Source organism: Leisingera sp. SA32, assembly GCF_056033425.1.
On record NZ_JBVYHB010000015.1, the window covers coordinates 1 to 55722 of the forward strand.

At 63.7% G+C, this 55722-nt stretch carries 56 protein-coding genes (1 of these 56 only partly in view); 26 read left to right on the top strand and 30 right to left on the bottom strand.

Features of this window, described 5'->3' with window-relative positions; translation table 11 throughout:
* Nucleotides 1-128: 128 nt before the first annotated feature.
* The 4 genes from AC0IPL_RS17685 (at nt 129) to folD (ending at nt 3874) form a co-directional block, all read left to right on the top strand.
* The gene (locus AC0IPL_RS17685) at nt 129-710 is read left to right on the top strand and encodes an MOSC domain-containing protein (protein WP_474276251.1); all 582 of its coding nucleotides are present in this window, start codon (nt 129-131) and stop codon (nt 708-710) included.
* 184 nt (nt 711-894) lie between these two features.
* Entirely contained in the window at nt 895-2571 is a 1677-nt protein-coding gene (locus tag AC0IPL_RS17690) for a formate--tetrahydrofolate ligase (protein ID WP_474276249.1), read from the top strand.
* A gap of 58 nt (nt 2572-2629) precedes the next feature.
* Entirely contained in the window at nt 2630-2935 is a 306-nt protein-coding gene (locus tag AC0IPL_RS17695) for a chorismate mutase (RefSeq protein ID WP_474276246.1), read from the top strand.
* 36 nt (nt 2936-2971) lie between these two features.
* Entirely contained in the window at nt 2972-3874 is a 903-nt protein-coding gene (gene folD, locus AC0IPL_RS17700) for a bifunctional methylenetetrahydrofolate dehydrogenase/methenyltetrahydrofolate cyclohydrolase FolD (RefSeq protein ID WP_474276244.1), read from the top strand.
* A 90-nt stretch (nt 3875-3964) separates the two neighbouring features.
* Here folD and AC0IPL_RS17705 read toward each other — a convergent pair whose 3' ends face one another.
* The 17 genes from AC0IPL_RS17705 to AC0IPL_RS17785 all read right to left on the bottom strand — a co-directional run bounded on the left by AC0IPL_RS17705 (nt 3965) and on the right by AC0IPL_RS17785 (nt 20036).
* The gene (locus AC0IPL_RS17705; protein ID WP_474276242.1) at nt 3965-4372 is read right to left on the bottom strand and encodes a PaaI family thioesterase; all 408 of its coding nucleotides are present in this window, start codon (nt 4370-4372) and stop codon (nt 3965-3967) included.
* 74 nt (nt 4373-4446) lie between these two features.
* Nucleotides 4447-5097 carry a ligase-associated DNA damage response endonuclease PdeM gene (pdeM, locus tag AC0IPL_RS17710; RefSeq protein ID WP_474276239.1) on the bottom strand — a complete coding sequence of 217 codons (651 nt, stop codon included), beginning with the start codon at nt 5095-5097 and terminating at the stop codon, nt 4447-4449.
* A 37-nt stretch (nt 5098-5134) separates the two neighbouring features.
* Nucleotides 5135-7552: a ligase-associated DNA damage response DEXH box helicase gene (locus AC0IPL_RS17715; RefSeq protein WP_474276237.1), complete on the bottom strand. Its 2418-nt coding sequence runs from the start codon at nt 7550-7552 to the stop codon at nt 5135-5137.
* A gap of 75 nt (nt 7553-7627) precedes the next feature.
* Nucleotides 7628-8935, bottom strand: coding sequence for an ATPase (locus AC0IPL_RS17720; RefSeq protein WP_474276235.1), 1308 nt, complete (start codon nt 8933-8935; stop codon nt 7628-7630).
* Between the two features lie 133 nt (nt 8936-9068).
* A complete protein-coding gene (locus AC0IPL_RS17725) occupies nt 9069-9566 on the bottom strand; it encodes a prepilin peptidase (RefSeq protein WP_474276233.1) in 498 nt (165 codons plus the stop codon).
* Nucleotides 9567-9569: 3 nt separating this feature from the next.
* Nucleotides 9570-10418, bottom strand: coding sequence for a tetratricopeptide repeat protein (locus AC0IPL_RS17730; RefSeq protein ID WP_474276231.1), 849 nt, complete (start codon nt 10416-10418; stop codon nt 9570-9572).
* Nucleotides 10419-10447: 29 nt separating this feature from the next.
* Nucleotides 10448-11038 (bottom strand): tetratricopeptide repeat protein, encoded by a 591-nt coding sequence (locus tag AC0IPL_RS17735; RefSeq protein ID WP_474276228.1) that lies wholly within the window; start codon nt 11036-11038, stop codon nt 10448-10450.
* 4 nt (nt 11039-11042) lie between these two features.
* Complete coding sequence (locus AC0IPL_RS17740; RefSeq protein WP_474276225.1) at nt 11043-12023, bottom strand: type II secretion system F family protein; 981 nt, start codon at nt 12021-12023, stop codon at nt 11043-11045.
* Between the two features lie 11 nt (nt 12024-12034).
* Nucleotides 12035-13003, bottom strand: a complete 969-nt coding sequence (locus AC0IPL_RS17745; protein WP_474276223.1) for a type II secretion system F family protein — start codon at nt 13001-13003, stop codon at nt 12035-12037.
* A complete protein-coding gene (locus tag AC0IPL_RS17750; protein WP_474276220.1) occupies nt 13003-14439 on the bottom strand; it encodes a CpaF family protein in 1437 nt (478 codons plus the stop codon). Before AC0IPL_RS17750 ends, AC0IPL_RS17745 begins: the two co-directional genes overlap by 1 nt.
* 24 nt (nt 14440-14463) lie before the next feature.
* Nucleotides 14464-15690 (bottom strand): CpaE/TadZ family protein, encoded by a 1227-nt coding sequence (locus tag AC0IPL_RS17755; protein WP_474276219.1) that lies wholly within the window; start codon nt 15688-15690, stop codon nt 14464-14466.
* Nucleotides 15691-15846: 156 nt separating this feature from the next.
* Nucleotides 15847-16476 (bottom strand): OmpA family protein, encoded by a 630-nt coding sequence (locus tag AC0IPL_RS17760; RefSeq protein ID WP_474276217.1) that lies wholly within the window; start codon nt 16474-16476, stop codon nt 15847-15849.
* 15 nt (nt 16477-16491) lie between these two features.
* Nucleotides 16492-17898, bottom strand: a complete 1407-nt coding sequence (locus AC0IPL_RS17765) for a type II and III secretion system protein family protein (RefSeq protein WP_474276215.1) — start codon at nt 17896-17898, stop codon at nt 16492-16494.
* A 226-nt stretch (nt 17899-18124) separates the two neighbouring features.
* The gene (gene cpaB, locus AC0IPL_RS17770; protein WP_474276213.1) at nt 18125-18982 is read right to left on the bottom strand and encodes a Flp pilus assembly protein CpaB; all 858 of its coding nucleotides are present in this window, start codon (nt 18980-18982) and stop codon (nt 18125-18127) included.
* Between the two features lie 140 nt (nt 18983-19122).
* Nucleotides 19123-19299 (bottom strand): hypothetical protein, encoded by a 177-nt coding sequence (locus AC0IPL_RS17775; protein ID WP_474276210.1) that lies wholly within the window; start codon nt 19297-19299, stop codon nt 19123-19125.
* An 85-nt stretch (nt 19300-19384) separates the two neighbouring features.
* Nucleotides 19385-19564: a hypothetical protein gene (locus AC0IPL_RS17780; RefSeq protein ID WP_474276208.1), complete on the bottom strand. Its 180-nt coding sequence runs from the start codon at nt 19562-19564 to the stop codon at nt 19385-19387.
* A gap of 292 nt (nt 19565-19856) precedes the next feature.
* A complete protein-coding gene (locus AC0IPL_RS17785; protein ID WP_474276208.1) occupies nt 19857-20036 on the bottom strand; it encodes a hypothetical protein in 180 nt (59 codons plus the stop codon).
* A 354-nt stretch (nt 20037-20390) separates the two neighbouring features.
* On the opposite strand from AC0IPL_RS17785, the gene AC0IPL_RS17790 reads away from it, so the two are divergent.
* Nucleotides 20391-21209, top strand: coding sequence for a lytic transglycosylase domain-containing protein (locus AC0IPL_RS17790; RefSeq protein WP_474276207.1), 819 nt, complete (start codon nt 20391-20393; stop codon nt 21207-21209).
* A gap of 7 nt (nt 21210-21216) precedes the next feature.
* Here the strand turns inward: AC0IPL_RS17790 and AC0IPL_RS17795 are convergent, their stop codons facing one another.
* Nucleotides 21217-21786 (bottom strand): TetR/AcrR family transcriptional regulator, encoded by a 570-nt coding sequence (locus AC0IPL_RS17795; protein ID WP_474276205.1) that lies wholly within the window; start codon nt 21784-21786, stop codon nt 21217-21219.
* A 407-nt stretch (nt 21787-22193) separates the two neighbouring features.
* On the opposite strand from AC0IPL_RS17795, the gene AC0IPL_RS17800 reads away from it, so the two are divergent.
* Together AC0IPL_RS17800 and AC0IPL_RS17805 are read left to right on the top strand one after the other, a co-directional pair.
* Nucleotides 22194-22322, top strand: coding sequence for a hypothetical protein (locus AC0IPL_RS17800; protein ID WP_474276203.1), 129 nt, complete (start codon nt 22194-22196; stop codon nt 22320-22322).
* A 143-nt stretch (nt 22323-22465) separates the two neighbouring features.
* Nucleotides 22466-22942, top strand: a complete 477-nt coding sequence (locus tag AC0IPL_RS17805) for a hypothetical protein (RefSeq protein WP_474276200.1) — start codon at nt 22466-22468, stop codon at nt 22940-22942.
* Nucleotides 22943-23000: 58 nt separating this feature from the next.
* Here the strand turns inward: AC0IPL_RS17805 and AC0IPL_RS17810 are convergent, their stop codons facing one another.
* The 5 genes from AC0IPL_RS17810 to tldD form a co-directional block, all read right to left on the bottom strand.
* Nucleotides 23001-23630: a CoA transferase subunit B gene (locus tag AC0IPL_RS17810; protein ID WP_474276198.1), complete on the bottom strand. Its 630-nt coding sequence runs from the start codon at nt 23628-23630 to the stop codon at nt 23001-23003.
* Nucleotides 23630-24352 carry a CoA transferase subunit A gene (locus AC0IPL_RS17815; RefSeq protein WP_474276196.1) on the bottom strand — a complete coding sequence of 241 codons (723 nt, stop codon included), beginning with the start codon at nt 24350-24352 and terminating at the stop codon, nt 23630-23632. Before AC0IPL_RS17815 ends, AC0IPL_RS17810 begins: the two co-directional genes overlap by 1 nt.
* Before the next feature lie 149 nt (nt 24353-24501).
* On the bottom strand, nt 24502-27162 hold the full coding sequence (gene topA, locus AC0IPL_RS17820) for a type I DNA topoisomerase (protein WP_474276194.1): 2661 nt from the start codon (nt 27160-27162) through the stop codon (nt 24502-24504).
* Nucleotides 27163-27414: 252 nt separating this feature from the next.
* Entirely contained in the window at nt 27415-28620 is a 1206-nt protein-coding gene (gene dprA / locus AC0IPL_RS17825) for a DNA-processing protein DprA (protein ID WP_474276192.1), read from the bottom strand.
* A 250-nt stretch (nt 28621-28870) separates the two neighbouring features.
* Nucleotides 28871-30292, bottom strand: a complete 1422-nt coding sequence (gene tldD / locus AC0IPL_RS17830; RefSeq protein WP_474276190.1) for a metalloprotease TldD — start codon at nt 30290-30292, stop codon at nt 28871-28873.
* Nucleotides 30293-30485: 193 nt separating this feature from the next.
* Between tldD and coxB the strand changes: the two genes are divergently transcribed.
* The 9 genes from coxB to AC0IPL_RS17875 all read left to right on the top strand — a co-directional run bounded on the left by coxB (nt 30486) and on the right by AC0IPL_RS17875 (nt 38027).
* Nucleotides 30486-31331, top strand: a complete 846-nt coding sequence (gene coxB, locus AC0IPL_RS17835) for a cytochrome c oxidase subunit II (RefSeq protein ID WP_474276188.1) — start codon at nt 30486-30488, stop codon at nt 31329-31331.
* Nucleotides 31332-31430: 99 nt separating this feature from the next.
* Nucleotides 31431-32372: a heme o synthase gene (cyoE, locus tag AC0IPL_RS17840; protein ID WP_474276186.1), complete on the top strand. Its 942-nt coding sequence runs from the start codon at nt 31431-31433 to the stop codon at nt 32370-32372.
* Between the two features lies 1 nt (nt 32373).
* On the top strand, nt 32374-32562 hold the full coding sequence (locus AC0IPL_RS17845) for a cytochrome C oxidase assembly protein (protein ID WP_474276184.1): 189 nt from the start codon (nt 32374-32376) through the stop codon (nt 32560-32562).
* Complete coding sequence (locus AC0IPL_RS17850; protein ID WP_474276181.1) at nt 32562-33149, top strand: cytochrome c oxidase assembly protein; 588 nt, start codon at nt 32562-32564, stop codon at nt 33147-33149. The genes AC0IPL_RS17845 and AC0IPL_RS17850 overlap by 1 nt, the downstream gene beginning before the upstream one ends.
* A gap of 24 nt (nt 33150-33173) precedes the next feature.
* On the top strand, nt 33174-33983 hold the full coding sequence (locus tag AC0IPL_RS17855) for a cytochrome c oxidase subunit 3 (RefSeq protein ID WP_474276180.1): 810 nt from the start codon (nt 33174-33176) through the stop codon (nt 33981-33983).
* A 117-nt stretch (nt 33984-34100) separates the two neighbouring features.
* Nucleotides 34101-34784 (top strand): SURF1 family protein, encoded by a 684-nt coding sequence (locus AC0IPL_RS17860; protein WP_474276178.1) that lies wholly within the window; start codon nt 34101-34103, stop codon nt 34782-34784.
* 5 nt (nt 34785-34789) lie between these two features.
* Nucleotides 34790-36178: a threonine synthase gene (gene thrC, locus AC0IPL_RS17865; RefSeq protein WP_474276176.1), complete on the top strand. Its 1389-nt coding sequence runs from the start codon at nt 34790-34792 to the stop codon at nt 36176-36178.
* Entirely contained in the window at nt 36175-37437 is a 1263-nt protein-coding gene (locus AC0IPL_RS17870) for a M16 family metallopeptidase (RefSeq protein ID WP_474276174.1), read from the top strand. Before thrC ends, AC0IPL_RS17870 begins: the two co-directional genes overlap by 4 nt.
* The gene (locus tag AC0IPL_RS17875; RefSeq protein ID WP_474276171.1) at nt 37437-38027 is read left to right on the top strand and encodes a GNAT family N-acetyltransferase; all 591 of its coding nucleotides are present in this window, start codon (nt 37437-37439) and stop codon (nt 38025-38027) included. The genes AC0IPL_RS17870 and AC0IPL_RS17875 overlap by 1 nt, the downstream gene beginning before the upstream one ends.
* Nucleotides 38028-38179: 152 nt before the next feature.
* Here AC0IPL_RS17875 and AC0IPL_RS17880 read toward each other — a convergent pair whose 3' ends face one another.
* On the bottom strand, nt 38180-38623 hold the full coding sequence (locus AC0IPL_RS17880; RefSeq protein ID WP_474276279.1) for a hypothetical protein: 444 nt from the start codon (nt 38621-38623) through the stop codon (nt 38180-38182).
* Between AC0IPL_RS17880 and AC0IPL_RS17885 the strand changes: the two genes are divergently transcribed.
* Both AC0IPL_RS17885 and AC0IPL_RS17890 read left to right on the top strand, forming a co-directional pair.
* Complete coding sequence (locus tag AC0IPL_RS17885) at nt 38582-39370, top strand: MBL fold metallo-hydrolase (protein WP_474276169.1); 789 nt, start codon at nt 38582-38584, stop codon at nt 39368-39370. The genes AC0IPL_RS17880 and AC0IPL_RS17885 overlap by 42 nt on opposite strands.
* A gap of 92 nt (nt 39371-39462) precedes the next feature.
* On the top strand, nt 39463-40881 hold the full coding sequence (locus AC0IPL_RS17890; protein WP_474276167.1) for an FAD-binding oxidoreductase: 1419 nt from the start codon (nt 39463-39465) through the stop codon (nt 40879-40881).
* 273 nt (nt 40882-41154) lie between these two features.
* Here AC0IPL_RS17890 and AC0IPL_RS17895 read toward each other — a convergent pair whose 3' ends face one another.
* The 3 genes from AC0IPL_RS17895 to AC0IPL_RS17905 form a co-directional block, all read right to left on the bottom strand.
* Complete coding sequence (locus AC0IPL_RS17895; protein WP_474276165.1) at nt 41155-41694, bottom strand: adenine phosphoribosyltransferase; 540 nt, start codon at nt 41692-41694, stop codon at nt 41155-41157.
* Between the two features lie 135 nt (nt 41695-41829).
* Nucleotides 41830-42855 (bottom strand): DUF418 domain-containing protein, encoded by a 1026-nt coding sequence (locus tag AC0IPL_RS17900; protein WP_474276163.1) that lies wholly within the window; start codon nt 42853-42855, stop codon nt 41830-41832.
* 174 nt (nt 42856-43029) lie between these two features.
* On the bottom strand, nt 43030-43893 hold the full coding sequence (locus AC0IPL_RS17905; protein ID WP_474276255.1) for an S-methyl-5'-thioadenosine phosphorylase: 864 nt from the start codon (nt 43891-43893) through the stop codon (nt 43030-43032).
* A gap of 424 nt (nt 43894-44317) precedes the next feature.
* Here AC0IPL_RS17905 and AC0IPL_RS17910 point away from each other — a divergent pair, with 424 nt between their 5' ends.
* Nucleotides 44318-45961, top strand: coding sequence for a SulP family inorganic anion transporter (locus tag AC0IPL_RS17910; RefSeq protein ID WP_474276161.1), 1644 nt, complete (start codon nt 44318-44320; stop codon nt 45959-45961).
* Nucleotides 45962-46069: 108 nt separating this feature from the next.
* On the opposite strand, the gene AC0IPL_RS17915 is transcribed toward AC0IPL_RS17910, so the two are convergent.
* Nucleotides 46070-46711 carry a CatB-related O-acetyltransferase gene (locus tag AC0IPL_RS17915; RefSeq protein WP_474276159.1) on the bottom strand — a complete coding sequence of 214 codons (642 nt, stop codon included), beginning with the start codon at nt 46709-46711 and terminating at the stop codon, nt 46070-46072.
* Between the two features lie 8 nt (nt 46712-46719).
* The gene (locus AC0IPL_RS17920) at nt 46720-47325 is read right to left on the bottom strand and encodes a flavin reductase family protein (RefSeq protein ID WP_474276157.1); all 606 of its coding nucleotides are present in this window, start codon (nt 47323-47325) and stop codon (nt 46720-46722) included.
* Between the two features lie 107 nt (nt 47326-47432).
* Here AC0IPL_RS17920 and AC0IPL_RS17925 point away from each other — a divergent pair, with 107 nt between their 5' ends.
* The 4 genes from AC0IPL_RS17925 (at nt 47433) to AC0IPL_RS17940 (ending at nt 50025) form a co-directional block, all read left to right on the top strand.
* Complete coding sequence (locus AC0IPL_RS17925; RefSeq protein WP_474276154.1) at nt 47433-47921, top strand: GNAT family N-acetyltransferase; 489 nt, start codon at nt 47433-47435, stop codon at nt 47919-47921.
* A 48-nt stretch (nt 47922-47969) separates the two neighbouring features.
* Nucleotides 47970-48740, top strand: coding sequence for an EcsC family protein (locus tag AC0IPL_RS17930; protein WP_474276152.1), 771 nt, complete (start codon nt 47970-47972; stop codon nt 48738-48740).
* A gap of 70 nt (nt 48741-48810) precedes the next feature.
* Complete coding sequence (locus AC0IPL_RS17935; RefSeq protein ID WP_474276149.1) at nt 48811-49344, top strand: DUF1178 family protein; 534 nt, start codon at nt 48811-48813, stop codon at nt 49342-49344.
* A 39-nt stretch (nt 49345-49383) separates the two neighbouring features.
* A complete protein-coding gene (locus AC0IPL_RS17940; RefSeq protein ID WP_474276147.1) occupies nt 49384-50025 on the top strand; it encodes an SDR family NAD(P)-dependent oxidoreductase in 642 nt (213 codons plus the stop codon).
* A gap of 320 nt (nt 50026-50345) precedes the next feature.
* Here AC0IPL_RS17940 and AC0IPL_RS17945 read toward each other — a convergent pair whose 3' ends face one another.
* On the bottom strand, nt 50346-52121 hold the full coding sequence (locus AC0IPL_RS17945) for a trypsin-like peptidase domain-containing protein (protein WP_474276145.1): 1776 nt from the start codon (nt 52119-52121) through the stop codon (nt 50346-50348).
* A gap of 257 nt (nt 52122-52378) precedes the next feature.
* On the opposite strand from AC0IPL_RS17945, the gene AC0IPL_RS17950 reads away from it, so the two are divergent.
* The 3 genes from AC0IPL_RS17950 to glyS form a co-directional block, all read left to right on the top strand.
* A complete protein-coding gene (locus tag AC0IPL_RS17950; RefSeq protein WP_474276143.1) occupies nt 52379-53320 on the top strand; it encodes a glycine--tRNA ligase subunit alpha in 942 nt (313 codons plus the stop codon).
* Between the two features lie 13 nt (nt 53321-53333).
* On the top strand, nt 53334-53867 hold the full coding sequence (locus AC0IPL_RS17955; RefSeq protein ID WP_474276141.1) for a DUF6446 family protein: 534 nt from the start codon (nt 53334-53336) through the stop codon (nt 53865-53867).
* 76 nt (nt 53868-53943) lie between these two features.
* Nucleotides 53944-55722: the 5' portion of a glycine--tRNA ligase subunit beta gene (gene glyS / locus AC0IPL_RS17960; RefSeq protein WP_474276139.1), read on the top strand. Its footprint extends 285 nt past the window's final position; the window shows 1779 of its 2064 coding nt (coding positions 1-1779); the start codon lies at nt 53944-53946; its stop codon lies beyond the right edge, outside the window.

Below are 55722 nucleotides of genomic sequence, written 5' to 3' on the forward strand. Positions count from 1 at the left end.
CCCCGCCCGGATCGGATCGCGTAGCGATCCGATCCGCCCTGCGTTGCAGGGCGGCCATTGGCGCTGGTACGTTCCTCAAAAATCTGTAGCTTGACCCGGTAACAGGCGGTTTTGGCAGGGAGAAAAAGATGCCGGTCTTTCGTGACAGCGGATTCAAGGGCGAAATCACCTGGATGGGCATGGTGCCGACGGAACGCGGGCTGCGCTCTGGCGCGCGGGACCAGCTGGAGCTGGGGTTTGACGGGGTACCCGGAGAGCGGCACGGTGGCGTAAACCGTCCGGCCTGCGTGCGGGTGCGTAATCTGCACCCCAAGGACACCGAAATCCGCAATACCCGCCAGCTGTCGATCGTGTCGGAAGAAGAACTGGCGCTGATCGCTGCGGACATGGGGCTGGCCCATCTCGATCCCGAACATCTGGGTGCCACGCTGGTGCTGCGGGGGATCCCGGATCTGACCCATTTGCCACCTGCTTCGCGCTTGCAAGGCCCGGATGGGGTGACGCTGACCACCGATATTGAGAACCGCCCCTGCGTGCTGCCGGGCCGGGAAATCGAGAAAGACCACAAGGGATTTGGTGCCAAGTTCAAACCGGCCGCGGAGCACCGGCGGGGAATCACCGCCTGGGTGGAGCGGCCGGGCAGCCTGAAAATTGGACAGAAGCTGACGCTTTTTGTGCCGGATCAGCGCGCCTGGGCCCCTGAGGGCTGATATTTCGGGCCAGGGGCGCGGATGCGCGCCGGGGCCGGTTTTGCTGGCGGAATGCGCCCGCGCCGCTTCGAGGCTGGATAATGTCGGAAATCATGCGCGCGATTTGCCGCATATTGGCTAAGTCTACGAGGAAACCGGCGTTCGCGTGCCGGCGACTGAATGCAAACTCAGCAGGAACCTTGCCATGAGCTACAAGAGTGACATCGAGATCGCCCGTGAGGCGAACAAGAAACCGATCCAGGAGATCGGTGCCAAGATCGGCATTTCCAACGACGATCTGCTGCCCTATGGCCACGACAAGGCAAAGGTCAGCCAGTCCTTCATCAACTCGGTGCAGGATCGCGAGGACGGCAAGCTGATCCTGGTGACCGCGATCAACCCGACCCCGGCAGGCGAGGGCAAGACCACCACCACCGTGGGTCTGGGCGACGGTCTGAACCGCATCGGCAAGAAGGCGATGATCTGCATTCGCGAGGCCTCCCTCGGGCCGAACTTTGGCATGAAGGGCGGCGCGGCAGGCGGCGGCTATGCCCAGATCGTGCCGATGGAGGAAATGAACCTCCACTTTACCGGTGACTTCCACGCGATCACCTCGGCGCATTCGCTGCTGTCGGCGATGATCGACAATCACATCTACTGGGGCAACGAGGCCGAGATCGACATCCGCCGCGTTGCCTGGCGCCGCGTGGTCGACATGAACGACCGCGCGCTGCGCCAGATCACCGCGTCCCTGGGTGGTGTCTCCAACGGCTTCCCGCGCGAGACTGGCTTTGACATCACCGTGGCCTCTGAGGTCATGGCGATCCTGTGCCTGGCGACTGACCTGAAGGATCTGGAAAAGCGCCTTGGCGACATTATCGTGGCCTACCGCCGCGACAAGACCCCGGTCTATTGCCGCGACATCAAGGCCGAAGGCGCGATGACCGTGCTGCTGAAGGATGCGATGCAGCCGAACCTGGTGCAGACCCTGGAAAACAACCCCGCCTTTGTGCATGGCGGTCCGTTTGCCAATATCGCGCATGGCTGCAACTCGGTGATCGCCACCAAAACCGCGCTGAAAGTCGCCGACTACGTCGTGACCGAGGCGGGCTTTGGTGCCGATCTGGGGGCCGAGAAGTTCATGAACATCAAGTGCCGCAAGGCAGGCATCGCGCCGTCGGCGGTGGTGCTGGTGGCCACCGTGCGCGCGATGAAGATGAACGGCGGCGTGGACAAGGCCGAACTGGGTGCTGAAAATGTCGATGCGGTGAAGAACGGTTGCGCCAACCTTGGCCGCCACATCGAGAACGTCAAATCCTTTGGCGTGCCGGTGGTGGTTGCGATCAACCACTTTGTCACCGACACCGATGCCGAGGTGCATGCGGTCAAGGAGTACTGCGGCGAGCACGGCGTCGAGGCGGTGCTTTCGCGCCACTGGGAACTGGGCTCCGAAGGCTCCGCCGATCTGGCGCAGAAGGTTGTGGAACTGGCCGATGCCGGCACCGCCAACTTCTCGCCGATCTACCCCGATGACATGCCGCTGTTCGAGAAGGTCGAGACCATCGCCAAGCGCATCTACCGCGCCGACGAGGTGCTGGCGGACAACAAGATCCGCAACCAGCTGCGCGAATGGGAAGACGCGGGCTATGGCCACCTGCCTGTCTGCATGGCCAAGACCCAGTATTCCTTCTCGACCGACCCGTCCTTGCGGGGTGCGCCGGTGGGGCATTCGGTTCCGGTGCGTGAAGTGCGCCTGTCCGCAGGGGCCGGCTTCATCGTGGTGGTCTGCGGCGAGATCATGACGATGCCGGGCCTGCCGCGCAAACCGGCGGCGGAGAGCATCTGTCTGAACAGCGACGGCCTGATCGAAGGCTTGTTCTAAGACGCGATATGCGACATTCAGCGGCTCGGGGTAATCCGGGCCGCTGGAGTTTTGAGAGATGACCGAACCGACACCACCCGAAGACTGCGCCTCGATGCAGCAGCTGCGGGCGCAGATTGACCTTCTGGACGCGGAATTGGTGGCGCTGCTGGCCCGACGGGCCGCCTATATTGACCGGGCGATTGCGCTGAAACAGGCAAACGGCTGGCCTGCGCGGATCCCCGCCCGGGTTGAGGATGTGGTGGCCAAGGCGCGCGCTGCGGCAGACGGGCAAGGGCTGGATGCGGATCTGATCGAGGATCTGTGGCGGCAGTTGGTGGAGTGGTCGATCGCCCGCGAGGCGCGGGTGATCCGGGAGGAGTAGGCAGGTTGGCGCCTGCGGCTGAAAGGAAGAGATCGAATGACTGCAACGTTGATTGACGGCAAGGCCTTTGCGGCCAAGGTGCGCGGCCAGGTGGCCGAACATGTGTCGCGGTTGAAAGAAGAGCATGGCATCACCCCCGGTCTGGCGGTGGTTCTGGTGGGCGAGGATCCGGCCAGCCAGGTTTATGTGCGTTCCAAGGGCAAGCAGACCGTAGAGGTCGGCATGAACTCCTTTGAGCACAAGCTGGCGCCCGACACGTCGGAGGGCGACCTTCTGGCCCTGATCGATCAGCTGAACAATGATCCCGCGGTGCATGGCATTCTGGTGCAGCTGCCGCTGCCCAAGCATCTGGACGAGGATCTGGTGATCAATTCCATCGCACCGGAGAAGGATGTGGACGGGTTCCATATTTCCAACGTCGGTCTGTTGGGCACCGGTCAGAAATCCATGGTGCCCTGCACACCGCTGGGCTGCCTGATGATGTTGCGTGACCACCACGGTTCGCTGTCGGGCATGGATGCTGTCGTGATCGGCCGCTCCAACATTGTCGGCAAGCCGATGGCGCAGCTGCTGCTGGGCGACAGCTGCACCGTGACCATCGCGCACAGCCGCACCAAGGACCTGCCCGACGTGGTGCGCCGCGCCGACATCGTGGTGGCCGCGGTTGGCCGCCCTGAAATGGTGCCGGGCGACTGGATCAAGGAAGGCGCGACGGTGATTGACGTGGGCATCAACCGCATCGACGCGCCGGAGAAGGGCGAGGGCAAGACCCGACTGGTGGGCGATGTGGATTTCGACACCGCGGCAGCCCGCGCTGGCGCGATCACGCCGGTGCCGGGCGGCGTCGGGCCGATGACCATCGCTTGCCTGCTGGCCAACACCGTGACCGCCTGCTGCCGCGCCAACAACCTGGCCGAGCCGGAAGGGCTGACCGCCTGAGGCGGAGTCACGTAGTCTCTATTGCGTGTGTTGCTCCCGTCGGACCGCCTCCGGCGGGAGTATTTTTTTGAAAGATGGATGAGGCTGCGGTCAGGAAGAGACCGGCACCATCGTGCCTTGCAGGAGGGCGACCAGTTTTTCGTCTTCGCCGGTTATGGCGTGGACCTCAGCCGTGACGATCACCAGGCGACGGCCGGGCTTGATGACCTTGCCGGTGGCGCGCAGTTGGTCGCCAGCACCAGGGGCCAGCAGGTTGATCTTCATTTCCGCGGTCATCACTTCGCTGTTTTCGGGCATTGTCGTCAACGCGGCGTAGCCCGCCGCGGTGTCGCCAATGGCAAAGCTGAGCGCGGCATGGGCGACGTCGTGCTGCTGGCGGCTGCCGGGCAGGATCGGGGCGGTGATGACCACCTCGCCCGAAGTGACGCTTGCAATTTCTGCGCCCAGGGTCTGCATCATGCTTTGCCTGGAAAAACTGCTGCGGATGCGGTCCTCCATTGCGGACTCCTTCTGATTGTTGTGCCCGCAGCATAGAGCAGCCCTGTCGGCTTGCGCAGATGACGCTGCGCAGTTTAGCGTGGCATCGGCACGGGAACCGGCTTCTGGCCGGTCAAAATCGCCAAGGCATCGGCGTCCATCAGCGCAGTAAGCGCCGGGTTGCTGGTGCGCAATCCGCCCGTGTAGGTCCCAAAGGCCGGCAGAATCAGGCGGTTGCGGTCGACGAGGAAACAGGCGCGAGACGCGCTGCGCAGCCGCGCCTTGGGGTGGTAATGGCCGGAGACCTCGGCACGGGCAGCGGGATCGGCGATGTGGCGAAAGGTGAGCGGCGCAAGATGCAGCTCGGCCCTCTGTTCACCGCCCAAACACGTCGGCGCCGGATCATGGTTGCCGGCAATCCAAATCCAGCGGCGGGTCTGGATCATCGCCGCAAGCTGCGCGCGTTCCGGCGCGGCCAGAGCGCGGGAGGCTGCGTCATCGTCGAAACTGTCGCCCAGGCAAATCAGTGTCCTGGCATCGGTCAGCGTCAGCAGGGTCTGTAGCCGGTCGAGCGTGTCGAGGGTCTCATACGGGGGCAGGGCGCTGCCGCCGCGCCGGGCGTGGCGTTCAGATTTCCCAAGGTGCAGGTCGGACACGCACAGCAGGCGATGCTGCTCCCACCAGAGCGCGCCGCCGGCAAGGGCGGTGAGGCGGGCACCCGCAAGCGTAAAGTCAAAACCGGTCATGGCCCGGTCATATCGCGCCCGGCGCCACAGGCAAGGGTCATTGCGGCAGGCTGTCCAGCCCGGAGTGCTGCATCAACGCCGCAGCCTCCTGTTGCAGCAGCTTCTCCGCAGCGGCGCCTTTGACCGGCACCTTACCCATTTCCAGCAGCAGGGGCGCGGCCAGTGGCGAGATCCGGCTAAGCCGACGCAGGGTGATGCGGCCCTGTATGCGGGCGATCATCTCTTCGATACGGCCAAAGTCCACCAGCCCGCGCAGGGCTTCCTCGCGGGTGATGTCCAGGAGCAGATGATCGGGGTCGTATTTGCGCAGCGTGTCATAGAGAATGTCCGAGGAAAACGTCGCCTGACGCCCGTTCTTGCGCGCGCCCGGCGCGTTGCGTTCGATCAGCCCGGCGATCGTGGCCGCGCCGCGAAAGGCGCGTTTCATCACCGCATTGCCAGCCAGCCAGCCCTCCAGCCCGTCGCGCAAAGCGGCCGGGTCGAACAGAGGCTCAGGGTCGGTGACCTGCTCCAGCCCCCAGATCAGGGTGGCGTAATCGGTCGAGACAAACCCCAAGGGGTCGAGGCCCAGTTCCTCCATCCGTTTCGTGAGCAACAGGCCAAGGGTCTGCTGTGCATTGCGGCCGGCAAACCCGTAGATGCAGAGATGCTCGCGCCCTTGATGGGGGAAGCTCTCGATCAGCAGCGATCCGGCGCGCGGGAGTTCGGAGACCTCGCGTTGCAGGGCCAGCCAGTCGGCAGTGTGCGCTGGCAGGTCGGGCCAGCTGTGCTGTTGCAGCATTTCCAGAATGCGGGCGCTAAGCTGGGTGGAGGTGGCAAATTTGGTGCCGGAGAACACCGCGATTTTCGGCTTCTTGCCGGCGGTGCGGGTGACCTCGACGGTCATCTCGCGCAGGTTCTCGTAGCGCACCGTCTGGCCGCCGATCAGGAAGGTGTCGCCGGGGGTGAGCGTGGCGGCAAAGGCCTCCTCGATTTCGCCCAGCGGCTTGCCGCCGCGGCTGCGCTTCAGGCGAACGTTGATCAGATCCGCGTCCTGAATGGTGCCGAGGTTCATGCGGATGCGGGCAGCGGCGCGTGGATCGCGCAGCTGCCAGCGTCCGTCGGTTCGCTGCTGCAGGCGCTGCCAGCGGTCATAGGCGCGCAGCGCGTAGCCGCCGGTGGCACAGAAGTCCAGGCAGGCGTCGAACTCGGCGCGGGTCAGCGCGGCATAGGCCCCCGTGCTGGTGACCTCCGCATAAAGTTCGGATGCCGCGAACGGGCCCGCACAGGCGGCGATGAGAATATGCTGGCAGAGCACGTCGCGTGGGCCGGGGCCGCGAGGCGTGCCGTCCAGATCGTTTTCGCGCACCGCCTCCAGTGCGGCGCGGCATTCGACCACTTCAAATCGGTTGGCGGGCACCAACAGCGCCTTGGAGGGGGCGTTGTAGCGGTGGTTGGCGCGGCCGATACGCTGCACCAGGCGTTTCACGTTCTTAGGTGCGCCGACCTGGATCACCAGATCCACGTCGCCCCAGTCGATGCCAAGGTCGAGCGAGCCGGTGCAGACCACTGCCCGCAGCTCGCCCCGGACCATCGCCGCTTCGATGCGTTCGCGCTGCGTGCGGTCAAGTGAGCCGTGGTGAATGCCTATCGGCAGCGCGTCGTCATTGGCAAGCCAGAGGTTGCGGAAGAAAATCTCGGCCTGGGCGCGGGTGTTATGGAAGATCAGCGTGGTGCGATGCGCCTTGATCTGCTGCAAGACTGCCGGAATGGCATGGGCCGCACCACCGCCCGCCCAGGGCGGGGCTTCGTCGGTGTCGAGCATACGGATGTTCGGGGCGGGGCCGGGGTCGGCCAGCAGGATCTCGCAGGGGTCCGGATGGCGGGCGAGGTAGCTGGCGATGGCCTGTGGGTCGTCCACCGTGGCCGAGAGGCCGACACGGCGCAGGTGCGGGCAAAGCGTTTGCAGCCGGGCCAGCGCCAGCATCAGCTGATCGCCGCGTTTGCTTTCGGCCAGCGCGTGAATTTCATCCACCACCACCCGTTGCAACCCGCGAAAAGTGCGTTCCGCATCCGGGTAGGAGGTGAGCAGCGCCAGACTTTCGGGTGTGGTCAGCAGGATATGCGGCGGGTCAGCCCGCTGGCGGCGTTTTCGGCTGGAGGGGGTGTCGCCAGTGCGGTCATCTATGCGGATCGGCAGGCCGATGTCCTCAACCGGGGTGCGCAGGTTGCGTTTGATGTCGGCTGCAAGCGCCTTGAGCGGCGAGATGTAGAGCGTGTGCAGCCCCTCATGGTGGCCGTCGGACAGTTCCGCCAGGGTGGGCAGGAAACCGGCCATGGTCTTGCCGCCGCCGGTGGGGGCGATCAACAGGGTACAGGGGCGGTCCGCGCGGTCCAGCATGGCTTGCTGATGCGGGTGAAGTGACCAGTCTTTGGCGGCGAACCAGGCGCGCAGGGCAGGAGGCAAATCTTGCATCTGTCAGATGTAAGCGCTGCCGCAAAACTTTGCTAAAAAGTTTTGCCCAAAGGTTCTAAAAACTTTGGGCTGTCGTCATTTCACGATGGTTTCGTCCTTGACGAACATGTTGGCCCAGGCGCGGTCGATCAGGTCGGGCGTCATCTGATAGGGGATGCCCTCGAAGTCGCAGATCGCGATCATCTGATCGATCAGGAACACCGGCTGGTAGTTGGAATAGATGTTGTTGATCTCGGGGTATTTCTGCTTCAGCAGATGCACCAGCGCGGTTTCGTCCAGGGGCATGCCCTTCTTGCGGGCGACCATGGCAAAGATCTTGAGGTAGTTTTCCTGGTTCGGCCCGTCGATCTTGATCTTGAAGAAGATCCGCCGAAGCGCCGCCTGATCGAAGATCTCATTCGGGTGGAAGTTGGTGGAGAAGATCACCAGCGTGTCGAAGGGGACCTCGAATTTTTCGCCCGATTGCAGGGCCAGGATGTCCTTGCTCTCCTCCAGCGGTACGATCCAGCGGTTGACCAGGGCCTGCGGCGGTTCGGCCTGGCGGCCAAGGTCGTCGACGATGAAGATGCCGCCAGTGGATTTCAGCTGCAACGGCGCCTGATAGGTGCGGGCGGTGGGGTTGTAGACCAGATCCAGCATGTCCAGCGACAGCTCGCCGCCGGTGATGACGGTGGGGCGCTGGCACATCACGTAGCGTTCGTCAAAACGGCGGCGGCGGCGTAGGGAATTGGGGTCGTCGGGTTCCTGATCGACCTCGGTGTGCACGATCGGGTCGTAGACGGTGATAACCTGGCCTGCGTATTCGATGGCGCGCGGCACATAGATGTTGTCGCCAAGCGCATCGCGAATGCCGTTGGAAATCGAGGACTTCCCGTTGCCGGGCGGCCCATACATCAGGATCGAGCGGCCGGCGCTGACTGCGGGGCCGAGGTGGTCCAGCAGGCTGTCGGGTAGCACGAGGTGCCCCATGGCGCCGGTCAGCTGGGTGCGGGTGACCTGGATGTTTCGGATCGACTGGCGCTTGACCTGTTCGCGGTAGACCGCCAGTGGCACCGGCATAGCACCAAAATACTCGGATTGGCTGAGCGCATCCAGCGCCCGCGCCTTCCCTGCGTCCGTCAGCTGATAGCCCATTTCGTTGCCGCTGTTGGCGTTCAGCGTGCCGGTGGCCTGCAACAGCTTTTGGTCCCGGGCCATATCCACCAGCTCTTGGGTGACCGAGGCGGGCAGGCAGATGGCCGCGGCGATTTCGGTGACGGTCTCGACGTTCTTGCGAAAAATGGTCTTCAGCAAGATGTCACGCATCATCACCAGCGGCAGCTGCATCTGTTCCAGCCCCTTGGGCGGCGGCGGGGCGGTGACGGTGACGTTTTGCATGTTCATGGGTGTTGCCTTGTCGCTGCTACCGGTTCTCCCCCGCAAAAGGGGTTTGCAACAGGTTATTCAGGACTGTGGCAACAGCGGGGCAGAGGTGAAGCTTTTCCGCGAAAGCGGATGGTTCACAGGCGAAACCGGTTCACTGGCCAAACAGCGCGGCGAGGATGAGGTACAGCGCCAGCGTCCCGCCGAGGCACAGGCCCATGGGGAAACTTTTGCCGGTGTCCCAGCTTTGCCAATGCGGCGCCAGCTGACGCAGGCGCGTGTGCTTGGCGATCCGATGCGCCGCAAAGCCCGCCAGCAGCACGGCCGCAAAGATCACCATCAACAGACGCAGATCTCCGAGAGCGATGAAGGGGGCGGCTGCGCCCGCGAATTTTGCGTCGCCAGCGCCCACCGCACCGGCGGTGTAAAAAAGAAATCCCAGCGCAATGCCCACGGGCAGGTGCAGCAGCTGCCAGCCATAGTCGGCCCAGCTGGGCATCAACAGCGCACCGCCGAGCACAAAGATCACCCCGAGGCTGTCAACCGCCCAGTTGGGAATGCGCATGCCGCGCAGGTCGGTCAGCGCCACCGCGTAGCACAGGGGCAGCACAAACGGCAGGAACCACAACGCGGCATGGGCCGGGAAGTGCATGGATCAACCGTTTTCCAATGCGGCCAGCGAACGGGCGGCCTGCTCGAAATGCTGTGGGTGGGTGTCGATGGCTTCGCGCAGGAGATTTTCCCCGGTTGAGACATCGCCCTGTTTCACGGCCGACAGGGCCAGCGTGTGCAGCAACAGCGCCCGTTCGGTCTGATCCATCGGGATCACCGGCAGGGTGTAGTTACGCTGCGCACCGCGCGACAGCACCAGGTTGTTCTTGGCGGTGAACAGGCTCTGGTCCTGCCGGATCGCCTCGCCGAACAGCCGTTCGGCATCGGCAAAATCGCCACGGGTCAGCTTGGAGTAGCCCCAGTTGTTCATAACCTTGGCTGGCGTGGTGGTCAGCCCGGCGGCAATCTCATAGAAGCTGTCGGCGCGTTTCCAGTCGCGGGCGGCATCGGCCACCACGGCCTCGAGCCGGTAGCGTTCGTAAGTTTCATGGGTGGGGGGCACGGTATCCAGTTGCGCCCTGGCGCCATCCCAGTCGCCGCTGCGCACCAGCGCGCCTGCCAGCTGCACGCGGTCCTCGCTGGTGGCGCCCGTCATCGCCACGACCTTTTTCCAGGCTGCGGCGCCTTCGGTGGTGCGTTTGGCGCGGATCAGCGAATGCGCCAGCCCACGGTGCAGGTCGATGCGGTCCGGATTGTCCTTCAGCGCGCGCTGGAAATAGGTGACCGCCTCATTCGGGTCGGCCACGGTCAGCATCACATCATTGAGGTTGCTTTCGTCGATGACATTGACGTCCTGAAAGGCGCGTTCGACGGTTTCGTCCGCCTTGTCCGCGCAGGCCGACAAGACCAGCGCCCCGGCCAGGGTCGCGGAGAGAATAAACTGCTGGCGCATTTGTGCGTCCTTTTACTGCTCTGCCTCGGTCATGGTGTCTGGCGAATCAGGTAGCTTCCGCCCCCCTGCCGCACCAATCTGTAATCTTGATTTTGAGGAGCAGTATGCGTCGGATTTTCCATCTTTGCGAGGGCCAGGCGCAAATTATCGCGGATTGCGTCACTTTCGCCATTGTCCTGCGCATAGGCGCGCTGGAAGACGCCGACCGCCTCTGCGGTCTTGCCGCGTTCCATCAGCACCACGCCGAGGTTGTTCATCGGCTCCGGCCAGGTGGGGTCCGCCTTGACCGCCTGGCGTAGCAGATCCTCGGCCTGGCCCAACTGGCGCAGCCCCAGTTTCGCGGTGCCCATGCCCGACAGGATTTCCGCCGTCAGCCCATGATCGAGCGCGGCGCGGGTGTAAGCCTCCAGCGCCAGCTCGTATTGGTCTGCGGCCATCAGCCGGTTGCCGACCAGCAGCCCGTCTTCTGCCTCGGCGCGCAGGTTGGTGCCAGGCGCCCAGGGGCTGCCGCGGTCCTGTTTCAGGCCGACCGGTGCACAGGCCGCCACCAGCGCAATCACGCCGGCCGCGGCCATGGCACGGGTTCGGCGGACAGGAAAGGCCCGTCCCGTTCTTTGCATTTGTTCAGTTGCCTGCGTTGCCCATGTTCATGATGCCCTGCACCGACGGGCCGACCAGAATGATCAGCAGCGGCGGCACGGTCAGCCCCATTGTGGCAAGGGTCATCTTGACGGGCAACTTGTTTGCGGCCTCTTCGGCGCGCATGACGCGTTTGTCGCGCATCTCGCCCGCATAGACCCGCAGCGCATCGGCGATCGAGGTGCCGAAACTGGCGGATTGGATCATCACCGTCACGAAAGAGGAGACATCCTGCACCCCGCAGCGGGTGCCCATGTCGCGCAGCACCTTGTCCTTCTCCTTGCCGGCCTTCATCTCCTGGGCGACCACCTGAAATTCCTCGGCCAGATCTGGGTAGGAGGCGTGCAGCTCCGAGGCGACGCGGACGATGGCCTGATCCAGCGACTGCCCCGCCTCGACGCAGACCAGCATCATGTCGAGCGCGTCGGGAAAGCCCTCTGTGATCTTCTGCTTGCGCTCCTCGATGCGGCGGGTGATCCAGTATTTCGGCAGCATGTACCCCACGGCACCGGGGCCGATGATGCGGATCGCCATCTGCTGGCTGTCGTAATCGATGTCGGCCTTCAGCACGTAGACAAAGAACAACCCCGCGGCCAGGCCCAGAAGGCCAAGCGCGAATTGGGCAAAGTGGAACAGTCGCACCGAATCCTTGGAGTGATAGCCCGCTTGGCGCAGCTTCAGCTCCATCGCCGACAGCTCATCCGCGTTCTGGGGTTCCAAGAAGTTGGCGAATTTTTGCAGCTGCTCGTTGCGGTCGGCCTGTCGCAGCCGTTCCTTCTGCGGTTTGGCGCGGGTTTCCGGCGCGATGTTCTTTTGCAGCTTCTTCAGCGGATCCTCGGGCTGGTTCAGCAGCAGCGGCACCGCCAGCAAGATCATGAACAGCCCGGCGATGCCGAGGGCCAGCAGCGGGCCGAGTTCACCGAACTGCGATGTCAGATAGTCATTGACGCCGGACAGGAATTCCATCGTCGCCTCCCTCAGACCTTGATGTTGGTCAGCATGCGCATGACGAACAGATTGGCGGTCAGCATCAGCCCAACCGCAAAACAGGCGGGAATGAACCAGGGATGATCCAGCACGCCGTCATAATAACCGGGATCCTTGACCAGGATTGCGATCAGGCAGAACAGCGGAAAACCCGACAGGAACTTGCCCGACCATTGCGCCTCTGCGGTGATCGCCTTGACCCGGCGAAACAGGCGAAAGCGGGATCGGATCACCTTGGCCAACCCGGCCAGAACCTCGGCCAGGTTGCCGCCGGATTGCTGCTGGATGCTCACCGCCACTGCGAGGAAGCGCATGTCCTGCATGTCCAGCCGTTCCGCCATCTCCTTCAGCGCCTCGCCCACATCGCGACCATAGGCGCACTCGTCAGCGATGATGCCAAATTCGGTGGCCAGCGGGTCCTCGACCTCGTTGGCGACGATCTGCACGGCAGAGGAAAACGGATGGCCGACGCGCAGGGAGCGCACCATCAGTTCCACCGCGTCGGGCAGCTGTTCTTCGATCAGCGCCATGCGCTTCGCGGCCTTTTTATTGACCCAGAAGAACACCGCGCCGACCCCGATGATGATGGAGCCCAGCACCCGCACGGGCAGGGGGGCCGAGGTGCCGATGGTCAGCCCGGCAAACGCCACAACGCCGAGCCCGACCATAATCAGGATCAACTGTTTCGGGGAAAAGGCAATGGCGGCCTTTTGCGCGCGTTCCGACAGCAGCGAGTACAGCGGGATCGATTGCGACTTGGCGTGTTGGCCCAGCTCCTTGCGCAGCTGCTCCAGCACCTGTTCGCGGTTGCCGCCTTTTTCCATCATCTCCAGCCGACGGGTGACCTTGCTGTTGAGGCTGATGGATTTGCCGAAGGTGAACAGATACAGGCCCTCGACCAGGGCCAGCACGCCAAAGAAGATGAGGCCGTAAATCAGTGGTTCCGCACTCAGCTGCATCAGCGCTTCTCCATCACCGTGGGTTCATAGATCGAGGCAGGCAGATCATAGCCCCAAAGGCGGAAGCGTTCGGAATAGTGGCTTCGCACGCCGGTGGCGGTGAAATGGCCGATGATTTTGTTGTCGGGGGTCAGACCAACGCGCTGGAACCGGAAGATTTCCTGCATCGAGATCACGTCGCCCTCCATGCCCGTAATTTCGGTGATAGAGGTCATCCGGCGCGAGCCGTCCTGCAGGCGGCTGGCCTGCACGATCAGGTTCACCGCTGAGGCGATCTGACTGCGCACGGCCTTGATCGGCATTTCGATGCCTGCCATCGCAATCATGTTTTCCAGACGGGAGATCCCGTCGCGGGCAGAGTTTGCGTGGATCGTGGTCATCGAGCCGTCGTGGCCGGTGTTCATCGCCTGCAACATGTCGATGACTTCCTCGCCGCGGGTCTCGCCCACGATGATGCGGTCGGGGCGCATCCGAAGGGCGTTCTTCAGACAGTCGCGCGGGCTGACCTCGCCTTTGCCTTCGACGTTGGGCGGGCGGCTTTCCATCCTGCCCACATGGGTCTGTTGCAATTGCAGTTCGGCTGTGTCCTCGATGGTCAGGATGCGTTCGGCATTGTCGATGAAGCTCGACAGCGCGTTTAGCGTGGTGGTTTTACCCGAACCGGTGCCGCCAGACACAATCACGTTCAGCCGGGTGGAGACCGCGGCTTGCAGATAGGCGGCCATTTCCTCGGTGAAGGCACCAAAATTCACTAGGTCATCAATGCCCAGCTTGTCTTTTTTGAACTTCCGGATCGACACCAGTGAACCGTCCACCGCGATGGGCGGCACCATGGCATTGAAGCGCGACCCATCGGCCAGGCGGGCGTCCACGTAAGGGTTGCTTTCATCGACACGGCGCCCGACGGCAGAGACGATCTTGTCGATGATCCGCATCAGGTGCTTTTCATCCTTGAACGTGATGTCGCTGATTTCGAGCTTGCCGCTGCGTTCAACAAAGATCTGCTGTGGGCCGTTCACCAGAATGTCGCTGACAGAGTCGTCTTGCAGCAGCGCCTCCAGCGGGCCGAGGCCGGTGACCTCGTCATACAGCTCCTTGTAGAGCTGCTGGCGGTCCTCCCGGTTGAGGACGATGCTTTTTTCTGCCAGGATTTCGGTGGCGATGGTTGCAATTTCCGAACGCAATTCGGCCTCGCCAGCGCGTTCTAGCGCCGCAAGGTTGAGGTTTTCCAACAATTCCCGGTGCAGCTGGATCTTGATCTCGCTCAGCCGCTCCTTGCGCTTGCGGTCCTTGTCCTGCGGCTGCGCTTCGGCGGGATTGCGCTGGGCCGGGCGGCGCAGGCTGACCGCGGGCTTGTCGGATGCCGCAGCCGGGGTGGCGGGTTCCACGGCCACCGGTGCCGGTTTTGCTGGCTGCTTCTTGTACTTCGAAAACATTCACTCGCCCCCAATCCGTACCGTTCAGGCCGCTTCGGCCTCACTCTGTCCCAGCTCATGCAGCGAGGCCGCGAGCTTGGCGATTTCCTTGCGCAGCGGGTTCTTGGCCGCCGACAGCGCCAGCGGCAGCCCGTGGTCGCAGCTTTGCAGCACCGGCTTGCCGCCATCCGGCAGCTGCAGGTCAATGGAGATGCCGAGCGATTCCGCCATCCGCTTTACACGGCTCTTGCCGGTCAGGTCGGTGAATTTCGGCGCCTTGTTCAAAGCAAAACGCAGCTTTTCAAATGGCAGATCCTCGGATTGCAGCGCTCGCTTCATGCGCAGCGCGTTCTGCGCTGACCGCATGTCCAGTTCGATCATGGCAAAATAGACATGCGCCATGCTGAGAACGGTCTCGGACCACTGCACCAGCGTGTGCGGCATATCGATCACCACAAAGTCAAAGTGGCTGCGGGCCATTTCGATCACGCTGGTGATGTCCTCGGGCGTTAGCAGGTCCAGCGGCACCAGTTCCGCCGGGGCGGTCAGCACCTGAAGCTTCTCGCGGAACGACAGCAGCGCCTGGCCGAACAGGTCTTCGTCCATGCTTTCGGTTTCGCTGAGCATTTCCATCACCGCTTCGCGCCGGGGCAGGTCCAGATAGGTGGAGACCGATCCATGCTGGAGATCGAAGTCCAGCAGGCAGACAGAGGGGTCGTCTCGTTGGCTGAGCGCCGCCAGCTCCCATGCGAGGTTCACCGCCATCGTGGTGGAGCCGGTGCCGCCGGCCAGCCCGTGACAGACGATCACCGCGCCCTCACGCTGGCTGCCGGAATGCAGCTGATGCGGGTTGGGGGCGACCTCGGGCTCTGGCGCCTTAAGCCGGTCGATGGCGGCCTGAAGTTCCTGCTCGGGCAGCGGGTAGGGAACGAATTCGTCCGCGCCCTGGCGCAACAACGTGTGCAGGGCCGCCGGGGTCACGTCTTCGGCGATCAGGATCACCTTGATGCCACGGGTTTTGGCCTGGGTGATGATCTCGCCCATCATCGGCAGATCACTCTCGTCGGCGCTGTCGATGGCCAGGGCGACGAATTGCAGCGCCTCGGCCTCGGGCTGGTTGAAGAAGGTCAGTGCTTCGGAAAATCCCAGATCCCCCCAGGCCTCTCCCAGAGCGGCCTCCATGTCCTCGATCAACAAATCAAAGGTCTGCACATCGCGGCTGATGGTGCAGGCGACAATTGCCGGGGTCTCTGTTTGGGGCGTTCCACTCATTGCCGTATTCCTTGTTCACATGGGCAGAGCGCGCCATGGGCACACTCTGCCTCTTGCAAACAATGTCGATGGCAATCTGGGCGAATTTGGGGCCAAAAAGCCCCAAATCTGGGGAATGTTAACAACTCGTCGACGACCGATAGGCCGCAGGCGGGGTTACTCCAGCGCGCGTTCGAGCGATTTCTGCTCTGTCAGCGTGGTGCCGGGAATCGCGCTTTCGAGGTATTCGCGATAGACGATCTGGGCATATTTGCCGTCCAGCACCGAAGGATGGCGCTTGAGGAAGCCGCTAACTTCGGTCACGGTGCGGCGGTTGCGGCGTTCGCGCTGCGGAGTGGGGATCAGCGGCTGGGTTTCACCATAGGACACCACGGCCTCCAGCCGACTGCGGCTGATGCCGCGCGACACCAGATAGTTCACCGCCGCGCGTGCCCGCCGCAGACCCAGCGATTTGTTGTAGGCGTTGCTGCCAACGGCGTCGGTGTGCCCGAACACGCGGAAACGCACCTCGGGGAACTGTCTGATCCAACGGGCCTGCTGGTCAAGAACCGTGCGGGCCGTCGCATCCAGACGGGCGCTGTCGAAATCAAACGTGATGGTTGTCGGCACTTCCTTGGCGAAACGGCCAGCCAGCTGGATGGCATAGTCGCGCTGGCCACGCATCACCGCCGAATTGTTCAGGGTAGCTTCGCCAAAGGTGCCCTTGCGGTTCAACTCGCGCCCGGCTTCGCGTTCGCAGGCAGCGGCGGTCAGCAGCAGCCCCAGAATTGCAGCGGTTCTGATCATCTGTGCCACTCCCTATCAGTCCAGCACGTAGCCGTAAGAGCCGTTGAAATCCTGCTTGGCGACTTCGGCCGCCGGGCCGCTCTTGGTGCGCGAGGTGCGTCCGAAGAGGAACAGGTCTTTTTCGCTGGGCGGTGCCACCCGATCGGTTGGCAGGGTCAGCGCCTCGCCGCGGGTCGGGGTGACCAGATGGGCGCTGACAATGATGACCAGTTCGGTCTGTTCGCGCTGGTAGTCGGCGCTGCGGAACAATGCGCCCAGTACGGGTACATCGCCCAGCCAGGGCAGCTGCGAGGAATTGTCGAGGAACTCGTCCCGGATCAGACCGGCAATGGCAAAGCTCTCGCCGTCGCGCATTTCAACGGTGGTGGAGGTCTCGCGCCGCGAGAAGGCATCAATCGTCAGCCCGCTGAGCTCCAGCGAGTTGGAAGGGTCGATGGCCGACACGGCTGCATTCAGTTCCAGATTGATGAGGTCGCCGTCGATCACCCGCGGGATGAAGTTCAGCTCAATCCCGAACGGTTTGAATTCGATGGTGATGACGCCATCTTCCTGGGCCACGGGCACCGGGTATTCGCCGCCGGCCAGGAATTTGGCCTCTTGGCCCGACAGGGCCGACAGGTTGGGTTCGGCCAGCGTGCGCACGACGCCCTTTTGCTCCAGCGCTTCCAGCAGCAGGCTGACCTGCACCGCGCCAGCATTGAAACCGAACAGGAAGGCGCCGGCGTTTTCATTGGCCGCCGGAATGTTGCCAGCCAGAGAATTGGCCAGCGATCCTGCGTTGTTCAGCGTGTTGGTGCCGCCCACACGGCCCGTGCTGGTGCCGCCGCTGAAGCCCAGCGAAGCACTGAGCGACTTGGAAACCGAGCGTTGCATCTCGGCGAAGCGCACCTTGAGCATGACCTGCTGCACGCCGCCCACCGACATCAGATTGCTGACCCGCTCCGGCGCGTAGCGTTCGGCAAGGTCGAGCGCGCGTTGCAGCCGTGCCGCGCTGGACACGGTGCCGGACAGCACGATGCCGTCATTGGCGGTACGGACCTCGATTTTCTCGTTTGGCAGGATCTGGCGCAGGCGTTGCTTGAATTCGGTGACATCGGCGGCCACGCGAACATCCACGTTGGTGATCAGTCGGCCAGAGCCGTCCAGCAATGTCAGCGTGGTCAGACCCGGCGATTTGCCCAAAACATAGATGGTGCGATCCGACAGGGAGGAAATGTCGGCAATGCCCGGATTGGCGATGCTGAGTTCCGCAAAGGGGGTTTCGCTTTCGACGACGACGGCACGGTTCATCGGCACGTCCAGCGTCGACGCCGTGCCGCGTTTCACCACCCGCAGGGACTGGGCCTCGGCCCCATCGACCGACGGAATGCCAGCAAGCGAAAGCCCCACTAGGGCTGCCGCCACGAACCTCTTAAATCTCATGTGACCTGCCTTTCCGATCACGCCTCAAAATCCGGGTCTTTTTGCCCGCTGTTTTGGGCACTGTGGTGCAGATGGTGAATTTTTGCAAGAATCAATGGTTTCGCAGGGGTTCTCGTCGTCGCTGCATTGTGTGGACCGGGCAACACGCCAAGCGGCCACCACCCCACGAAGGGATGGTGGCCGCGCGCGTTATTCGGCTGAGGGCGCGACGTTTCCGCGTAGCGCCCTAGTTGGTGCAGGGGATCGGGATCTCCACCACTTCGGCACCACGGCGGGTGCGGATGGTGCAGACTTTCTCCTGCTCCACTTCCTGCGGCGCTTCCAGGGCGCCCAGACCCAGCAGCGTCCGCTGGTCGACCTCGACCACCGAGGCGATGGTGTCGTCCCCGGCGCCGACCAGGGCCAGCGACAACCGGCCGGTGGTTTGCGCCTGGGCCAGCGCAGCCACCTGACGCGGATGGGCGGCCACGGTGACCGTGCGGGCAATGATTGCCTCGTTGATGTCGCCGCCCGCACTCTGGTCCACGGCGACCAGTTCGACGTTTGTCTCAATGAGGCGGGTGACCTCGCCATGGGCGCCGCCGCTGCCGGGCATCATGCCGGTCCAGTACACATCGACCTTATCGCCGGGGCGCAGAAAGCCCGACACGCCGGAGGACACATCCACCTTGATCGCAAAGGCGCGCATGCCGCGTTGCAGCCGCGAGGTGATGCCTGCGTCCTTGCCGGGGTCGGTGACCTTGACGGCCAGGATCGCCTCATCCTTTTCCATCGCGCGCAGAACCACGCGCAGATCGTCGCCCTCGTGCGGCGGGAACAGCGCGTCCAGTTCGGTAAAGGCGCCCTCGGGGATGGCATTTTGCGGCCAACGCACCGCGCGCACCGCGTCCTTGGACAGGCGTTCGCCGTATTTCAGCGGCTTGGTGGCGACAAAGACGTCCACGGTCGGCACCGTTTCGGCGCGGGCCGCCCGCTCGCGCGCAAGCTCGTTCTGATAGGCGGCGATGTAATTCTTTGCCATCATCACGGCACCGCCCGCCAGGGCCACGCCGACAATCAGGACCAGTCCGAAAACTGCACGCATTGTGTTACCTTTCCTCAACGTGCCGAACCCGCGAACAAGCGCCTGCCGACAGCCCGGACCAGGCCAGGGCGTCGGCATGCCATCGCGGGTGCGGCGATGTCATGGGGTGGTGGAGTGGGCACGGGCAGCGCAACGCTGCCTTAGCCGAAGTTCCAGTTGCTCATGAAGGTTGCCAGCCCCTGGGCCAGGCCAAACGCACCGTCCTGGGTGGCACCGGCAATCAGCACGGCGAGCCCGATGGCGGCAGCACAGAGGATAACCCAGTCGACGGTGATGGCACCGTCGTCCTCTGCGATGTAAGACCAAAGTTTGTTCATGTTCCGAACCTCGCTGCCTTGGGAACGATCAGGGCAGGGGCGGCGCCGGTTACGTGTGGCGCCGCCGATGCGTGTCGCGCGGCGATCAGGTCGGCGTCTTGGTGGCCAGGAAGGAGCCGGTGTCGCTGGCCAGGTCGGATGCACCGTCCTGCACGGCGGTGTAGACGACGCCGCCCAGAGCAGCTACGGCTGCGGTCAGCACAACCCAGTCAACGGTCACGGCGCCGGAGTCGTCTTTGCGGAAATTCTTGAAAAACTTGATCATGGTTGGTCCCTCCAAAGGAAACGAATGTGGTGTCATGTGCCCCGCCAGGCTATGCCGATCAGCTCTCTCCTTCTGATCGTCCCGTCTGGGGATGGGTCCATTAAGCTATGTGAATGGGGCGTTAATGGGGCGCAATCCTGTGGGTTATGCCCAAAAGTAAAAAACTCCTTACCAATTTTAAGGATCTGTTTTCCGCAATCTGGGGCGACGGGGTGCGGTTGCGGTTCCACCGAAGAAGGCCGCCCCCAGGGGGACGGCCTTGCAAAGCGGATAGGCGCGCAACGTGCGGCGATCAGGTCGGCGTCTTGGTGGCCAGGAAGGAGCCGGTGTCGCTGGCCAGGTCGGATGCACCGTCCTGCACGGCGGTGTAGACGACGCCACCCAGAGCGGCCACGGCTGCGGTCAGCACGACCCAGTCAACAGTCACGGCGCCGGAGTCGTCTTTGCGGAAATTCTTGAAAAACTTGATCATGGTTGGTCCCTCCAAAGGATCACTGAATTGGTCCATCCCGCCATCTCGCCAGGGTCCGCTCTCTCACCTGCTTGACCACTGTCCGGCTTGGATGAACCCATATAGCCAGCCCAGAATGGCAGGATTTGGGCTGAAATCCGAAAATGGCGGCCCTATTTTAACTTTTTGGCAAGCGATCGGGTAACGCACGGATTCTGGGGCATTAAATTTTCGTTAAGCGCTGCGCCCCCGTGGTATTTCGGTGTCATCGGGCCGCAAATGTGGCGATTGCGCCAGATTTCGGGGCACAAGGACTGGTGTTGCGGTGCCAAGTTGCCGACTCTGCCGTCAAACCCCGTGCAATCAGGCCCTGCCATGTCGTCTCCCGTTCTTGTGCTGACCCTTGCTGCCTGTCTTGCGCCGCTGGTGGCTGCGGCGCAGGCGGTGCAGCCGCAACCCTTTCCCACTTTCGAGGCCAAGCGGATCAAACCGCCCAAGGCGGGCGGCGGCAAACGTATCACCGTGCAGATCGACCCGGCAGCACAGGCCGCCGCCAAGGCTGCTGAACAGGCCGCGGCGCAGGCAGAGAAACCGGCGGCGGTGGCAGCGGCAAGGCCGGGGCGGTACGGCTGGTTTTGGGATAAGGTGGAGGCCGCTGATGCCGGGCGGGGCCGGTTGGAGCAGGCGCTGATGGCGCTGAATGCGGGCCAGGGATTGGCCGCACCGCGCTTGCAACTGATGCAGGAGATCGCCCAGGCCCATGCGGTGCCAATCCTGACCTACAGCGCGGGTACGAAAGTGTCCCCGGCATTGGTGCTGGCGGTGATCGCGGTGGAATCGGCGGGCCGCACGGATGCCGTCAGCTCGGCCGGGGCGCAGGGGCTGATGCAGCTGATGCCAGATACCGCAGCGCGCTTTGGTGTCGGCGATGCCCTGGAGGCGCAGCAGAACATCGCGGGCGGCATCAAGTACCTGGACTGGCTGATGGGCCGGTTCGAGGGCGACCCGATTCTGGTGCTGGCCGGCTACAACGCGGGCGAGGGGGCGGTGCGCGACCATGAGGGTGTGCCCCCCTATGCAGAGACGCTGGACTATGTGCCCAAGGTTCTGGCGGCCTATCAGGTGGCAAGGGGACTGTGCATGACCCCGCCCGAGCTGCTGTCGGACGGCTGTGTCTTCCGGCTGGGGCCATAGCTCGCGGTCAGACCTCGGGAAGCTGCGTCTGCAGCAGCAGCCGCGCTGTGGCCAGTGCGTCCGATGCGGGATCCGGGCACACGGACATGGCGGCAAGGACAATGGCCCCTTCCTTCAACGTCAGGAGCTGTCGCGCCAGCGCCGCGGCATCTGCCGCCCCGGCCTGTTCGGCCAGCCCCGCAAGATGGCGCAGGATAAGCTGTTTGTGTTCCGTAGATTGCCGGTACACGGGGTGGCTGTGATCCTGGAACTCGGCGCTGGCCTTGACGAACATGCAGCCTGCGAATTCGGGCTTGTCGAACCATTCCGCCAGGGCAGTGAACATTGCCAGCAGCTGCCCACGGGGCGTGTCGGCCAGTTCCGCCATGCGGCGGTAGAGCCAAGTGCGGAAATCCTCGTCCCGCAAGCGCAGCACCGCCACGATCAGATCGTCTTTGGTGCGGAAATGCTTGTACATGGAGGTTTTGGAGACGCCGGTCTCCTTGACCAGCGTGTCCATGCCGGTGGCGTGAAAGCCGCGGGCATAGAACACGTCCAACGCTCTGCGGACCAGTTCGTCGCGTTTGTTCGGGCGCATGATTCGTCCTTTTGTGTACTGATCTGTACATACTCCCGATCTGGCCGAACGAAAACCCGCTAGAAAATATTGCGCCTTTGCAATTGCGTAGCCTTGGATAGCGGACCGGGTCGTCCAAGGGCGATAAATTTGCCTTGCTTTAGTGTACAGATCGGTACACATATACGGCATCATTTACAGGTCGGTACATATTGACGAGTGAGGAAACTGGCATGAAACGACTGTTCCATCCGATGGCGTGGCCCCTTGGGCCAATTGTCCTGGCATCCTGCATCGCTGCGGCGTTGAGCGTCCCTGCTGACGGCACGTCGCCCAACGGCATCTGCCGCGCGCCTGGGGTTCTTGGCGGCCGAGCCTGAGCGATCCCCGGGTCCCGACGGATCAGAGCTAAGCCGGAAAGGTATATAATGAAGCGCGATATTCTGATGGCCGCCTGTGCGGCGTTATTGGCAGGTGCGGTGTTGCTGCCTGTGACCTTGCCGCGTGCGCAGGGCGGCGCCATGGCCCCCGCGATGGGCGTGTCGCTCCTGCGCTAGCCTGGGGCTGGGTCGACTGCGTGCCGCCCCCGGCCTTAAATTTGCGAGAGTTTGACGCGAGCGGCGGCCGGTCGTCAAAGTTTCGCCGCACTGAACTGATTTTCAGCCGTTATTTCCGACTTTTCAGATTTTGGAGATACGTTTTGGACTTTGGATTCGACCCCTCGGCGGTGGCGGCTGGGTCACAGCAGGTGACGGGCAATTTTGTCCTGATCGGGGTGATTGCATTTGTGGGCTTTTTCGGACGGCTGGTGTTCGTGGCCTTTGCGCCGGGCCTGGCCAAGGCTTCACCATTCAGAAACCTGTCCGGCCCGGGGTTTATCCTGCTGGCGGTGGGGCTGTTTGCGGGCGGGCTGTATCTGTCCGGCAAGATGGTGAAGGCGCAGGTGCTGGTCAGCCGCCACCTGGTGGACCCGGTCATCGTCAGCGTGATGGGGCGGGACAGCTGTGATCCCGCCGATGGAAGTTATTGCGTGGTGGCGTTCGAAAATGGCGAGGAACGGGTGGTGAACTGGCACGACAAACGGGTGTTCATGTACGAAATCATCAACCCGCCGCAGGGCGCCGTGTGGCACACGCTGCGGCCACAGGAACGCCCGGCATCAGCCACAGGCGTATAAAACACGAGAAAGGCCCGCCAGGGAACTGGCGGGCCTTGGACGGTGATGTGGATGCAGATCAGTCGACGATCGTTGCTTCGGTCGCAGCACGCAGCTCGTCTTCGCTGACGCCTTCCGCGCATTCAACGATTTTCAGGCCGCCTTCAACCACGTCCAGCACGCCTAGGTTGGTGATGATGCGGTCCACCACGCCCTTGCCGGTCAGCGGCAGGGTGCACTCCTTCAGAATCTTGGACTGGCCATGCTTGTTGGCGTGATCCATCACCACAACCACGCGGCGGACGCCTGCCACAAGGTCCATGGCACCGCCCATGCCCTTGACCAGCTTGCCGGGGATCATCCAGTTGGCGAGGTCGCCGTTCTCGGCCACTTCCATCGCGCCCAGGATCGCCATGGCGATCTTGCCGCCGCGGATCATCGCAAACGACTGCGCGGAATCGAAATAGGCGGTCTGCGGCAGCTCAGTGATGGTCTGCTTGCCCGCGTTGATCAGATCCGGGTCTTCGTCGCCTTCAAGCGGGAAGGGGCCCATGCCCAACATGCCGTTTTCCGATTGCAGTGTTACCTCGACACCCTCGGGGATGTAGTTGGACACCAGCGTCGGGATGCCGATGCCGAGGTTTACATACCAGCCGTCCTGCAGTTCCTGGGCGGCGCGTGCCGCCATCTGATTGCGATCCCAAGCCATTATGCTTCCTCCCGCTTGCGCACGGTGCGCTGTTCGATGCGTTTCTCATGCGTGCCCTGAATGATCCGGTGCACATAGATGCCGGGCAGGTGGATCGAGTCGGGATCCAGAGACCCGGTCGGCACGATTTCCTCCACCTCGACGACACAGACTTTGCCGCAGGTGGCGGCGGGCGCGTTGAAGTTGCGGGCGGTCTTGCGGAACACCAGGTTGCCAGTCTCATCCGCCTTCCAGGCCTTGACGATGGCCAGATCGGCAAAGATGCCCTCTTCCATGATGTAGTCTTCCATGGCGCCGTCTTCGCCGGTGGGGAATTGCTTCTCCAGCTTGCCCTCGGCAATCACGGTGCCCACGCCTGTCTTGGTGAAGAAGCCGGGAATGCCCGCGCCGCCTGCGCGCATACGCTCGGCCAAGGTGCCTTGCGGGTTGAATTCCAGCTCCAGCTCGCCGCTGAGGTACTGGCGCATGAATTCGGCGTTTTCCCCCACGTAGGAGGAGATCATTTTCTTGACCTGCTTGGTTTGCAACAGGATACCGATGCCAAAATCATCAACGCCAGCATTGTTGGAGGCAAAGGTCAGATCCTTGGTGCCCGCGTCCTTGATGGCCTCCAGCAGAAGCTCCGGAATGCCGCAGAGGCCAAAGCCCCCTGCCGCGATGAACATGCCGTCATGAAGCAACCCGTCGAGCGCTTCGGCGGCGTTGGCGTAAACCTTTTTCATGGAGTTCTCCCAACAACTACCGTTTGGATGCTGTTCTGACGCCGGGACAGCGGCAAGTCAACGATACGGAGAGAAACAGGTATTTCTACGGAGAGCCAGGCCCCCGCAGCGGAGCATGACCGGGGGCGCCGCCCCCGGCCTGTGCTGGTTTAGTCCGCGTCCTTCTTGGCCGCGGTCTTTTTCTTTGGGGCAGCTTTCTTCTTGGGGGCAGCTTTCTTCTTGGGCGCGGCCTTTTTCTTGCCGCCCTTGCCGGATTTTTCGGCAATCAGCTGCACGGCCATGTCGAGGGTCACATCCTTGGGCTCGACGTCCTTGGGCAGTGTGGCGTTCACCTTTTCCCATTTGACATAAGGTCCGTAGCGTCCGTCCATGATGCTGATGGCGCCGCCGCCCTCAGGGTGCTCGCCCAGTTCCTTCAGCGGTTTGGCGGCCGCACGGCGGCCACGTCCGGGGTTGGCGCGTTTTTCGGCCAGCATTTCAACCGCGCGGTTCATGCCGATCTCGAAAACGTCCAGTGTTTCCTTGAGGTTCGCATAGACCGGCTTTTCCTCGTCGGGGCGCTGGTGTGCGATATAGGGGCCAAAGCGGCCCAGATTGGACTGGATCACGCCACCATCCGGGTGTTGGCCGATTTCGCGCGGCAGTGTCAGCAGAGTGACCGCTTGCTCCAGCGTGATCTCGTTCGGACCCCAACCGGGCAGGTAGTCCTTGCCCTGTTTGGGCAGCGAGGAGCGCGGCGGCTTCTTGTTCTCGGGCGTCGGCTCCCCCCGTTGCACATAGGGGCCAAAGCGGCCGGATTTCAGGTGGATCTCGTCGCCGTCATCTTCGCCCAACACCCGTTCATAGCCTTCCGCACCCTCGCCGGAGATTGGGCGGGTGTAGTTGCATTCCGGGTAGTTGCCGCAGCCGACAAAGCCGCCGGTGCGCGAGGTTTTCAGATGCAGCTGGCCGGCGCCGCATTTCGGGCAAACGCGCGGATCGGTGCCGTCTTCACGGGGCGGATACAATTGCGGCGCCAAGGCGTCGTCCAAGACATCCAACACCTCGGTGATGCGCAGCTCTGAGGTCTCAGAGATCGCAGCGGAGAAATCGCGCCAGAATTTGCTCAGCAAATCCTTGTAGTCGCGCTGGCCCGCGCTGACGTCATCCAGCTCTTCTTCGAGGTTGGCGGTGAATTCGTAGCCGACGTATTTACGGAAGAAGTTCAACAGGAAGATGGTGACGATCCGGCCCTTGTCCTCGGGGAACAGGCGGTTCTTGTCCTTGCGGACATATTCGCGGTCCTGGATCGTGGTGATCACGCTCGCATAGGTCGACGGGCGGCCGATGCCCAGCTCTTCCATGCGTTTGACCAGCGTTGCCTCGGTGTAACGCGGCGGCGGCTGGGTGTGGTGCTGCAAGGCCAGAACCGCGGTGTTGTCCGACAGCACGGAGGCGTCCTTGCCCGCTTTTTCGGCCTGCGCCGCCAGCGAGGAGGCAAACTTCAGCGCCTCGCCTTCCATGACCTGCGGCAGGCGTTTGTCGTCCTCGTCAGCGACATCGTCGCGGCCTTCCTCATAGACCCGCATGAAGCCGTCAAACAGCATCACCTGACCGGTGGCGCGCAGCACCACCTGGCGGTCGTCCGACCCGATGTCGACGGTGGTACGCTCCAGTCGCGCGCCTTCCATCTGACAGGACAGGGTCCGTTTCCAGATCAGGTCATACAGCTTGCGCTGGTCGTCCTCGGAGACCTTCAGGCTGGCGGCATCGCGGCTCATATCCGTCGGGCGGATACATTCGTGCGCTTCCTGGGCGTTCTTGGCTTTATTCTTGTAGATCCGCGGCTTGGCAGGCACGTATTCGGCGCCATAGCGTTTTTCGATCTCGGCGCGGGCGGCTTCGACAGCCTCAGGGGCCATGTCAATACCATCGGTCCGCATATAGGTGATCAACCCGGCCTCATAGAGACGCTGGGCGGTGTTCATGGTCTGGCGCGCGCCCATGCCGAATTTGCGGCTGGCCTCCTGTTGCAGGGTGGAGGTCATGAAGGGGGCGGACGGGTTGCGGGCGGCGGGCTTGGCCTCGACCGACAGAACCGACAGCTGGCGCGAGGCAACGGCCTGCACGGCCAGTTCGGCAGCGGTGGAATTTTTCAAGCTGTACTTGTCCAGCTTGTCGCCGCCCAGAACGGTCAGCCGTGCCTCCAGCTCTTGGCCGCGCGGAGTCGCCAGCTGGGCGCGTACCGACCAGTATTCCTGGGGGTTGAAGGCCTCGATCTCCATCTCGCGCTCAACGATCAGGCGCAGGCAAACGGATTGCACGCGGCCAGCGGAACGCGCACCGGGCAGTTTGCGCCACAGCACCGGGGACAGGTTGAAGCCTACCAGATAGTCCAGCGCGCGCCGCGCCAGATAGGCCTCGACCAGCGGCATGTCGACCTGACGTGGGTTCTGCATCGCCTCGGTCACGGCTTCCTTGGTGATGGCGTTGAAGGTCACCCGGCTGACGGGTGTGTCCTTCTTGATGGACCGCCGCTTGGTCAGCGCCTCTTGCAGGTGCCAGCTGATCGCCTCGCCCTCGCGATCGGGGTCGGTTGCGAGAATCAGCGCGTTGTCCTCTTTCAGCGCGTCGGCGATGGCCTTGACGTGCTTGCGGGAATCATTTGCGACCTCCCAGGTCATGTCGAAATCGGCCTCGGTGTCGACTGAGCCGTTCTTGGCTGGCAGGTCGCGCACGTGGCCGTAGGACGCCAGAACCGTATAGTCGGGACCAAGATATTTATTGATCGTTTTGGCCTTGGCCGGGGATTCGACGACGACAACTGGCATTAATTCTCTAACCTCTTCGGACCGCTACTGCGGGTTCTATGGCCGGGCAACATGTGGGGTGCAAGGGGAGAATGTCAATCTGCGGCCCCGTATCAGCCTTGTAACGGCCCTGTTTCGGCGGTGCCCAGCTCCGGTTTGGGTCAGGATTTGGTCCGAGCGACACCCAAAAGTCAGAAACGCACGCGCGGGGCAGGCGGGGCCATGGACGGGGCGGCACCGGCTGTGGTCAGCACGCAGTGGGGTGGTCTGCAATCACCCGGTATCGCCGGTGTTGTCGGGCAGGTTTCTGGACAACAGCCCACCGGGCTGGCGCTGGATGCGGCCGTCGAGTTCAAGATCTGTGAGCGCCGGTGCCAGGTCTTGCGGCGGCAGGGCCAGATCGCGCATCAACGCGGCCTCGGAGGTGGGCGAGGGGCCAAGACGACTGAGGATCTGCTGATGCAGGGCATGGGTTTCGGCCAGGCTGCGCCGCTGCGGCGGGGCAGGTGGCAGCTCTGCCATGGCCTGTTGCAGGCTGACGGGCGGCGCGGCAGGCGCGCGCGGCGCAGGGCTGCCAGCCGGGTCCAGCGGTGGCAGGGCTTCGATGACATCAGCCGCGCTGCGCACCAGCACCGCGCCGTCGCGGATCAGCCGGTTGCAGCCGGAGCTGCGCGCATCGAAGGGGTGACCGGGCACCGCCAGCACCTCGCGGCCCAGATCCAGCGCATCCTGCGCGGTTATCAGGGTGCCGGATCTGGCGGCGGCCTCCACCACCACCACAGCGCGTGCAAGGCCTGCGATGATCCGGTTGCGCTTGGGGAAGTCGCGGGCCTGCGGTGTCAGCCCCATGGGTTGTTCGGACAAACGCAATCCGCTTTCGGCAATGGCACCGGCGAGCCGGGTGTTTTCGGCCGGGTAGATGACATCGACGCCGCCCGCCTGCACCGCGATGGTGCCGCTGGTCAGCGTGGCCTCATGCGCGGCCGTGTCAATGCCGCGCGCCAGGCCCGAGACCACGACATACCCCGCGGCACCTAGATTCTGCGCCAGCGCGCGGGTCATGCGCCGCCCCAGGGACGAAGCGTTGCGGGCGCCGACGATGGAAATCAGGGGCCGGTTCAGCAGCGACAGGTCGCCGATGGCCCACAGCAGGGGCGGCGCATCCTTCAGTTCTTTCAGCAGCTTGGGATAGTCCGGATCCGAATAGCACAAAAGCCGCGCTTTGGCGGCTTTTGCGAGCTTGATTTCGGCGTCCACCGCCTTGGCAGGGCATGTTTCATACCCTTTGATACCTGCGGAACGTGCCATTTCAGGCAACGCATCCAGCGCATTCTGCGCTGAACCAAATTGAGCGAGCAGCCGATGGTAGGTCACCGGGCCGACCCGCTTGGAGCGCAACAGACGAAGCTGTGAATACCGGGCGTCTTCCGTGGTGGGTGGGAGTGGGGGGTGAGTGGAAGAATGTGCTTCTCCGGTCATCCGTCGCTCCGCCTGTTTGCAGAACCAGAATTAACCTTCAACCGGTTAACAGGAGGTGAACGCCGCGGCAATTTTTACGAATTCCCGGAAAATTTTCCTAAGTCTCGATAGCGATTGTAAAAACCCGTGCGGATGCGGCCGAGAGCGGTGATCTTCAAAGGATTTCCGCCCCGCGGTCGTGGCTGGCGGGGCGGTGTTTGGGGCTGTTTTATGGAGGCCTTCGCTGGTTTTACGAGGCTTTTGCGGAGGTTCAGGCGGCGGATCCGCCCACCGTCAGCCCGCCCATCAGGACCGAGGGCTGGCCGACGCCCACGGGCACCCATTGGCCTGCCTTGCCGCAGTTGCCCATACCCGGATCCAGCGCCATGTCGTTGCCGAGGCCGCGAATCTGCTTCAGCGCGGTGGCGCCATCGCCAATCAGCGTGGCACCCTTCACCGGGGCGCCGACCTTGCCGTCCTTGACCCGGTAGGCTTCTGTGCACGAGAACACGAACTTGCCATTGGTGATATCAACCTGGCCACCGCCGAACCCCACCGCCCAGATCCCATCCTTGATCCCTGCCACCAGATCTCCGGGATCGGCCTCGCCGCCCAGCATGTAGGTGTTGGTCATCCGCGGCATCGGCGCATGGGCGTAGCTCTGCCGCCGCCCGTTGCCGGTGGGGGCGACACCCATCAGCCGCGCATTCTGGCGGTCCTGCATGAAGCCGACCAGCACGCCGTCCTCGATCAGCGTGGTTTTCTGGCTGGGCGTACCCTCGTCATCCACGGTGATGGAGCCGCGCCGGTTCGGGATGGTGCCGTCATCCAGCACGGTCACCCCTTTGGCCGCGATCTGCTGGCCCATCAGCCCGGCAAAGGCGGACGAGCCCTTGCGGTTGAAGTCGCCCTCCAGCCCGTGGCCAATTGCCTCGTGCAGCAGGATGCCGGGCCAGCCGGGGCCAAGCACGACGTCCATTTCGCCCGCGGGCGCCGGTTCGGCATCAAGGTTCACCAACGCAATGCGCAATGCTTCGCGGACCTGGGTCTGCCAGTGGGCCGGATCCACCAGCCCGTCCAGCCCCAGCCGCCCGCCGCCGCCGGCAGACCCGCTTTCGCGGCGGCCGTCCTTCTCGGCGATCACCGACACGTTGAGCCGCGCCATCGGACGGGTGTCGCGCACCCGCACGCCGTCAGCGCGCAGGATCTCAATCTCTTGCAGGGACGCCGCCAGCGAGGCGGAGACCTGCACCACGCGGCTGTCCAGATCGCGGGCGAAGGCATCGATTTCGCGCAGCGTTTCCACCTTCACCGGAAATGGCATGGCGCTGATCGGGTCGGAATCCGCGTAAAGCTTCTTGTTGGTGGCCTGCGGTGCGTCAGCGTAGGTGCCGCCGCCGTCGCCCACGGCCAGCCTGGCGGTCTCCGCTGCGCGCTTCAGCGAGGCAATGGAGACATCGGTGGAATGGGCGTACCCCGCCACATCGCCGTTCACCGCCCGCAGGCCGAATCCTTCGGATGCGTCATAGCTGGCGCTGCGCAGACGCCCGTCATCAAACGACAGTGCCTCGGATTTGCGCCGCTCGGCAAAGATCTCGCCGTCGTCGGCCCCGTTCAGCGCATCGCGCAGCACCGTCAGCGCCTCGGCTTCGGGCAGCGTGGTTTCAAACGGGCGAAAGGCGGGGGTTACCATGGCACGGTCCTCGGTTTTTTTGATCTAAATCAAGAAAGCGACGGTTTGACGCTTGCCTGCCTCTTTATCTGTTGCCCCGAATATGATTTTAAGCGGCGTCAAAGACAACGGGGCAGGTGCGTTTTCTGGAATCAACGATTCCGAACGCGCAAGCCGCCGCAGGAACAACGCGATCAACCGATCAGGTAGAGATATGAAAAACGCTTTGACGCTTTCGGCCCTTTTCACCGGCCTTTCCAGCCTTCCCGCACTGGCGCAGGAAGGGCTGAGGACCATTGGCAAGCCGGTCAACGGCGGCGTGGACTTTCAGCCAGCAGCCACCCCGCTGATGGAGGGGATCCGCAGCCTGGACGCCATGATCCTGGTGATTATCACCGTAATCTGCGTCTTCGTGGCGGGTCTGCTGCTCTGGGCGATCCTGCGGTTCAACCGCCGCGCCAACCCGACGCCGGCCAGTTTCACCCACCACACCCCGATCGAGATCGCCTGGACCGTGATCCCGATCGTGATCCTGGTTTTCATCGGTTCCTTCTCGCTGCCGCAGCTGTTTGCCCAGCAGGAGATCCCCGAAGCCGACATCAACATCAAGGTCACCGGCTACCAGTGGTACTGGGGCTATGAGTACACCGACCACGAGTTCGGTTTCGAGAGCTTCCTGCTGCCCAAGGACCAGCTGGCCGAATACGGCTATTCCGAGGACGAATGGCTGCTGGCCACCGACACCGCCGTCGTTGTGCCCTCGGGCAAGACCGTGGTGATGCAGGTGACCGCGGCAGATGTGATCCACTCCTGGGCAATGCCCGCCTTTGGCGTGAAGCAGGATGGCGTTCCGGGTCGTCTGGCGGAACTGTGGTTCAACGTCGACGAAGGTATGGAAGGCATCTATTTCGGTCAGTGCTCCGAGCTGTGCGGCAAGGACCACGCCTATATGCCGATCACCGTCAAGGTCGTGACCCAGGAACAGTATGACGCCTGGCTGCAAGGCGCGATCGAGGAATATGCGGGCACGCCGCAGTCCTACCAGGTTGCCGCCAACTGATAGCTGACCTGCCGATGCGCCGCTGCGGCGCTGGCAGGAAAACTGAGACAAGACCTGGGTGCGCAGCCGTGCGCACCCGTTGCCGCCAAGGAACCCAAGATGAGCGACGCAAGCATCAACGCAAGCCGGGCATATGAGGACGAGGCCAGCTTTGGCGACTATTTCGCCCTGCTGAAGCCCCGTGTCATGTCGCTGGTGGTGTTCACCGCGTTCGTCGGCCTGCTGGCGGCGCCGGTGTCGGTGCATCCCGTCGTCGGTTTTGCGGCCATCCTGTTCATCGCCATTGGCGGTGGCGCCTCTGGCGCGCTGAATATGTGGTGGGATGCGGATATCGACCGTGTGATGAAGCGCACCAAGGGCCGTCCGATCCCGGCTGGCAAGGTCGAGGCGGGCGAGGCGCTGGCGTTGGGCCTGGCGCTGTCGGGCCTGTCGGTCATCATGCTGGCGCTTGCGGCGAATGTTTTTGCCGGGGCGTTTCTGGCCTTCACCATCTTCTTTTACGTTGTCGTCTACACCATGTGGCTGAAACGGGCGACGCCGCAGAACATTGTCATCGGTGGGGCCGCGGGTGCGTTTCCGCCGGTGATCGGCTGGATTGCGGCCACCGGCAGCATGTCGGTGGAACCCTGGCTGATGTTCCTTCTGACTTTCATGTGGACGCCGCCGCACTTCTGGGCTCTGGCACTGTTCATGCGCTCGGATTATGACGACGCCGGCGTGCCGATGCTGACCGTAACGCACGGGCGCCGTTCGACCCGCGTGCATATCTTGGCCTATACCGTGTTGCTGGCCGTTCTGGCCATTGGCACCGCGTTCTCGGGCATTGGCGGCCCGCTGTATCTGGCCGTGGCGCTGGTGCTGAACGCGCTGTTCCTTCATGGCGCCTGGAAGATCACCCGCCGCAACGAGGATGATTCCGAGGCCGACAACTTCAAGGTGGAACGCAGCTTCTTCAAACTGTCGCTGCTGTATCTGTTCCTGCATTTTGGTGCGATCCTGGCCGAAGCCCTGCTGAAGCCCCATGGCCTGGGAGGCTGGTAACATGGCGTTGCGCAAGGAACACGAAATCCACAAGCGCCGCTCTGGTCGCAACATCGGGGTCGGCATCCTGCTGGCGGCCTTCGTGGTGCTGGTGATGGCGCTGACGCTGGTCAAGGTCACCGCGCCGGGCTTTCAGCTACCCGATAGCCAGACCGACAGTCAGACCAGCAGCGAAACGGAGCAAAACTGATGGCCTTGCAAGGACCGAAGAAAACCGTTGTCCAGCTTGTTGGCGTTGTTGTGCTGATGGGCGGTCTGTCCTGGGCCTCGGTGCCGTTCTACGACTGGTTCTGCCGGGTCACCGGCTTTGGCGGGGTCACCCAGGTGGCCAGCGCGGGCTCCGATACGGTGCTGGACCAGACCATCAAGGTGCGCTTTGACGGCTCCAAGCAGCGTGGCATGCCGTGGGAGTTCAAACCGGTGCAGCGCGAAATGGAGATCAAGCTGGGTGAAACCGGCCTGGCCTTCTATGAGGCGTACAACCCGACCGACAGGCCGGTGGCGGGGCAGGCGTCCTACAATGTGACGCCCTATCAAGCCGGCTACTTCTTTGAGAAAATCGACTGTTTCTGCTTTACCGAGCAGGTGTTGCAGCCGGGGGAGCGGGTGCAGATGCCCGTGACCTTCTATGTTGATCCCGAAATCATCGACGACCGGGACGCAAAATACGTGCATACGATCACGCTGTCGTACACGTTTCATGAGATCGATCTGCCCGAGGGCGTTGCTGCTCTCGACACCGGGAATGGCACCGGTGCAGACGTAACAACGAACTAGGCCGCTTTGGTGAGGGACACTTAAATGGCGCACGCTAAAAATCACGATTATCACATTCTGCCGCCGTCGATCTGGCCGCTGCTCAGCTCTGTCGGCACGTTTGTCATGCTGCTTGGCGCGGTCCTGTGGATGAAGGGAATGACCGCTTGGGTGTTCTGGATCGGCTTTGTTGCCGTTCTGTACGCCGCCTTTGCCTGGTGGGCAGAGGTCGTCAAGGAAAGCCGGGTCGGCGATCACACGCCGGTTGTCCGCATCGGCCTGCGCTATGGCTTCATCCTGTTCGTGATGTCCGAGGTGATGTTCTTCTTCGCTTGGTTCTGGTCGTTCTTCAAACACGCCATGTACCCGATGGAGACCTATGTCGGCAGCGAATATGTCGCACCGGAAATCTATGCGGTTGACCCGTTCCACCTGCCGCTGATCAACACGCTGATCCTGCTGCTTTCGGGCTGCGCGGTGACCTGGGCGCACCATGCCCTGGTGCACAATAACGACCGCAAGGCGCTGATCCAGGGCCTGTCGATCGGCATTGTGCTTGGCGTCGCATTCACCTTCCTGCAGGGCTACGAATACGCCCACTTGCTGCACGAAGGCTGGAAGTTCGGCGAGGACGAGTTCTTCTCCAACTTCTTCATGGCCACCGGCTTTCATGGCTTCCATGTGGTGATTGGCACCATCTTCCTGACGGTGTGTCTGATCCGTGCGATGAAGGGTGACTTCACGCCCGAGCAGCACGTCGGTTTCGAGGCCGCTGCCTGGTACTGGCACTTTGTGGACGTCGTCTGGCTGTTCCTGTTTGTTGCTGTCTACATCTGGGGCACCTCCGGCCTGTAAGGCGCGGTGTAACCGATACATGTTTGCGGTTGATTATCCGCGGGCATGAGGCCACACACGGGGGCGCGCAAAGGACGAACCTTTGCGCGCCCCTGAACTTTTAACGGAGCAGCGTCGATGCGGCGTGTCATCTTCCTGTTGATCGTCACTGGTGCGGGCCTGGCCGTGTTGATCGGGCTTGGCAGTTGGCAACTGCAACGCATGGCCTGGAAGGAAGGCATCCTTTCCACCATCGAGGCCCGGATCACCGCGGAGCCTGCGGGCAATTTGCCGACCAAGCTGGACCGAGCGCAGGACAAGTACCGCCCGGTGCGCCTGAGCGGCGAGATCGGCAATCGGGATCTGTTCGTCGTCACGTCGTTCCAGGACGTCGGCCCCGGCTTCCGGGTCATCTCGCCTTTCACGCTGGCGGACGGCCGCCGCATCTTGATCGACCGCGGCTTTGCAACTGTGCAGGACAGGTCCGCCGAACGGCTGCGCGGCCCGGCCACCATCAGCGGCAATATCCACTGGCCGCAGGAGGTCGACAGCTACACGCCTGCGCCGGATCTGGCGGCGGGGCTGTGGTATGCGCGTGACGCTGACGCCATGGCACAGCAGCTGGACACCGAACCGGTCATGGTAATCCTGAACGCTGCGCCCCAGGGCGAGGCCCGCAGCCTGAAACCGGTCCCGGTCGACACCGCCACGATCCCCAACAACCACTTGCAATATGCGATCACCTGGTTTTCGCTGGCCGCCATCTGGGCCGCGATGAGCCTCTATTTTTTGCGGCGCAGCCGCCCTGAACCAAAGAGCTGAAGGCGATGAAATATATCTCCACACGGGGCCAAGCGCCCGAGCTGACATTCGAAGACGCCATGCTGACCGGTCTTGCCCGCGACGGTGGTCTCTATGTCCCGGCCGAAATTCCGCAGATGTCCGAGGATGAAATCGCGGCACTGGCTGGGCTGTCCTACGAGGAAACCGCCTTTCGCGTGATGCGCCCCTTCCTTGGCGAATGCTTCACCGACGATGAATTCCGCGCCATCATTGACCGCGCCTATGCGGGGTTCAACCATGCGGCCCGTGCGCCGCTGAAGCAGCTGGCGCCAAATCATTTCCTGCTGGAGCTGTTTCACGGGCCGACGTTGGCGTTCAAGGACTTTGCCATGCAGCTGATCGGTCAGCTGTTCCAGGCCGCGCTGGAGCGCCGGGGGGACCGGGTGACCATCGCGGGGGCCACCTCTGGCGATACCGGTTCGGCGGCGATGGAGGCCTTTCGCGGATTGAACAACGTGGATGTATTTATCCTGTATCCCCATGGCCGCGTGTCGGAGGTACAGCGCCGCCAGATGACCACGCCGCAGGACAAGAATGTGCACGCGCTGGCTGTCGATGGCGATTTCGACGACTGTCAGGCGCGCGTGAAGGACATGTTCAACGACTTCGACTTCCGCGACGGCGTTAAGCTGGCGGGCGTGAACTCGATCAATATCGCGCGGGTTCTGGCGCAGGTGGTCTATTACTTCTCCTCCGCGGTCTCCTTGGGCGCGCCGCAGCGCAAGGTGAGCTTCACCGTGCCGACGGGCAACTTCGGTGACATCTTTGCAGGCTTCATCGCCAAGCAGATGGGCCTGCCGATCGACCAGCTGGTGGTGGCCACCAACCAGAACGACATTCTGCACCGATGCCTGTCGGGGCAGGGGTACTACAAGGGCGACACGCAGCCCTCCGTTTCGCCGTCGATGGACATTCAGGTGTCCTCGAACTTTGAACGCGCCCTGTTCTACGCCTATGGTCAGGATAGCGGCGCGGTCGCGCAGCTGATGGATGAGCTGAAGACCGGCGGCTTTGACGTCTCGCAAGGGGCGATGCAGGCGCTGGCGGAAACCTATGCCTCCGGCCGCACGTCTGAGGAGGAAACGCTGGCGACGATCAAGGCTGAGCTGGCGTCCTCGGGTGAGTTGCTGTGCCCGCATGGTGCGGTGGCTGTGAAGGTCGCGAATGAGCACCGCGATGCCAGCGTGCCGATGGTCACCCTGGCCACGGCGCATCCGGCAAAATTCCCCGCCGCGGTCGAGGACGCCAGCGGCATTCATCCGCCTCTTCCCCCGCGCATGGCGGATCTGTATGACAGGCCTGAACGGGTGACCCGGATTGCCAATGATCTGGCCACCCTTGAGGATCACATCAGAAAGAACATCGCGCATTGACCGTACAGCAGCACACACTCGCCAACGGGTTCCGCATCGTCTCCGAGCAAATGCCGGGGCTGGAATCCGCGGCGATCGGGATCTGGGTGACAGCCGGCGGCCGCCACGAGCGGCTTGAACAGAACGGCATCGCCCATTTCCTGGAACACATGGCCTTCAAGGGCACCAAGACGCGCAGCGCGCTGCAAATCGCCGAGGCGATCGAGGACGTGGGCGGCTATATCAACGCCTACACCAGCCGCGAGGTGACAGCCTATTACGCGCGGGTGCTGAAGGACGATGTGCCGCTGGCGGTGGATGTGATCGGGGACATTCTGTTGAACCCGGTGTTCGACGCCCGCGAAATTGAGGTGGAGCGCGGCGTGATCCTGCAAGAGATCGGGCAGTCGCTGGACACGCCGGACGACGTGATCTTCGACTGGCTGCAGGAAGAATGCTATCGCGACCAGCCGCTGGGGCGCACGATCCTGGGTCCGGCGGAGCGCGTCAGCAGCTTCAGCCGCGCGGATCTGCAAGGCTTTGTCGGCGAGCATTACCGCCCCGGTCAGATGATACTGGCCGCCGCCGGCGCGGTGGATCACGACGTGCTGGTACGTCTGGCTGAGCAGATGTTCGGCCATCTCGAACCGGCGCCAAGTGTGGCCGAAGAAGGGGCCAAGTTCACCGGCGGCGAGACGCGCCATGTCAAGGATCTGGAGCAGGCACATTTTGCCCTGGCAATTGAGGGGCCGGGTTACCGCGACGCTTCGATGTACACGGCGCAGATCTACGCCAGCGCATTTGGCGGCGGCATGTCCTCGCGGTTGTTTCAGGAGGTGCGCGAGAAGCGCGGCCTGTGTTACACCATCTTCTCGCAGGCGGGATCCTATTCTGATACCGGCTCGCTGACCATCTATGCGGGCACCTCCGGCGATCAGCTGGCAGAGCTGGCAGGCATCACCATCGACGAGCTGAAACGCGCGGCCCAGGACATGAGCGATGCCGAGGTCGAACGTGCCCGCGCGCAGATGAAGGCCGGCATGCTGATGGGGCTGGAGAGCCCCTCGAACCGGGCTGAGCGGCTGGCGCGTCTGGTGCAGATCTGGGACCGGGTGCCGACGCTGGAAAGCACCGTGGCGCGGATTGACGCGGTCACCACCCGTCAGGTACGCGAATTGGCCGAGACCATGGCTGTCACCGCCCCGGCGGCGCTGGCACTTTATGGTCCGGTGGACAAGGCCCCATCGCTGGCCCGACTGCAGGAGAGGCGCGCCGCCTGATGCTGCTCAGCCGCCGGAAGGTTCGTATTGAAACGGAACGTCTGACTCTCCGGCCGCCGGTGCATGCGGATTTTCATGGTTGGGCGGCGCTCCGGCAGCAGAGCCAGGCTTATCTGACGCCTTGGGAGCCGGGCTGGGCGACGGATCATCTCAGCCGGAAGAGCTTTACCAACCGGGTCTACTGGGCGCGCCGCTCGGTCTCCAGCGGCACCGCGCTGCCGCTTTTCCTGATCCGCCGCGATGATCAGATGCTGCTTGGGGCGATCACGCTGGACAATATTCGCCGTGGCCCGGCGCAGGCCGGTACGCTGGGATACTGGACGGGCCAGCCCTTTGCTCGCCAGGGCTACATGCGCGAGGCGATCGGCGCGGTGGTGCATCACGCGTTCAGTAAGCTGGAGCTGTCCCGGATTGAGGCAGCGTGCCTGCCGGAAAACGCTGCCTCGCGGGGGCTGCTGGAGAAATCCGGTTTCAAATATGAGGGCGTCGCGCAGTCCTATCTTCAGATCAACGGCCGCTGGCGCACGCATGTGCTCTATGCCGCACTGCGGCACGACCGCCGCGGCAAGACGCTGACCGGCCAGGCCTGAGCCGCGCTTTGCGGGCCGGAGCCTGTCTTGAGAGCGCTCGTTTTCCGGCCAGCAGGATCTCCCGCCCGTCGTCGGCGCATTGTTCATGCACCGCTCCCGTTGGGGGCAGCGGGGGAACCGCGGGGTGGGGGGGGGGAAGGGGAAACACCGCTTTACGTTTGTTCTTTTTTGGCGTCTTTTCCCTCCCCTTCCCTTGTGGGGGGAACCCCCACCTCGTGGGTGCGCCCCAGGACCGCTGCAACCATCCTGTCAGTTGTGATCTGTTGCGTTGCGGGGCGGCGCTGCCGCGCCGGGCTGCAAGCCCGGCGCCGGGCCCAACGGCACGGCGAAACGTCCTGTTTCGCCAGCGTCGGCGGGAGGGACGCCGGGGATTTTTCGGCGCATAGGCTGACAGCGGCACGCAACAGACTACAACCTTCGACATGAAACTTTTTCTTCGACTGCTTTGTGTGCTCGGTTGCGCTGCCCTTGCCCTTGGGTTCGTGCGCGTTCAGGCTCAGGCTCAGGCTCAGGCTCAGGCTCAGGCTCAGGCTCAGGCTCAGACTCAGGCTCAGATGCAGGTGCAGGCGGAAGGAACGGCGCGCCGGGCCAGCCATTGCATTGCGCTGGCCCGATCAGCGCCGGGCGTTCGTTATCTGCACCAGGCCAGCTGGCGCAGCCCCGTCGCTGCGGACAGCGTGCACATTCGCTACATTGCCCATGCCTCTTTTCTGCTGCGGACCAGCGGCGGGCTGAATGTGGTGACCGACTATACCGGCTTTGTTGGTTCGGCGCCGATGATCCCGGATGTGGTCACCATGAACCACGCCCATGACACCCATTGGACGGCCCAGCCGGATCCGGCGATCGGCCATGTGCTGCCGGGCTGGGCCGAGGACGGTGGCGGGATCCGCCACCATCTGGATCTGGGCGAGATGCTGATCCGCAATGTGCCCACGGACATTCGCAGCATGTTCGGCGGGGTAGAGCCGCAGGGCAATTCGATCTTTGTTTTTGAAGTGGCGGGCTTGTGCGTCGGCCATCTGGGGCATTTGCATCATATCCCGACACCCGCGCAATATGCTGCGTTGGGGCGGCTCGATGTGGTGATGGCTGCGGTGGATGGGGGGATCACCTTGCCGCTGGATCAGATGCTGGAGGTGCTGGGGCGGTTGCGCTCTTCGGTCATCATCCCGATGCACTGGTTCACCGATCAGTCGTTGCAACGGTTTCTGTCGCAAGTCGGCTCCCAGTTTGACGTGGTGGATGAGGGGCAGAGCGCGCTGGATGTGTCACTGCGGAGCTTGCCGGACCGACCCACCATATACGTGCTGCGCCCGCGCTATCTGGCCCCGGAGGAGTAGCGGTGGCTACAGGTCCTGCGGTGCGGAACGGCCCTGCTGCCGGGACATGGTGCCATCTTGCCAGCGCACGGGGGATGCGCCATGGATAGCCCATGCACTTGAATTCCGCCGATCCCGCCTTTGCCGCCCGTCTCTCTGCAGCCCTGCCGAAGGATGTGCTTCGCCCGGCCGAACCCCGCTACCTTGAGGAGCCGCGCGGCCGCTACCGGGGCCAGGCAGGTGTGCTGGCCCTGCCGCGCAGCACCGAAGAGGTCGCGATCCTGATCCGCGAAGCTAATGCCGCGCGGGTGCCGGTGGTGCCCTATGGCGGCGGTACCGGGCTGGTGGGCGGTCAGGTGATGCCGGAAGGACCCGCGCCGCTGCTGATCTCGCTGGAGCGGATGGCGGCAATTCGCGCGGTTCATCCGCAGGAGAACGTGCTGATTGCCGATGGTGGCGCGATCCTTGCGGACGTGCAGGCGGCCGCGCGAGAGGCTGGGCGTTTGTTTCCGCTGTCGCTGGCCTCGGAAGGGTCGGCGCGGATTGGCGGTACGTTGTCGACCAATGCCGGCGGCGTCAACGTGCTGCGCTATGGCAATGCGCGCGATCTGTGCCTGGGGCTGGAGGCCGTCCTGCCCGGCGGCGAGATCTGGCGCGGGCTGACGCGGCTGCGCAAAGACAACACCGGCTACGATCTGCGCAACCTGCTGATCGGTGCCGAAGGCACGCTGGGGATCATTACCGCCGCCACGCTGAAACTGTCGCCACAGCCCGTGTCCTGCGGCACGGCCGTGTTCACGGTGCCGGACCCGGCGGCGGCGGTGGCGCTGCTGGCGCTGGCGCGCGATCACGTGGGCGAGGCGGTCAGCGCCTTTGAACTGATTCACCGGCAGGGGTTGGACTTCCTGTCCGAATGTCTGCCGCAGATCCGTCAGCCCTTGGCGGAGAAGCCGGAATGGTCCGTGTTGATCGAACTGGGCCTGCCGCGCGGACATGAGGCGGAGGAAGCCCTGGCGGCGGTGTTTGAAACTGCACTGGCGGCCGGGCTGGCCAATGATGGCGTGATCGCGCAATCCGAGGCGCAGCGCCAGGCACTGTGGGCGATGCGTGAACACATCCCGGCGGCCAACAAGATGATCGGCTCGGTTTCCAGCCACGATATTTCGGTGCCGATCTCGCAGGTTCCGGCGTTCATCGAAAAGGCGGGCCAAGTCGTGGCCGCCATCGGGAATTTCCGCATCAACTGTTTTGGCCATCTGGGCGACGGCAATCTGCATTACAACGTGTTCCCGCCACAGGGGCAGCCGCGGCGTGCCTTCGATCACTTGCGGACCGAAGTCAAAGAGGCGGTGCATGAACTGGTGGCGGAGTTCGGTGGCTCCTTTAGCGCCGAGCACGGGGTGGGGCGGCTGAAAACGGCTGATCTGGAGCGCTATGGAGATCCGGTGAGACTGGCGACGATGCGCGCGATCAAACGGGCGCTGGATCCAAATGGCATCATGAACCCAGGTGCGGTGTTGCGCACGGATTGATTCTGGGTGCAGAGGCAAAAGACAGGCAGGACGGTCAGGGGGCGGCGCTGCTCCCGCGTCTGCGCCTGCCCGGCTGCGCCGGACCGGCTGGCAGCCTTGGGCCCGGCGCCGCGCCAAGGCGCGGCGCGCCTTTCAGGCCCGGCAGGGCCTGAAAGGCCACGCCCAACCGGCAGCGTCTTTTATGCAGTAAAAGGCGTAGGGCGGGCGGGAGAGCGGTGGCCGTGGCAGGCAAGCAGGGCTGCCCGACAAGCAGCGGCGCGAGAGACTGCGACGTCAGAGACCGTCGAACTCGCACAGCACATGCACATCCTTGCCCATGCTTTCCAGCAGTTTGCGCCCGCCCAGCTCCGGAAGGTCGACGATGAAGGCGCAAGAGACGATGTCGCCGCCCAGCCGCTCAATCAGTTTGATGCCAGCGCCCGCGGTGCCGCCGGTGGCCAACAGGTCATCCACCATCAGGACTTTCTCACCCGGCTTGATGGCGTCGTCATGGATTTCCACGATCGCTTCGCCGTATTCCAGCTTGTACTCTTGGCTGATGGTGGTGCCGGGCAGTTTGCCCTTCTTGCGGATCGGCACGAAGCCGACGCTCAGCTGATGCGCAATGGCCCCGCCGAGGATGAAGCCGCGCGCCTCAAGCCCCACGACCTTGTCGATCTGCTCGCCCGCGTAGGGGTGCAGCATCTGGTCGATCGCCATGCGGAAGCCGCGCGGGTCCGCAAACAATGTGGTCACGTCGCGGAACATGATCCCTTCGTGCGGGAAGTCCACGATGGTGCGGATGTAATCTTTGACGTCGGACTTCTTGGGCATCTGTCGGCTCCATTGGCAGCGGTATCGGCAGCCCCGTGCAACAAGGGCCAACCGGGGTTTGGCCGAAGCAGCGCGGTGTTGCAAGGGGGAACGGCCCGTTGACCCGTTGTGGTTGTGCGCTGATCGGGCCGCTGGTCAGTCCCGCGCGGCAGCGGCGCGGCGCCGGGTACACCAGCGCATCAGCATTTCAAGCGGCCCGCGATCGGCCAAACTGTTCCACCCGCGCGCCAGGACCACCGATAGTACACAGAAACCGATTGAATAGCCAAAGACGCCCACCGTCGAAAGCGAACCGTCCAGTAGCCCCATCGCCTCCAGCGCGCCCATGCCCAGCAGAATATGCGCCACATAGAAGCTGAGCGCCTGACGCCCGGCGACCGTCAGCCAAGAAGAGAGACCCATCCGGTCCGGCGCCGGACACAGCAGCAGGACCAACCCGATCACCGCAGCCGCACTGCCGGTCGCGGCCATGATGTAGACCGGGCCGGGCGGCAGGGTGTCGGTATCGAACAACGCCAGCAGGTCGGGATCCTGCACCAGCAGGCCAGGCAGCCCGCCAACCACGGTCGCGCCACCGCCCCAGAGCAGCAGCCGTCGCTGCACCCGGCGGCTGGCCAGGTCCATGCGCCCCATCCACATGCCGAGGTACAGAAAAGCCACCCAGGGAAACACCGGATGCCAGCCGTTGAAAAAGGCGTGCCGCAGGAAGCCCTCCACCGTCCAGAAATCGCTATAGGTCAGGGTCTCCCAGTTCCAGTGCGCCTCGTAATCCAGCGTCAGCAGCCCAGCCATCCCGGCGAGCACCACCGCTGTGGCGGCCCACAGCAGCACCGTGGGGCGCGCAGAAAGCAGGGGCAGGGCCAGCAAAAAATAAAGTCCGTAGAAATGCAGAATGTCGGCTTCGAAGATAAGCAGGTTCACCAACCCGGCCAGAAACAGGAACACGGCGCGTCGCAGCACCTCGGCGACATCGGGGCGTCCCAGAGACAGGCCGATCCCTGCCAGAACCACAAACAGCGCGGCCGCGCGGCCCTCCAGCGCGTCGGTGAGCCGCGATGCCAGGTCGGTGCCGGGGGCGACCTGTGCCGCAATGCGGAAATTGACCAGAACCATGCCGCAGAATGCCAGAAAGCGGGCGATGTCCAATCCGTAAAGTCGCATGTGAAAATCCTGAAAGTGACTGGCCTGAAAGCAATAGCCTCAAGGTAGAGGCTGCACCCGGGCAGGAAAACCGCGTAACATCAGAAAGATCCGAAGGAAAAAGTCAGTGGGTTCGCAAGAAAAAGGGCGACCCATCTGGACCGCCCGAACCCCGTGAGTCAGCTTTTAAGGGGGTCAGCCCAGCACCCGGCCCGCCACCGCGTCCAGACGCGCCAGCAGCGCCGGGTCGCGTTTTTCCGGTGCGGTCATGATGGCGTATTCCAGGGCCTTGTCGCAGCGATGCGGGCAGTCGGTGCGCTGCGGGCCCAACAGGCCGGGCAACCGGCGCACCAGTTCGCGGGCATTGGCGGAGTTGCCCTGTAGGGTGGCGATAATTTCGGTAATTTCCACCGCGCCGTGGTCGGGGTGCCAGCTGTCGTAATCGGTGACCATGGCGACGGAGGCGTAGCAGAGTTCCGCCTCGCGGGCGAGTTTGGCCTCTGGCATGTTGGTCATGCCGATCACGTCGCAGCCCCATTGCTCGCGGTAGAGTTTGCTTTCCGCCATGGAGGAGAACTGCGGCCCCTCCATGCACAGATAGGTGCCGCCACGGTGGATGTTGATGCCCGCGTCCCTGGCCGCTGTTTCGGCCGCATCGCCCAGCCGTTCGCAAGTCGGATGCGCGACGCTGACATGGGCAACGCAACCGCTGCCGAAGAAGCTTTTCTCGCGCGCGAAGGTGCGGTCAATGAATTGATCCACGACGACAAAATCGCCGGGGGCCATATGGTCGCGGAAGGAGCCGCAGGCGGAGACGGAAAACACATCCGTCACGCCCAGCCGCTTCAGCGCGTCGATATTGGCGCGATAAGGGACCTCGGTCGGGGCATGCACATGGCCGCGTCCATGGCGCGGCAGAAAGGCCATTTTGACCCCCTCCAGGGTGCCGGTCAGGATCTGGTCCGACGGCGTCCCCCAGGGCGTGTCGACCGACACCCATTCGGCATTTTCAAGCCCGTCGATGTCGTAAATGCCGGAGCCGCCGATTACGGCGATCATGGTGTTACGGGGGTCTGATGCGGTCACGAGCTGGCCTCCTGTTGCTGCTATCCGGGATATGCGCAAGCGATGGCGGATTTGGCAAGGGCAAGGTGATCAACAGGCGGTGACGCAAGCATGCCGCACCCTCCGCAAGTCACCGAGGGACACCAGGGCTGCGCCTCTGGCGGGAGTATTTGGGGAAAGTTAAAAAGTCTGGGCGTCGCGACGGGGGGGGCGGCTGGCAGAGGCGGCGCATTGGCGGGGCTGGGAGCAGGTGAAGGATGCTGAGAAGGGGGACTGGAATGGCGCCCGTGTCGGCGTGCCTCAGCTTGCGTTTCCGCGTCCATCGGCGCAGGCGCGGCGGCGGCACCCTTGCCCAGTTGGCGATTTTCCGCTAACGGGCAGGCAGCGAACACACCTCCTCCAACCGCAGGTATCCTGAATGAAACGCGCAGCCGTGGCTTTGCTGGCCAAGCAGATTTCCCCACCCAACCTATCGATCATGCAGGATGAGGGCTTTACCGTGGCCCGTGTCCGCACTGAGCTTCTGTCCGGATTGACCGTGGCGCTGGCATTGGTGCCGGAAGCGGTCGCCTTTGCCTTTGTGGCCGGGGTGCACCCACTGGTGGGGCTATACGCGGCGTTTATGGTGGGGCTGATTACCGCGGTGTTTGGCGGACGGCCCGGGATGATCTCCGGCGCGACAGGCGCGCTGGCGGTGGTCATGGTGGCGCTGGTGGCCCAGCACGGGGTGGAATATCTGTTTGCCACCGTGGTGTTGATGGGCATCCTGCAAATCATCGCGGGCGCCTTGCATTGGGGCAAGTTCATTCGTCTGGTGCCGCATCCGGTGATGCTGGGGTTTGTGAATGGTCTGGCGATTGTAATCTTCCTGGCGCAGCTGACCCAGTTCAAGGATCCGGCCACCGGCGGTACGGAATGGCTGCAGGGTGGCTCGATGCTGCTGATGCTGGGGCTGGTGGCCCTGACCATGGTGATCATCTGGGGCATGCCCAAGGTGACCAGTATCATCCCGGCGCCTTTGGCAGGCATTGGCATCGTGGCCGTTCTGGTGATCGTCATGGGTCTGGATGTGCCGCGGGTGGGCGACATGGCGTCGATCGAGGGTGGCTTCCCGACCTTCCACAACCCGTTCGGCACGGGGGAGGGGCTTTATGGCACCGCGCTGGCGCCGTTTACGCTGGAAACCCTGTGGATCATCCTGCCCTACGCGGTGATCCTGGCCGCCATCGGCCTGATCGAGAGCCTGCTGACACTGAACCTGGTGGGAGAGATCACCGGCAAGCGCGGTGGTGCCAGCCAGGAGTGCATTGCACAGGGCGCATCAAACGTGGTGACCGGCTTCTTCGGCGGCATGGGGGGCTGTGCCATGATTGGCCAGTCGATGATCAACGTCAAATCCGGCGGCCGCACGCGGATTGCGGGCATTGCAGCGGCACTGTTCCTGCTGGCCTTCATCGTCGTCGCCTCGCCGCTGATCGAACAGATCCCGCTGGCCGCCTTGGTCGGCGTGATGTTCATGGTGGTGATCGGCACCTTCGCTTGGAACAGCTTCAAGGTGATGACCAAAGTGCCGCGCATGGATGCCTTCGTGATCGTCTTGGTGACCGTGGTGACGGTCATGACCGACCTTGCGATTGCGGTGGTCGTGGGTGTGGTCGTCTCGGCGCTCGCCTATGCCTGGAACAACGCGCGCCGCATTCACGCCATCACGCGCGAGTCTGCAACCGACAAGGGCGCCAAGGTCTATGAAATCGAAGGACCGCTGTTTTTCGGCTCGACCGACGGCTTTATTGAGCTGTTCGACGTGGCGGGTGACCCGGAGCGGGTGATCGTGGATTTTGCCCGCAGCCGGGTGGTGGACCAGTCGGCACTGCAGGCGATTGAGGCGCTGGCCGCCAAATACGAGGCCGAGGGCAAGGCGCTGGTGCTGCGGCACCTGAGCCGCGATTGCCACCAGCTGCTGACCAAGGCGGGCCATCTGATGGTCGACAGCGACGATGACCCGGACTACGAGCTGGCCGTGGATTACTCGGTGCGGACCGGAGTCCTGGGCAGCCACTGACCGCCCGTCTACCGGATCGCCGGAATACGAAACCCGCGGCTTGCAAAAGCCGCGGGTTTTTCTGTTGATCTGTCTGCTTGGACGCCGGTCCGGGGATGGCAGCGCGGCTCAGTCAGGCGCCAGCGTCTCCAGCATGTCAAGATCGCCGGATAGCAACGCCGGTTCGGCGCGGGAGATCAGCTCGGCGGGCCAGTCCCACCATCCAAGGCTCAGCAGTCGGGCGATCTGGGGTTTTGCAAAACGGTAGCTGTGCACGGTGCCTGGGTTGCCGGTGATGATGGCATAGGGCGGGACGGTGCCGCGGACCACCGCGCCTGCGCCGATGATGGCACCGTCGCCGATGCGTGCGCCGGGCAGGATCAGCGCGCCATAGCCGATCCAGACGTCATTGCCTATCATCGTGTCGCGGGTGTCGGGCTGAAAGCCGGCCATCTTGGCTTGGTCGAACACAGGAAACGGATAGCAGCTGAGCCCGTCCTGCGCGTGGTTGGCCGAGGCGGTGATGAAACGCACCCCATGGGCGAGCTGACAGAATTTGCCGATGACCAGCTGCTCGCGCGAGCCGGGGAACAGATATGGCGCAAGATGTTGCGCCCAATCCTGCGGCGGCGTGAAATCGGAGGCATAGCTATAGTCGCCGACCTTGATGTTGGGGTGATCCAGCACCTGCGACAGCATCACGGTTCCCGCATGGGAGCTGCCGTCGGGCAAGGTGATCGGATTGCGTTTTCTGGGATCGGGCAGGGGCATCGAAGTCCTTACTGGTCGGGGCGGGTCAGCGAAAACAGCTCACGTACAACAGAATAGTCGCGGTAGCCGAGCCGCGCCAGTGGCTGGAAGGTGGTGACGTCAAAGGCTCCGTCGCGCAGGCAATCGTCGCGCATATGCACGCCGGTCACCTCTCCGAATACCACCTTGTTGGCCTCGCCCGGAAGGGTGACGATCTGCGTCAGGCGGCATTCCAGCGCGGCGGGGGCGGCGGCCACACGGGCGCAGTTGATGGTCTCGCATTCTGCGGTCTCCAGCCCGGCATGGGCGAACTCGTCGGTCTCCTTGGCCAGGGCGGCCGAACTGGCGTTCATGGCGTCGCGCAGCGCATAGGACACGACGTTGACACAGAACACCCCGGTCTCGCGGATGTTGGCGACGCTGTCCTTGGTGCCGTCCTGATCGTGCTTGGCGCTGGTGGAGGCAAACATCACCTGCGGCGGCGTGTAGGCGACCGCGTTGAAGAAGGAATAGGGGGCCAGGTTGTTCACACCGTCCGCGTCGCGGCTGGAAATCCAGCCGATGGGACGGGGGGTGACAATGGCGTTGAACGGGTTGTGCGGCAGGCCGTGGCCGTCTTCGGGGCGGTAAAACATCGTGATTTCCTGCTCTGGGCGTTAACGCTTAGGTGTTTGCCCAAGACTTACGCCCGTGCTACGCCGAACGCCAGCCCGCAGGGGACTATTGGCGGAGGCAGGGCAGCGTGATCGAGCTGAGAGCGGAGCAGGCGGACGACCGGTGGGAGGTCGAGGCGCTGTATGACCTGTGCTTTGCCCCGGGGCGCGAAGCGCTGTCGTCTTATCGATTGCGCGATGGCGTGCCGCCGGTTTCGGGTCTCAGCCAGGTGGCGCGTGACAGCGACGGCATCCTGGCAGCGGCGATCCGGTACTGGCCGGTTCTGATTGGGGATGCGGCAGCGCTGCTGCTGGGGCCGGTGGCGGTCCATCCCACGCGCCAGGGCGAAGGCTTGGGTGGGTCGCTGATCCGCGACAGTTTGGCCAAGGCGCAGGACAGCGGCTGGGCGCGGGTGATGCTGGTGGGCGATGCCCCCTATTACAAGCGGTTCGGTTTTGTCAGGCTCGACGGCGTCGAGATGCCGCCGCCGACCAACCCGGAACGGGTTCTGGGTCTGGCCCTGCAGGCGCAGGCCTGGGACGGGGTTCGGGGGCTGGTGAGCCGCTGGCAGGGTTGAAATTACCGGTCCGGCCGCCGATCTTTAAGATGGCAGAGGAGGCAACTGGTGACGGATATTCTGACAGGGGCGCGGCGGCTCAGCCCGCAGGAACTGGAAGCGGAGCTGGATGCTTTGGCGCGGCGCTACCGGGTTGCAGGTGGCTTCGGCGTGGACCTGCTGAACCGGCTTGGCAGCAGCGGCGAGTCCCTGCTGGAGCGCTTGCCCGCGCCGGTGCGCGCGGGTCTGACGGCCTCAACGGCCAGCGCCCTGCGGCTGGCGATGAAGGGCGCCAGCACGTCGCGGCGGCTGGTGCCGGACCAGAAGCCCGGCATCGATCGGGTTGTCAGCGCCGCAATGGGCGCGGCGGGCGGCGCTGCGGGCCTGCCGGGCGCGCTGGTGGAGCTGCCGGCAACCACGGCTTTCCTTCTGCGCACGATCCAGGGCGCGGCGGCCGCCGAAGGCTTTGAGGCGGAGGCCGAAAGCGTCACTTTCGACTGCATACAGGTGTTTGCCGCCGCTGGGCCGCTTACGTCGGACGACGGGGCAGATCTCGGTTTTGTTTCGTTGCGGCTGGGGTTGCCGGGCGGTGTGCACCGGCTGATTGCCCAGGTGGCGCCCAGGTTGGGGGCCGTTCTGGGGCAAAAGCTGGCAGCACAGGCTGTGCCAATTGCCGGTGCCGTGGCCGGGGCGGCGGTGAATTACGTATTCGCCGGATATTACCGGGAAATGGCCCATGTGCATTTCGGCCTGCGTCGGCTTGCCCTTGAGGCGGACGTCCCGGCACAGGACCTGGTGGCGAAGCTGCAGGACCGCCTGAAGGTGACCGCACCCGGCTGATCGCGTCGGTGGCCCCTTGCACTCGGCGAAATTGCGGATTTAATCGCGGCCACCTGCGAAGGAAACGGAAATGATTCAATACAGCCTCAAATGTGCAGAAGGGCATAGCTTCGATAGCTGGTTCCAGTCTGCGGCGGCGTTCGATAAGTTGGCAGCTGCTGGCATGGTCAGCTGTGCCGTCTGCGGCGGCTCCCGCGTCGAGAAGGCCATCATGGCGCCGCGGGTGCGTCCTGGCCGCAAGGCCGTGTCCGCTGTGGGAGAGCCGGAGACACCGGCCACCGCGCCTGCGCGAGAGCCGCAGGCGCCAGAGCAGACGGCTGCTGCCGTGTCCCGTGGGTCTGTTACGGCGCGCAAGGACGCGGGTATGCTGAGCCGTCCCACAGGTGACGTGGAAAAGGCGCTGGCCGAACTGCGCCGCAAGGTCGAGGCCAATTCCGATTACGTCGGCGACAATTTCGTCAAGGAAGCGCGGGCGATGCACCTTGGGGAGGCTCCGGAACGGGCCATCCATGGCGAGGCCCGGCTGGAAGATGCAAAGGAACTGATCGAGGAGGGCGTGCCGGTGTTGCCGCTGCCTTTCCGGCCGGGACGCAAAACAAACTGAAGGCCGCGATGGGCGGTCGAAAATAAAGGACAGGGCAGAATGCATGCAGTTGTAACGGGAACCAGCCGCGGCATCGGCAAGGCGCTGGTCGAGCGGTTGCGGCAGGACGGCCACGAGGTGACCGGCACCTCTCGGGATCATTCCTCCGGCGTAAAACTGGATGTTTCGGACCCTGGTCAGCAGGCGCGGTTTGCCGCCCAGATCAAGGGTCGTCCGGTAGATCTGCTGGTTTGCAACGCCGGTGTCTATATCGACAAGGCTATGGCGCTGGAGGATTACTCGGCCGAGGTCTGGGGCAAGACGCTGGCGGCGAATGTGACCGGCGTGTTCCTGACGGTGCAGGGAATGCTGCCGAACCTGCGACTGTCCGGGGCGCCCAAGATCGCCATCCTGGCGTCGCAGATGGCCAGCCATGCGCGGGCGCCGGGCGGCAGCTACGCCTATCGTGCCTCCAAGGCGGCGGCCTTGAATATTGGCCGCAATCTGGCCACCGACTTGCAACCCGAGGGGATCGCGGTGGGCATCTACCATCCCGGCTGGGTGCGCACCGACATGGGCGGTCAGGACGGCGAGATCTCGATCACGGAATCGGTTAGCGGGCTGGTCGATGAGTTCGACCTGTTGAGCCTGGAGACCACCGGCTGTTTCCACGCCTGGGACGGTCGCATCCTGCCGTATTGAACCGCTGACCCGGCCACACTGGCCCGACGGACGCCTCCGCACGGGTCTGCGGCGCGCTCCCGCGTCCACGCGTGCCAGGCTGCGCCTGACCCGCTGGCGGACTTGGGCCGGGCGCCGTGCCTGCGGCACGACGCGCCACCGCACGTATGTGCGGTGGCATGCCCAACGGGCACAGGGCCTGAACAGGCCCGAAGCCGGGCGGAAATACCGACGTTGGCTGTTCTATACGCAGTGGTCACAAAAAGACCGGCGCGACAGTCACGCCGGTCTTTTGCATGTTTTGGTGTGCCACCCTGCCTGAGCCGGGGCGGTGGTCGCCGTCAGTCCCAGCAGTTGACCAGAACGGTCATGCGCGAGGCCAGCCGGGTCATTGCGGCGCTGGGCAGGCTTCCGGCCGCATCCGAGCGCGCAGCGGGCGAGAGGCCGACTGCATCCAATGCGCTTCGGATGGCGCCCGCATCGATGGCAAAGCTGACGTCCTCGGGCAGTTGTTTGCCGTCGACCTGCGGTGACAGCAGCATCCCCAGAACCGCGCCGGTACGGTCGAGAACCGGGCCGCCGACGTCGCCAGGTTGCGCGGTCAGCGCCAGGCGGGTCACATCGCTGTCCCCCTCAAGGCTTTCGAGACCTGCAATCTTGCCCCAAGTCAGGCTGGGCGCGCCCAGCACGCCTTCGTAGGAAAAGCCGGACACGGCAACCTCGGATTGCAGCCGCGGCGCGGCGGCGCTCAGCTCGGCCACCGCCGCGGGCACCAGCGGCTCGGCCGGGCGCAGGATGGCGATGCCATCGTCGCTGTTGTTGGCCGCGATCTGCACCTGATAGCCGTGGTCCAGGGTGACCCGGTTACAGCCAGCCACCGCATCGGATGTGGTGAGTACGCTGCCATCGGCATCGACGTAGAATCCCGACCGCGACCGTTTCGGTCGGCGTATTTCCAGCCCGGACACCAGATCTATGTCCTGTACCGCGTCGCCCCCAGCGGCCGGGTCCAACACCCCGTCCAGCCGGGTGAAGCTGGCCTGCATCGCGGCCAATACGCGGGCACGGCGGTCCTCGTCTCCCGCGGGCCAGATCAAGGTAAAGCCTTTGACTTCCCCATTTTTCAGACTGGCCTGCGAGAAGGAGACGATCCGTTGATTGCGCCCCTCGATTGTGAAGCTGTTGCTGCCGCGCTGCCGCGGGCCTTCCATCGGCACGATCTCCAGCGTTTGCAGAATGTCGTAAAGGCCGAACAGGGTGCGCTGGTCGCCGGGCTGGCTGATCAGCAACAGCTGAGCGCCCAGATCTCCCTTGCTGGTGTAATGGGCAAAGGGCGATTCATAACGATCAAAGGCGACTTCCTTGGCGGGAATGTCGAGAGCGATACCCGCCTGTTTGTCCTCGATCCGGGTCATGCCGACTGAGATCAGCGGCGCGTTGTATTCGTCCATCAAAGCCTGGCGCTGGCCTGTGGTCAGCACGCCGGTGGGCTCATATCCGCGCGCGGTCTGCCAGTCGCGCATGGAGGCGCGTGTGCCTCGACCAAAGGCGCCGTCGATACCGGAGCTGTAAAAACCCGCAGCCTTGAGCGCGAGTTGCAGGTCCATGCGCTCATCACGGCTGAGCGCGCGTTCGCTGCGCCGCGCCTCGGCGGGGCTTTCGTCGGGCAAGGTGGTCTGCACGCCCGGCTGGCTTGCGTCGGGCTGCACCTGTTCGGGTGCGGCGGGAACCGGGGCAGGTTGCGTGGTCTGCCCGGCATCCGCCGCCACCGGATAGAACTGGCTACGCAGGTTGCGGCTGAAGGCGATGAAACTGTCGCGCGGGATCTGGCCTTCGCTGCGGTAGACCTGAAGCACCCGCTCCGCATCCGCGCGCGCGTAGGGGCCAAGCACCACGCCATACCAGCCGCCACCCAGCGCATACCCCGACACGTCGGGCAGGCGGGCGGCATAGCCGCGGGCTTCGTCCTCGGCCTCGCGCAGGGACGAGCGGGCGGCGATCTGGATCCAGACCGCATCGGCCCCACTTTGCGCCGCAACCGGCGCGGTGAAGGCCGCGGTGAACGCCATGGCCAGCGCAAACAGCGGCAGAACCAGAGCGGCAATCAGTTTTTTCATTGTCAGGGCCTCGTATCCCGGAATTCAGGTTGGTGATTGACGCGGAGATTAAGCATTTTGGGCGGGCGAAGGGAACTCCTCTTCACAGGGGGAATTCCCGGCCCGTTGCCGCATTCCCGCACTTTTGTTGCCGATGTGCTGCACCCTGCGGCCCGCCCGTCGCCGCGCGGGCGGTCAGAGGGCGTTGACCCTGCCCGGAGCCTTGCATAGGAAGATCCCCGCAATTGCTGCCCCAGCTGCCCCCGAAGGATTGAAAGATGACCCAGACCAATGGCGCGCCGCGCTCCTTCCAAGAGATTATCCTGAGGCTTCAGACGTACTGGGCCACCAAGGGGTGCGCGATGATGCAGCCCTATGATCTGGAGGTGGGCGCGGGCACGTTCCACCCGGCGACCACGCTGCGCTCGCTGGGCAGCAAGCCCTGGGCCGCGGCCTATGTACAACCCTCGCGTCGCCCGACCGACGGGCGCTATGGGGAAAACCCCAACCGGCTGCAACACTACTACCAGTATCAGGTGCTGATCAAACCCAGCCCGCCCAACCTGCAAGAGCTGTACCTGGGTAGCCTCGAGGCGATCGGCGTCGACATGACGCTTCACGATATCCGCTTTGTCGAAGATGACTGGGAAAGCCCGACGCTGGGTGCCTGGGGGTTGGGCTGGGAAGTCTGGTGCGACGGCATGGAAGTCAGCCAGTTCACCTATTTCCAGCAGGTTGGCGGCCATGACTGCCACCCGGTATCCGGCGAGCTGACATATGGTCTGGAACGACTGGCAATGTACATCCTGGGCGTTGACCACGTTATGGACATGCCCTTCAACGACCCGGATGCCCTGATCCCGCTGAGCTATGGCGATGTGTTCAAGCAGACCGAGGAAGAATACGCCCGCTGGAATTTCGATGTGGCCAACACGGAGGTGCTGCTGCGCCATTTCGAGGAAGCCGAGGCAGAATGCGCCGCTATTCTGGCGCAGGAGCATAAAGACCCAAAGACCGGCAAGCGCATCATCATGGCGCATCCGGCCTATGATCAGTGCATCAAGGCGTCGCATATCTTCAATTTGCTGGACGCGCGTGGCGTGATCTCGGTGACCGAACGCCAGGCCTATATTGGCCGCGTCCGGGCGCTGGCCAAGCAATGCGCCGATGCCTTCGTGCTGACCGAGGCCGGCGGCCACTGCGCCGAAGGCGCGGCTTAGGCAGGGGCGGAGAATGGGAAAATTTCTGGCGCTCATCCTGATCGTCTCGGCCCTCGCGGCCGGGGGGGCGATGTATTATTTTCAGGTCTACGGCTTTTACGACACGGTCAAGGCGCAGCCGGGGCGCGACGTGATGCTGGTACCGCTGGACGGCGGCACGGCGCAGCCGATTGCCTATTCGGATTTCGAGGCGATCGACGCGGGCAGCTCCCCCATCCGCTACCGCGCCTGCTTCCGCACGAAGATGTCGCCGGATGAGCTGGCGCAGGTGTTTACCCTGTCGGACAAGCTCGAACCGCGTAACGCACCACCCTGGTTCGATTGTTTTGATGCCGCCGCCATCGGCGCCCAGCTGGCAGAAGGGTCGGCCCGCTCATTCCTGTCGGTCAAGAACATCTCTTATGGGGTGGACCGCATCGTTGCCGTGACTGATGACGGTTTCGGTTATGTATGGCACGAGCTGAACAATTGCGGTCACAAGGCCTATGACGGCACCGTGGTGGGCGAGGAATGCCCGCCCCGTCCCGAGACGGGTGAGGGCAACTGATGCCGCTTTGGCCCATGCCCGCCTGTTGTAATTCTCTCGCTGCGCCCGCCCGCGCGGCCACGCTCAAGGACATCCAATGCCCGATCTTCTGATTGAACTTTTTTCCGAGGAAATTCCGGCCCGTATGCAGGCGCGCGCGGCCGAGGATCTGAAAAAGCGCGTGACCGATGGCTTAGTCGAGGCGGGGCTGACCTATGCGGGCGCCGCCGCCCTGTCGACACCGCGCCGCCTGACGCTGGCGGTGGATGGCCTGCTGGCCGAAAGCCCCACCATCCGCGAAGAGCGCAAGGGCCCAAAGGTCGGCGCGCCGGACAAGGCGATCGAGGGCTTTTTGCGCGGCGCAGGACTGAGCCGCGAGCAGCTGGAAGAACGCGACACGCCGAAGGGCGCGGTCTATTTCGCGCAGATCGAAAAGCCGGGCCGCCCTGCGGCGGAGATCATCGCCGATGTGCTGGAAGTCACTATCCGCACCTTCCCTTGGCCGAAGTCCATGCGCTGGGGCACGGGCTCCTTGCGTTGGGTGCGCCCTTTGCATTCGATCCTCTGCATCCTGTCGGATGGCGCCGGTGCAACCGTGGTGGATCTGGATATTGACGGGATCACAGCCGGCAACACCACCCGCGGGCACCGTTTTATGGCCCCGGATGAGATCACTGTGACCGGTTTTGACGACTACACGACCAAGCTGAAGCGGGCCCATGTGGTACTGGATCCAAGTGAGCGTGCGGATGCGATCTGGCAGGAAGCCACCAATCAGGCCTTCGCCAGTGGCCTTGAGGTGGTCGAGGACAGGGGCCTGCTGGGTGAAGTTGCCGGTCTGGTCGAATGGCCTGTGGTGCTGATGGGCGCCATCGACGCCGAATTCCTGGAGCTGCCTGCCGAGGTGCTGCAAACCAGTATGCGCGAGCACCAGAAGTTTTTCTCGGTCCGGAACCCCAAGACCGGGCGGATCGAGAAATTCATCACCGTGGCGAACCGCGAAACTGCTGACAACGGCGCGACCATTCTGGCAGGCAACCAGAAGGTTCTGTCGGCCCGTCTGGCCGATGCCAAGTTTTTCTGGGAGAATGACCTGCGTACAGCCAAGTCCGAGGTCGGCATGCGCGCGTGGGTGGAAAACCTGTCCAACGTGACCTTCCACAACAAGCTGGGTACCCAGGCCGCACGCATCGACCGCATCGCCGCGCTGGCGCGCGAAATCGCGCCGGTTGTTGGGGCCGATGCGGATTTGGCAGAGCAGGCGGCGCGGGTGGCCAAGGCCGACCTCAGCTCGGAGATGGTCTATGAATTCCCCGAGCTACAGGGCCTGATGGGCCGTTATTACGCCGAGGCCGCGGGCCTGCCGCAAGAGGTCGCCACCGCCTGCGAGGCGCATTATTCGCCGCTGGGACCGGGGGATGACGTGCCGCAACAACCGGTGACGGTGGCGGTGGCGCTGGCCGACAAGCTGGACACGCTGACCGGTTTCTGGGCGATTGACGAAAAGCCGACCGGCTCGAAAGACCCCTTCGCGCTGCGCCGTGCCGCGCTGGGGGTGATCCGACTGGTGCTGGAAAACGACGTGCGCGTGAACCTGCGAGAGGTGATCGCCAAGGCGTATGAGGGGGCCGATGCCGAAAACCTTCTCACCTTCTTCCACGATCGCCTCAAGGTGTTCCTGCGCGACCAGGGCATCCGCCACGACGTCATCGACGCCTGCATTGCGATGGACGGCAACGACGATCTGACGCTGCTGGTCAAACGTGCCCGCGCGCTGGAGGATTTCCTGAAGACCGACGACGGCACCAACCTGCTGCAGGGCTTTAAACGCGCCAACAACATCCTCTCGAAAGAAGAGGAAAAAGACGGTGTCGAA

Bases quoted from the DNA above. Each gene is read 5' to 3' on its own strand.
- AC0IPL_RS17685 (WP_474276251.1), top strand. From the start codon at position 129: ATGCCGGTCTTTCGTGACAGCGGATTCAAGGGCGAAATCACCTGGATG.
- AC0IPL_RS17690 (WP_474276249.1), top strand. From the start codon at position 895: ATGAGCTACAAGAGTGACATCGAGATCGCCCGTGAGGCGAACAAGAAA.
- AC0IPL_RS17695 (WP_474276246.1), top strand. From the start codon at position 2,630: ATGACCGAACCGACACCACCCGAAGACTGCGCCTCGATGCAGCAGCTG.
- folD (WP_474276244.1), top strand. From the start codon at position 2,972: ATGACTGCAACGTTGATTGACGGCAAGGCCTTTGCGGCCAAGGTGCGC.
- AC0IPL_RS17705 (WP_474276242.1), bottom strand. From the start codon at position 4,372: ATGGAGGACCGCATCCGCAGCAGTTTTTCCAGGCAAAGCATGATGCAG.
- pdeM (WP_474276239.1), bottom strand. From the start codon at position 5,097: ATGACCGGTTTTGACTTTACGCTTGCGGGTGCCCGCCTCACCGCCCTT.
- AC0IPL_RS17715 (WP_474276237.1), bottom strand. From the start codon at position 7,552: ATGCAAGATTTGCCTCCTGCCCTGCGCGCCTGGTTCGCCGCCAAAGAC.
- AC0IPL_RS17720 (WP_474276235.1), bottom strand. From the start codon at position 8,935: ATGAACATGCAAAACGTCACCGTCACCGCCCCGCCGCCGCCCAAGGGG.
- AC0IPL_RS17725 (WP_474276233.1), bottom strand. From the start codon at position 9,566: ATGCACTTCCCGGCCCATGCCGCGTTGTGGTTCCTGCCGTTTGTGCTG.
- AC0IPL_RS17730 (WP_474276231.1), bottom strand. From the start codon at position 10,418: ATGCGCCAGCAGTTTATTCTCTCCGCGACCCTGGCCGGGGCGCTGGTC.
- AC0IPL_RS17735 (WP_474276228.1), bottom strand. From the start codon at position 11,038: ATGCAAAGAACGGGACGGGCCTTTCCTGTCCGCCGAACCCGTGCCATG.
- AC0IPL_RS17740 (WP_474276225.1), bottom strand. From the start codon at position 12,023: ATGGAATTCCTGTCCGGCGTCAATGACTATCTGACATCGCAGTTCGGT.
- AC0IPL_RS17745 (WP_474276223.1), bottom strand. From the start codon at position 13,003: ATGCAGCTGAGTGCGGAACCACTGATTTACGGCCTCATCTTCTTTGGC.
- AC0IPL_RS17750 (WP_474276220.1), bottom strand. From the start codon at position 14,439: ATGTTTTCGAAGTACAAGAAGCAGCCAGCAAAACCGGCACCGGTGGCC.
- AC0IPL_RS17755 (WP_474276219.1), bottom strand. From the start codon at position 15,690: ATGAGTGGAACGCCCCAAACAGAGACCCCGGCAATTGTCGCCTGCACC.
- AC0IPL_RS17760 (WP_474276217.1), bottom strand. From the start codon at position 16,476: ATGATCAGAACCGCTGCAATTCTGGGGCTGCTGCTGACCGCCGCTGCC.
- AC0IPL_RS17765 (WP_474276215.1), bottom strand. From the start codon at position 17,898: ATGAGATTTAAGAGGTTCGTGGCGGCAGCCCTAGTGGGGCTTTCGCTT.
- cpaB (WP_474276213.1), bottom strand. From the start codon at position 18,982: ATGCGTGCAGTTTTCGGACTGGTCCTGATTGTCGGCGTGGCCCTGGCG.
- AC0IPL_RS17775 (WP_474276210.1), bottom strand. From the start codon at position 19,299: ATGAACAAACTTTGGTCTTACATCGCAGAGGACGACGGTGCCATCACC.
- AC0IPL_RS17780 (WP_474276208.1), bottom strand. From the start codon at position 19,564: ATGATCAAGTTTTTCAAGAATTTCCGCAAAGACGACTCCGGCGCCGTG.
- AC0IPL_RS17785 (WP_474276208.1), bottom strand. From the start codon at position 20,036: ATGATCAAGTTTTTCAAGAATTTCCGCAAAGACGACTCCGGCGCCGTG.
- AC0IPL_RS17790 (WP_474276207.1), top strand. From the start codon at position 20,391: ATGTCGTCTCCCGTTCTTGTGCTGACCCTTGCTGCCTGTCTTGCGCCG.
- AC0IPL_RS17795 (WP_474276205.1), bottom strand. From the start codon at position 21,786: ATGCGCCCGAACAAACGCGACGAACTGGTCCGCAGAGCGTTGGACGTG.
- AC0IPL_RS17800 (WP_474276203.1), top strand. From the start codon at position 22,194: ATGAAGCGCGATATTCTGATGGCCGCCTGTGCGGCGTTATTGGCAGGT.
- AC0IPL_RS17810 (WP_474276198.1), bottom strand. From the start codon at position 23,630: ATGGCTTGGGATCGCAATCAGATGGCGGCACGCGCCGCCCAGGAACTG.
- AC0IPL_RS17815 (WP_474276196.1), bottom strand. From the start codon at position 24,352: ATGAAAAAGGTTTACGCCAACGCCGCCGAAGCGCTCGACGGGTTGCTT.
- topA (WP_474276194.1), bottom strand. From the start codon at position 27,162: ATGCCAGTTGTCGTCGTCGAATCCCCGGCCAAGGCCAAAACGATCAAT.
- dprA (WP_474276192.1), bottom strand. From the start codon at position 28,620: ATGACCGGAGAAGCACATTCTTCCACTCACCCCCCACTCCCACCCACC.
- tldD (WP_474276190.1), bottom strand. From the start codon at position 30,292: ATGGTAACCCCCGCCTTTCGCCCGTTTGAAACCACGCTGCCCGAAGCC.
- coxB (WP_474276188.1), top strand. From the start codon at position 30,486: ATGAAAAACGCTTTGACGCTTTCGGCCCTTTTCACCGGCCTTTCCAGC.
- cyoE (WP_474276186.1), top strand. From the start codon at position 31,431: ATGAGCGACGCAAGCATCAACGCAAGCCGGGCATATGAGGACGAGGCC.
- AC0IPL_RS17845 (WP_474276184.1), top strand. From the start codon at position 32,374: ATGGCGTTGCGCAAGGAACACGAAATCCACAAGCGCCGCTCTGGTCGC.
- AC0IPL_RS17850 (WP_474276181.1), top strand. From the start codon at position 32,562: ATGGCCTTGCAAGGACCGAAGAAAACCGTTGTCCAGCTTGTTGGCGTT.
- AC0IPL_RS17855 (WP_474276180.1), top strand. From the start codon at position 33,174: ATGGCGCACGCTAAAAATCACGATTATCACATTCTGCCGCCGTCGATC.
- AC0IPL_RS17860 (WP_474276178.1), top strand. From the start codon at position 34,101: ATGCGGCGTGTCATCTTCCTGTTGATCGTCACTGGTGCGGGCCTGGCC.
- thrC (WP_474276176.1), top strand. From the start codon at position 34,790: ATGAAATATATCTCCACACGGGGCCAAGCGCCCGAGCTGACATTCGAA.
- AC0IPL_RS17875 (WP_474276171.1), top strand. From the start codon at position 37,437: ATGCTGCTCAGCCGCCGGAAGGTTCGTATTGAAACGGAACGTCTGACT.
- AC0IPL_RS17885 (WP_474276169.1), top strand. From the start codon at position 38,582: ATGCAGGTGCAGGCGGAAGGAACGGCGCGCCGGGCCAGCCATTGCATT.
- AC0IPL_RS17880 (WP_474276279.1), bottom strand. From the start codon at position 38,623: ATGGCTGGCCCGGCGCGCCGTTCCTTCCGCCTGCACCTGCATCTGAGC.
- AC0IPL_RS17890 (WP_474276167.1), top strand. From the start codon at position 39,463: ATGCACTTGAATTCCGCCGATCCCGCCTTTGCCGCCCGTCTCTCTGCA.
- AC0IPL_RS17895 (WP_474276165.1), bottom strand. From the start codon at position 41,694: ATGCCCAAGAAGTCCGACGTCAAAGATTACATCCGCACCATCGTGGAC.
- AC0IPL_RS17900 (WP_474276163.1), bottom strand. From the start codon at position 42,855: ATGCGACTTTACGGATTGGACATCGCCCGCTTTCTGGCATTCTGCGGC.
- AC0IPL_RS17905 (WP_474276255.1), bottom strand. From the start codon at position 43,893: ATGATCGCCGTAATCGGCGGCTCCGGCATTTACGACATCGACGGGCTT.
- AC0IPL_RS17910 (WP_474276161.1), top strand. From the start codon at position 44,318: ATGAAACGCGCAGCCGTGGCTTTGCTGGCCAAGCAGATTTCCCCACCC.
- AC0IPL_RS17915 (WP_474276159.1), bottom strand. From the start codon at position 46,711: ATGCCCCTGCCCGATCCCAGAAAACGCAATCCGATCACCTTGCCCGAC.
- AC0IPL_RS17920 (WP_474276157.1), bottom strand. From the start codon at position 47,325: ATGTTTTACCGCCCCGAAGACGGCCACGGCCTGCCGCACAACCCGTTC.
- AC0IPL_RS17935 (WP_474276149.1), top strand. From the start codon at position 48,811: ATGATTCAATACAGCCTCAAATGTGCAGAAGGGCATAGCTTCGATAGC.
- AC0IPL_RS17940 (WP_474276147.1), top strand. From the start codon at position 49,384: ATGCATGCAGTTGTAACGGGAACCAGCCGCGGCATCGGCAAGGCGCTG.
- AC0IPL_RS17945 (WP_474276145.1), bottom strand. From the start codon at position 52,121: ATGAAAAAACTGATTGCCGCTCTGGTTCTGCCGCTGTTTGCGCTGGCC.
- AC0IPL_RS17950 (WP_474276143.1), top strand. From the start codon at position 52,379: ATGACCCAGACCAATGGCGCGCCGCGCTCCTTCCAAGAGATTATCCTG.
- AC0IPL_RS17955 (WP_474276141.1), top strand. From the start codon at position 53,334: ATGGGAAAATTTCTGGCGCTCATCCTGATCGTCTCGGCCCTCGCGGCC.